We start from the raw sequence: 46,543 nt of genomic DNA, 5'->3' as shown, positions 1-46,543 counted from the left end.
CTATTGTAAAGAGTGGAACAGTTAGTCAAAAATCAGATAGATATTATGTATCTATATTGGTTGAAGAAGATATAAAACCGAATGATAAACCTTATTCTTGTGGAATAGGTATTGATTTAGGGATAAAAGATACTGCTATTTGCAGTAATGGAATAAAATTTAAAAATATAAATAAGACGAGTAAAGTTAAAAAAATAGAAAGAAAATTAAAAAGGGAACAAAGAAAACTTTCAAGGAAATATGAAAGTTTAAAAATAAGAAATAAAAATAATAAGGAGGGAGCTACTAGACAAAATATCCAAAAGCAAGTAGTTAAGGTACAGAAAATCCATCAAAGATTATATAATATTAGAAATGATTATAATAATAAAATAGTTTCAGAACTAGTGAAAATCAAGCCAGTTTTTATAACTATAGAAGATTTGGCCATTTCTAATATGATTAAGAATAAGCATTTATCTAAAGCTGTACAAAAGCAAAAATTGTATGACTTAAGAAATAAACTTATTTCAAAATCACATCAAAATAATATTGAAATAAGACAAGTGAGTAGATGGTATCCATCATCTAAACTTTGTAATAAATGTGGAAGCGTAAAAAAGGACTTAAAGCTTTCAGATAGAGTATATAATTGCAAGTGTGGTTATAGTTTTGATAGAGATGCAAATGCTTCATATAATCTTAGAGATGCAAAAGAATATAAGATTATCTAACGTTAAATAGATACTTATATATGTACCGTTGGCTAAATGGGAATTTAAGCCTGTGGAGTGCTATATAAACCAAAGTAGCTTCGGCAAAATGGAGTACATTGAAACAGGAAAAATCTCAATATGGGTATTTTTGTCCATATTTTGAGTAGCAGTGTTGAAAATGAAAAAAGTACTTACAATAGCAGGATCAGATAGTGGTGGAGGTGCAGGAATACAAGCGGACTTAAAGGCTTTTTCTGCTAACAGAACTTTTGGTATGAGTGTTATAACAGCAGTTACAGCCCAAAACACATTAGGAGTAAAAGCTATACATGATATACCAGCAGATATTGTAGAATCTCAGATTGAAGCTATATTTGATGATATAGAAGTATCTGCTACTAAGATAGGAATGGTTTCTAATGAAAAAATTATAAGAAAAATAGGAGAAAAGTTAAGATTTTATGATGCAAAAAATATAGTAGTTGATCCGGTTATGGTCTCTACAACTGGTTATGATCTTTTAAAAATGGAATCTAAAAGAGCACTTATAGAAGAACTTTTTCCAATTGCAAAAATAGTAACGCCTAATTTAAGAGAAGCAGAAGTTATATGCGATATGAAAATAGATAATTTAAATGAAATGGAAAAGGCTGCTTTAAAAATATTAGATATGGGACCAGAATACGTACTTGTAAAAGGTGGTCATCTAAAAGGAAAAGCTACTGATTTACTTATGAGTAAGGACTCTATAACAATTTTAGAAAAAGAGAGAATAGATAGTAAAAATACACATGGAACAGGATGTACTCTTTCTTCTGCAATAGCAAGTAATTTAGCTAATGGTTATGATGTTGAAGAGGCAGTAAAGTATGCAAAAGAGTACATAACAGAAGCGATAAAGAAAAGCTTTGATGTTGGACATGGAAGTGGTCCAGTAAATCATTTTTATAAATTTTATAAATAGAGGAGATATTATGAGTTCAATATATGACTATTTAGAAGCATTAAGAGAAAAAAATCCACTAGTGTATCATATAACCAATATGGTTACAATAAATGATTGTGCCAATATAACATTAGCAATAGGAGCATCACCACTTATGAGTTTTAACGAAGAGGAATTAGAGGATATTTTGAAGTTTTCCTCAGCATTAGTTTTGAATATAGGAACTATGGATAGTTCTATGATGAATATAGCTATTAAAGCTGGACAAATAGCAAATAAATTAAATGTACCAATAGTTTTAGATCCGGTAGGTGTAGGCGCTACGAAAGAAAGGGTAAAATTTGTTGAAAAGCTTGTAGAAATGGTTAAGTTTTCTGTTATAAAGGGAAATATGGGAGAAATTAAAACATTAATAGGTGATAGTGCAAAATTAAAAGGTGTAGATTCCAATGAAGATATGAAAGATGGAAAATATATTGGATGTAAACTTTCAAAAAAATTAGGATGTACAATTGTAATTACAGGAAAAGAAGATTTAGTTTGTTATAAAGATAATATATATACTATAAAAAATGGACATAAACTTATGAGCAAAGTAACAGGTACTGGATGTATGACGGCATCTTTAATTGGAGCCTACTTAGGGGTTACAAAAGATAGTTTTACTGCTGGATTCTTAGGAACATTATCTATGGGAATATGTGGTGAAAAAGCAGTAAAAAATTTAAGAAATGATGAAGGCACTGGTACTTTAAAAGTAAAAATTATAGATAATATATATTTATTAAATAAAAATGATTTAAAGTTAGGGGATGTTATTTTTGAATAAAAATATAGATTATAAATTATATTTAGTTACAGATAGAGAGGTTTTAAAAGGTAGGGATTTAAAACAAGCAGTTGAAGATGCTATTTTAGGTGGAGTGACTTTAGTTCAAATTAGAGAAAAAAATTGTAGTGGAAAAGATTTTTTAAAATATGCATCAGAGGTGAAATCTGTTACAGATAAATACTCAATACCACTTATAGTAAATGATAGAGTGGATATAGCTTTAGCAATAAATGCACAAGGTGTGCATATAGGACAAAATGATATGGATGCTAAGGCAGTAAGAAGGATAATAGGGGATGATATGATACTTGGAGTGTCTGCATCAAACAAGGAGGAAGCTATAAAGGCTGTTAAGGATGGTGCTGATTATTTAGGAATAGGTGCTATGTATACTACAAATGTAAAGAAAGATGCTATTAATGTAAATTTGAATAATTTAAAAGAAATAGTTGATAATGTATCAATTCCAATAGTAGCCATAGGGGGCATAAATTTCGAAAACTCTTCGGAAGTATTAAATGTAGGAATTGATGGGATAGCAGTTGTATCATCTATATTGGCCCATGAAGATGTTAAAAAAGCAGCTAATATTCTTTTAAATGAATGCAATAAATATTTAAAGTAAAAAATTAAAGGGAAAGGATTTAAAAACCCTTTCCCAATATACTTTCTATTAACACCAGTCGCAATCCCAACAGTTATTGCAACCACAACAATCATCATCAAAGTCCCCGCATAAAAGAAGTAGTATGATTATGCCACAAGGACCTATAATTGGCCAGAATAATAATAATAATACTAATAAACAAAGTTCATCCATTTTATAACCCCCGATTGTTAATTTGAAATAATTAACATATTTTTGCTGTTAATACTTAAGCTAAGATTTAAATTGTTAGCTATATTGTATATTATGAAAAAAATATATAAAGGGTTACTTTTCATAACAATAAAGAAAAAATATTCTAAAAGATAATTTAAATGTTATTAGTATATATTAAAAATTATATTTATTTTGAGCCAAGATCTTTAAGACAGTCTTCACATATATTTTTTCCTTTATAATTTGTAACGTCTCTAGCGTTTCCACAGAAAATACATGCTGGTTCATATTTCTTTAGAATAATTTGATCACCATCTACATAAATTTCTAATGCATCTTTAATCTCGATATCTAAAGTTCTTCTTAGTTCTATAGGTATTACTATTCTACCTAATTCATCTACTCTTCTAACTATACCTGTTGACTTCATTTTTATCCTCCTAATTGCTTTTATAAATTTATAAACACCTTATAAAAAATGTTTATAGTACATATTATCAAAACTAACATGATTAAGTGTTAGTATTTATATGAAAAATATAGAAAAATTTTATAACTTAAAACATATTATTAAATTATCCAATTAATCTAAAAATATACATAATGTATATTTAAATTAAAAAAATTTTCAAATTTATATAGTTATTTTAATAATCTCTTAGAATAATATTATATGTAAGAAATTATTAAATGGCACTCAACTTCTTACAAAAAATATATATAAACAAAGTTACAGTTTAATGACATTTTGTCAAAAAATAAAAAATAACATAAAATATTGATATGAAAATAGATAAAATCTTAATTTGTTTATAAGTTTTATAAGAGGTTTATCTAGATGTATTGTAAAATTTAAGTTGAATTTTAGCATATAATTAAATTTGAGCTTGTTTCCCTATAAATGTTCCCAATATGTAAGTAAAAGATAAGTTTTAAAATTTATATTAAAAAATAAAAAACTTAATTTTATGTAAAATTAAGTTTTTTAAAATATTATTATCTATAATTTGTAAATTGAAGGTCTATATCAAAATCTTTTGATTTTAATAGTTGTATAGTTTGTTGAAGATCATCTTTGTCTTTTCCAGTTACCCTTAATTGATTATCTAGTATTTGAGTTTGAACTTTGATTTTACTAGATTTAATTTCAGATACTAATTCTTTAGCTTTTTCTTTTGAAATTCCATTAATTATTTTAGCGTTAGCCTTAGCAGCACCTAAAGAACCATTTTCTATTTTACCAAGTTCTAAAGCCTTTGGTGAAACACCTCTTTTTATAAATTTGCCTTTTAAGATATCTATTACAGCATTTAACTTATATTCATCATCAGAAACTATTTTAATTTCATCTTTTCCAAGTTCTATAGCTGTTTTACTTCCTTTAAAATCATATCTTTGAGATATTTCTTTTAATGCTTGATTTATAGCATTATCTACCTCTTGCATATTAACTTCTGACACAACGTCAAATGAATAATTACTTGCCATTTTAAAAACCTCCTAAATTTAAAGTCTAAATTTAACACATTCTATATAATTATACACTAAGGGAAATATAAAACAATAATTTAGTAGCTTTTTAAATAATAGTAAATGAAATTATTTAAGAAATTTTATAAAAATTTTTAAGAAACAATAATTATTTTAAAGAAAAATTAAAAAAATATACACAATTTTGATTTTTAATACTTTAATATGATAAAATTAATGAAAAATATAACAATAAGGAGAAAAATAATGCATATTTTATTCAAATTTATGATGAAAAATATATTTGAAAAGAAATTAAGGTTTGTTTTAATTGTATTTTCTATTGCAGTGGCCACAGCTATGACTTTTGCATCTATGGGAGTATCTAATTCGTACAATGAAATGATACTTGAAAAAATGAAAGCAAAAGTTGGGGATGCAGATTTAATTATTTATAGCAATGATAAAAATAAAAGTACATTCTTAGATAGAACAGAAATTGAAAATGAAATAACAAATAATAAAGCAGCCTATATTTTTGATGGTGAAGGGATTTATAAAAGTGATAATAATATTTTGAAATTAAATATTAAAGGATGTGAAATTGAAGATTTAAATAAAATAAGTTCTATAAAATTGATTGGTAGTAGTGATGAAGGTTTAAGCTTAAAAGATAATGAGGTTATTATTTCTAATAATATTAGTAAAAAGTTAAATTTAAGTGTTGGAGATAATATAAATTTAAAGGTTGAAGGGAAAGACATAACTGCAAAGGTGAAAAACATTGCTATAAATAAAGGTCCTTTTTTAGAGAGTGCAGGTGAAATGAATGTAATTATAGATAATAAGGGACTTTCGAAGTTATTATCTAGAGAAAAATTAATAACATCTGTACTTGTTAATGTTGATAATAAGGAAAATATTGAAGAATATAAAAGTCAATATAAAAATAATTTACCTAATTATGATATTAAAGAAACAATTAATAAAGAAGATCTACAAAATCGTGTAAAGCAATTTACATTACCATTTTACCTTATGTTAATAATTGTATTAATAATGGCAGGATTTATAATATATTCTGCATATAAGGTGATAATAATTGAAAGAATGGCAGTGATAGGAACATTTAGAAGTATAGGAGCTACTAAATGTTCAACTAATATAATTTTAATAATTGAAAGTCTTATTTATGGCATATTAGGAGGCGGTATAGGTCTAATACTAGGAATACCAATTTTGAATTATTTATGTGATTCCACTAATGTTTTAAAAAGCTATGGGGTAGAAACTATAGTTAAAATAAATAATATAAATTATATATATAGTTTTTTATTAGCTATAAGTATTTCTTTTATAAGTTCAATTATACCTATAATGAATTCATCTAAAATATCAGTTAAAGAAATTATACTTGGTACTTTTAGTGAAAATAAAAGGTTAAAATTAGGAAACTTAGTACTGGCATTAATATTTTTAATTATACCTACAATATATTTATACAAATATAAATTTACAGGAGTATTTTTAGTATCGATTTCATGTCCATTTTTAATTTTTATAGGTGCGGCATTAATATGTCCATATTTTATAAAGATATTTTCTTATTTGTTTAAAGAATTATATAGAGTATTTTTAGGTAATTTAGGTGCTATAGCTTTAGACAATATATCAAGTTCTAAAGCGCTTATAAATAATGTTGTATTACTTATGAGTACGTTATCTGCTGTTATTGCAATATATGTTGCATCTAATAGCGTCAGTGGTTTAATTATAACTCAGTATGAAGATATGAATTATAATTTTAAGATACAGGGAAGTAAATTAAAATATGCAAAGGATGATATTTATAATTTAGATTATGTAAATAATTATATGGAAGAGATTATCTTAAATGGTGTAGAGGTTAAAGATAAAGATTTTGATATAAAAAGGCTAGAAGGGATTGAGGAAGATAAATTTTTGGATTTTTATTCTAATGTAGAGATTTATGATGATAAAGGTGGATTACAAGATGAAATTTTGAAAAATTTACAGTCAGGAAACAACATAATAATAAATAACATTCTAGCTAAGAAGAAAAATATAGAAATTGGAGATAAAATTCAATTAAAAATAGAGGATAAAGAAATAATTTATAATGTAATAGGTTTTGTAAAAGGAGATTATATAAATAATTTAGGAGTAGCTTTAGTTGATAAAGAATTATTAAAAGAATATATTAGCATAGGTTATGAAAATAATGTACTAATAAAAAATAATAATACTTATGATGTTACAAGTAATAAGTTGAAGGAAGATTTGGAAAGTTACAATTTAACTATAAGTAGTAAAGAAGAAGAACTAAAAGTGGATTTACAGGAAAATGAAGGGCTTATGAATTCATTAGAAAGTTTTTCACTTATGGCACTATTAATAGGCAGTCTTGGTATTATGAATAACCTTATGGTTAGTTTTATGTATAGGAAAAAAGAACTTGCTGTCTTATCATCAGTAGGTATGAGTAGAGTTCAACGAGGTTATCTTTTACTTATTGAAGGGGCAACCATTGGAATAATTGGTGGAACATTAGGAGCTTTGGAAGGAATTTTTATATCTAACTTTATAGAAGATATAACTTATTCACTTGATGCGTATTTAAAAGTAGAAATTTCTATTAAGCTAGTAGTTTTACTTGGAGCATTAGGTGCAATATTAATAATGGTGGCATCAATAGTGCCTATAATAAAATCATCCAAATTATCAATAGTTGAAGAAATAAAATATGAATAGAAGGTGTACATAAAATGGAAACAATAATAGAAATTAAGAATTTACATAAAAGTTTTAAAGTTGGTAGTGAGGATATAAAAATATTAGACAATATAAATTTGAAAGTTGCAAAAGGTGAATTTTTGTCTATTATGGGTCCATCAGGCTGTGGTAAAAGCACATTGTTATACTTGTTAGGAGGACTTGATGCTCCAACATCTGGTGAAATATACATAAATAATAGAGAAATTTCAAAACTTAAAGATAAGAGTATAAGTAAAATAAGAAGAAGAGAATTGGGATTTGTATTTCAATTTTATAATTTAGTTCAAAACTTATCAGTAGAAGATAACATATTACTTCCCATACTATTAGATGGTGGTAAGCCTAAAAAGTATGAAAAACAATTAAAAGACATATTAAATATAATAGAAATGCCAAGTAAAAGAAAAGCACTGCCAAGAGAACTTTCAGGTGGCCAACAGCAAAGGATAGCTATAGCAAGAGCTCTTATAAACAATCCTGAGTTAATACTTGCAGATGAACCAATAGGAAATTTGGACTCTAAAACTGGTAATGAAATTATGAAACTTTTTAAAAAAATAAATAAAGAGAAAAATGTAACAATTGTAAATGTAACACATTCTAGGGAATCAGCTAATTATGGTAATAATTTAGTTAATTTAAAGGATGGGAAAATATTAAGTTGTGAAAAGATATTTAATCTTTAGCTATACAGCTTTTAGGAATAAGTGGTAAAATTATATGGATACAAGCTCAAATTTAGAGTTATTTAATAACTTGAAAATATTTTTATAAAGTTAAACACTAAATTCATTTGTTTAGAAGCCTGTATCACTCTTTAGATTATCCAAATTTAAAAACGCAGGTAAGGTGAAACCTTATAATTAAAATTATTTTAAAAGAAGGGGATGGATTATATGGCATTTATTGATTTACATTGTGATACAGCAAGTAGAATGTTATATGAAGGTTTAGATTTAAGAGAAAGTGAATGTAAAGTAAGTATAGAAAAATTAATAAAAGGTGGCGGACTAGCCCAATTTTTTGCCTTTTTTGTAGAATTAAATAATAAAAAAGATCCATTTTTAGAATTCAAAAATCAGTATGATAATTTTATATATGAAGTAAGTAAAAATAAAGATAAAATTGAGATAGTTACTAATCTTAAGGAATTAGAAAATTGTAATTTAGAAAATAAGGTAGGGGCTTTCTTGACTATAGAAGAGGGTGAAGTTTTAAAAGGGAATATCGATATGGTAGAAGAGGTTTATAAGTTAGGAATAAGACTTATAACTCTTACATGGAATTATAAAAATTCCTTAGGATATCCTAATTTTGAATTTGTATATAAAGATAATGGATTAACAGATAAAGGAAAAGAAGTTGTTGAGGCCATGGAACACTTTGGTATTATACCAGATTGTTCTCATTTATCTGATAAAGGATTTTATGATTTGGTAGATATATGTAAAAAGCCATTTATAGCATCACATTCTAATGCAAGGTCTATTACTAATCATCCAAGAAATTTAACTGATGATATGATAAGAAAACTTGCTTTAAAAGGTGGAGTTATGGGAATAAATTTTTGCAGTGTTTTTTTAGGAGAAAGTGAAGAAGCTAAAATATCTCAAATGGTAAATCATATAAAACATATAGTAAATATAGGAGGAATAGGTATAGTAGCACTTGGTTCGGATTTTGATGGTATAGAAAATGAAGTTGAAATAAAAAATACAAGTGAAATGAATAATTTAGCATATGCTCTTAAAAAAGAAGGATTAAAAGAAAGTGATATTGAAAAAATATTTTTTGAAAATGTAAAAAATGTTTTAAAAGAAACTTTAAAATAATATTATAATTAACTGAATATAGCCCAAAATATATTTTCGGCTATATTCAGTTATTTTTTTATAATTTTTAAATAAATGAGCACATTAATAGATATATATATTTTTTATTAAAGGTGTGATATTAATTGAAAAAAAGAAATTTAATTTTATTAGGATTAGGTGTAGCATCAGTGTCAACAATAATAAGTCGAAATATAGTAAAACCTAAAAATTTAGGTGTAGTTAAGGGTAGATTACATGAGATACCTAATAGGCCAAGTGCAGTATCAACAGAAACGATTTACCATAATAAAAGGGTTGAAACTTTGCCCTTTAAAGGAGACTTAGAAGAGTCAAAAGAAAAAATAGTAAAGGTATTAAACTGTATAGGAGGGATATTGGTATTAAGGGTTGAATATGATTATATTTATGCAGTATCAACAACACCACTATTAAGATATCATGATGATATAGAGTTCTATTTTGATGAAAAATTACAATGTATTCATTATAGATCTTGTGCTAGAGTACCATATTATGATTTTGGAACAAATAAAAACAGATACTTAAAGATAAGGGATTATTATTTTCATTTAGTATAGTCCATAGAAAGTTATTTAAGAATAAAAGTAAATTTATTCTTAGGTAACTTTTTATATTATTAAGCATATATGAAAAGAATAAATTAATATAAATTAGGTAAACTAAAAAAGAATATTTAATATACAAAATAAAAATTGAAAAGAAGGGATTATATGAGAAGAAAAGATTATAATATTTTAATTATTGCTATAGCATTTTTAGTAACTTTATTTGGAATAATAAATTATAAAAATTTAGATGAAAAAAGGTTGAAAACCACTAAAGTTTTTAATAATGATTTATATAAATATAATAAAGAGATATGTAAACCTAAAAATAGCAAAGAAATTATACAAGCTATAAAAGCAAAGGATGAGGACAGAGCTGTTTCATATTATATGTGCAATGAAAAGGATGAAAAAATTGTATATCTAACTTTTGATGATGGTCCAAGTGATAATACATCTAAAATATTAGATATATTAGATAAATATGATGCTAAAGCTACATTTTTTGTTATTGGTCACGAGGATGAACCATCTATAAACACATATAATGATATAATAAAAAGAGGTCATACTATAGGTAATCATACTTATAGTCATAATTATAAATATATTTATAACTCTGTTGAAAATTTTTCTCAGGATTTCGATAAAATGCAATGTTTTATTAAAGATAAATGTGATTACGATATAGAAATAGCTAGGTTTCCAGGAGGAAGCAATAATACGGTTAGTAATAGATATCATAATGATATAATGATAGACCTTAGTAAATGTTTAATAGATAAAAATATAACATATTTTGATTGGAATGTTGATTCTGGTGATGCTAATGGAACTACAATGGATGTAGATTACATAATTAAAAGAACTTTAGAAGGAGCAAGAAAATTTGATTCTCCAATAATATTAATGCATGATGCACCTACGAAAAAAACAACAGTATATGCATTATCCTACATAATAGAAACCCTTAAAAATGAAGGGTATGAATTTAGGGCTTTAAATTGTGATGAATATGTAATACAATTTTTAAGAGCAAAATATTAGTAAATAATCAGTAATAAAATATATAGTTATTGATTAATAGGGGGGATTTTTTTGTTTTTACCTAAAGATGTAGAATTTATAATAGACACTTTATATAAAAAAGGATATGAGGCTTTTGTTGTAGGCGGTTGTGTTAGGGATGATATTTTAGGGAAAAAACCTAATGATTATGATATAACCACTAGTGCTAAACCTAATAAAGTGAAAGAAATTTTTCAGAGTTTAAAATTAAAAGTTATAGAAACTGGTATTCAGCATGGAACAATTACTTTAGTTTTAAATAATATTAATTATGAAATTACAACTTATAGAATTGAAGGGGATTATTTAGATAATAGAAGACCTAGTAAGGTATTCTTTACAGAAAATTTGAAAGAAGATTTAAAAAGAAGAGATTTCACGATAAATGCAATGGCTTATAATAATTATGTTGGATTAGTAGATTTTTTTCATGGTAGAGAAGATTTAAATAAAGGTATAATAAGATCTATTGGTAATGCAAATGATCGTTTTGATGAAGATGGGCTTAGAATGTTAAGGGCAATTAGATTTAGCACCCAGCTAAATTTTAAAATAGAAGAGAAAACTAAGGATGCTATATTGAGTAGAAGCTCATTAATAAAAAATATAAGTATAGAAAGAATTATAGAAGAATTAAAGAAAATTTTAATAAGTGCTATACCATCTAAAGGGATAAATGAATTAGTTAACTTAAAACTAATGGAATATATTATACCAGAGATAATAAATCTTGTAGGGTTTAATCAACAAAGCAAATATCATGATAAAGACATTTATTATCATACTATGGAAGTGTTAGATAATGTAGAAAATAATATTTCTTTGAGATTAGCAGCATTACTTCATGATATAGGTAAGCCTAATACATTTACTTTAGATGAAAAAGGTGGACATTTCTATTTTCATGAGGCTGAGGGAGCAAAGATTTGTAAAAGTATATTAGAAAGGTTAAAATTTGATAATAAAATTAAAGAAACAGTAGTAATTTTAGTGAAAAATCACATGAGAGTTATAAAAGGGAATAATAAATATAAGATTAAGAAATATATAAATGAAGTTGGACAAGAAAATCTAAATTTAATTTTTTCACTAATGATAGCAGATAGGTTAGCATCACATAAAGATTATAGAGGATATGATGACATCTTAAATATGAAAAGTATGTGTAATAAAATTATAACATCAAATGAACCGCTTAAAGTTAAGGATTTACAGATAACAGGAGACGATATTATACAATGTGGTATAAAGCCAGGAAAAGAAATAGGAAATATTTTAAATAATCTTTTAGAAAAGGTTTTAAAGGATCCTTCATTGAATGAAAAAAACATATTAATTAATGAAATATTGGTTTATACAAATAATAATAAGTAGATAGAGGATTTAACATAATTGTAATAAACTCGTTGTTAAATAAATACTAATAGTATATAATTGTTACTATGATTTAAAAAGAAAGTTAGGCATGAAAAAGTAATAGAAGGTTATAGAATCTATAAGTGATTTAATCTATTATTTCATTGAAATTGTCTTATATTCAAATTATATATACATAAAGGAGAAATAAAAATGGAATTAAAAAAGAAAATGAAATTCATAGACCCAGAGACAAAGGAAGTTGTGGAATTAGAAGAGGTAGATAGAATAGAATTAAATGGCAATACATATTTATTATTAGCGCCACTAGACAACTCAGATGACGCCTACATATATAAAATTGTAAATATGGAAGGTGAGAAATACGAGCTTACTGAAGTTGAAGATGAAAAAGAATTTGAAGCTGTAGTAGCTGAATATGATAGATTATTTGATGAAGAAATGAACGAATAATAAAAAAGATGCCTAGGAAAATGAATAAACATTTTTAGGCATCTTTTTTTTATTCTAAAAGTTCAAAAGTATAACCTTGTTGTTTTGCTTCTTTTATAACGTCTCCTAAAATTTCATTATTTGTTTTAGAGACAGCATGTATAAGCATTATAGAACCATTATGTAAACCATCTAAAATTTTTTTCTTTGCTTTTTCAGGTTCAGGTTGATTATTAATATCCCAATCATGATAAGCAAAACTCCAAAATACAGTTTTATAACCTAAATTTTTAGTCATAGCTAAACTACGTTGTGAATATTTGCCCATCGGTGGTCTGAAAAATTTAGGCATTTCAGTTCCTGTAATTTCAGTAAATAACTCTTCTACATCAGTAAACTCTTTATTGAATTTACTTTCATCAGTGGCTACTTCAGGCATAGAAGGGTGATGGTTAGAGTGGTTTCCAACAATATGACCTTCATCTACCATTCTTTTTATGATATCTTGATTATCTCTGATATAAGGTAAGGTAACAAAAAAGATTGCTTTTACATCATTTTCTTTTAAAGTATCAAGAATTTTATCAGTATAACCATTTTCATAACCTTCATCAAAGGTTAAATATAAAACTTTTTTAGAAGTATCTCCAAGGCAGTGTGCATCATAATCTTCGAATTTGAAAGATAATTTATCATTCAGACGTGGAGCTTCATGATTTCCATTGGGAACAAACCACCAGTCAATACAGGTGTTATCTACATTAGTATCCATATTTTCAGCTTTTTTTTCTTTTTTCTCAAGTGGTTTATTATTTTTATCCTTTTCTGCTTTTATGGTTTGCATTACCATTTCATATTTTTCATTATTCTCAGGTAAGTATTGTTTACAGTATGAAAAATATGAAAAAGCACAAGAACCAATAACTGCAACTGAAAGGGTAAGTGGCAGTAATTTACTTATTTTTTTCATTTAAGTACTCTCCTTTCTACACAATATAATATTAGTTTACACAGATTTAAAGAATTTTATTACAATGAGAAAATATTAAGCTTTTACAAGTAGAAAGTAGAGTATAGTTTATTTTTTATATAAAAAGGTACTTGAACTTCTAATTTCAAGTACCTTTTTAAAAATATTATATTAAAATTTTAATTTATTGAAATTGAATTATCATTATTCAATGATTTTTTTTTAAGTTTAACTTCAGGTTCACGTGGTAATTTAAATAATGGTATAAATCTATCAAGGCCAGTAAGAGTAAGTAAAAGTATAGAGAATACTGCAACAAAGGCCATAATATTATATTTTATAAAATCAGTTGCTGCAAATTGACGAAGAGGATATACAGCAGATGCTATGCCGGCATAAAAAGTTAAATATACATGCCATGGCAGTAGTTGAGATCCAAAAACTCCTAATGCATCAGAAAAAGTTGCATTTCTTAAACGAAGCTTGTACATAGCTTCATCATCACCTTCAACATTTTCTTCAACTAATTCTTTAATAATAGGTCCAATAGTAACTATTTGTGCCATTTCATCTGCAAGAAGTGCATTACCAGCTATAGAAAGCACACCATTCCAGAACATAAGTTGGCGTACGTTTCTTGAAAATAAAACTACAAGCCTTGATAAAGGTTCAAAGGCTTTCATTTTAGCCATTATACCACCGAAAGCACCAACCCACATCATCATTACAATAACCCAACTACCAGCTTCAGCAAATCCACCTTGAACTAAAGCTAAGAAGTCTGTTAAATTTGTAGTTCCAGCAAATGTTCCTAATATTAAAGAGGATATAATACCTATAGATAAACAAGCAAGTGTTGGAATACCTTTAACAGCTGCTGCTATAACAAGAATTAATGGTATTATCATATAATATGGAACTCCAGATTTAACTTGGTTTAGTAAATCTACAGCTTCTGGTTTTTGTGCTTCTAAAACACCCCAAACTTCCTTAGGAATTGCATCTATAGCAGCACTTCCTGAAGATACAGTTGTAGGTAATTTTAATGAAATTATATAAAATAAGATTGCTGTTACAACTAAACAGCTTAAAGACCAAACCCCTTGATGTTTAATTCTATCAATAACTTCAACATTTTGTATACCTGAACTAACAACAGTAGTATCAGATATAAGCCCAATATTATCACCAAAACAAGAACCACCGGCTATAGCTGCCACTGTTATAAGTATATTACCATCAACAATGTGAGAAAGCCATAAAAATATAGGAGCACAGGCTGCAAAAGTTCCCCAAGAAGTACCTGTAGCAATTGAAAGTATTGCAGTAACTAAAAATCCTGTAGCAGCAACAGTTCTAGCAGTAAGACCAAGTTCTAATGCTAAGTTAACTATTGATGCACCAACACCAGTAGACATAAATGCAGACGCCATAGCGTAGGCAAACATTAAAATAAAGAAAACAAGTTGCATTGATTTTACATTATCTACAGCACAATCAACAAGTTCATCAAATTTAACTTTTTCTGTTATTGTGGCAATTATAGCTGCATAAAGAGTTGAAAGCGGTGCTGCCATTAAGGCATCCATTTTCATCATCATTAAACCAGCTAAAAGAAATACTGGAGATAATTTTAAAAAACCAATTATAATTTTTTTAAAAGTCAATATAAACTCCCCCTTTTTATAACGTCAAAGTTTGGTTAAAGCGTATGTTTGTTTTAGAATTAAAAGCAGAGTTAAGATATTTCATATATTTTATGTTAAATATATATGAATATTTATAAACTATTAATTTAATGCTAAAACAAGGTTTGGTTATAAGTAGATTATAATGCCATACAAAAAATAATTCAATATCTTTAGAAAATTCTAACAATTTGTTAATAAAGTTATAAACCTATAATTAATAGGAGAGATTTATGTTGAAAGTGAATTTTTATATGTAATTTTATAATGAAATAAGAGAGAAAAGTTATATATTAAAATAATAAAAAAGCTAGCATTTATATAATGCTAGCTCTACATACATATATTATGAAGTTGCTTCTAACTCATTGTTATAATTGTCATCTGTAGAAGCAGATTTCTTTTTAAGTCTAACCTGTGGCTCTCTTGGTATACCGAAATAAGGTATAAATCTATCAAGGCCAGTAAGGGTAAGAAGTAATAATGAGAATACTGCAACAAATGCCATTACATTAAATTTTATAAAATCAACTGGTGTAAAAGTATATAATGGATATACGGCATTGGCAATTGCTACATAAAAGCCTAAATAAACATGCCATGGAATTAATTGAGAACCAAAAACTCCTAATGCACTTGAAAAACTAGCATTTCTTAAACGTAATTGATACATATCTTCTTCACTAGCTTCAACATTTTCATCAACTAATTCTTTAATAATAGGTCCAATAGTAACTATTTGTGCCATTTCATCTGCAAGTAATGCATTACCGGCTATAGAAAGTACACCATTCCAGAACATAAGCTGACGTACATTTTTTGAAATATAAACAACTAACTTAGAAATAGGTTCAAAGGCTCTCATTTTAGCCATTATACCACCAAAAGCACCAACCCACATCATCATTACAATTACAGTTTGTCCTGCCTCAGAGAATCCACCTTTTACTAACTCTAAAAATTCAGGTACAGAAGTAGTTCCTGCAAATAATCCTAAGATTAGTGAAGAAATAATTCCTAAGAATAAACAAGATAATGTAGATAAACCTTTTATAGCAGAACCTATAACAAGTATTAAAGGAATTACCATGTATATAGGAACACCTAATTTAACTTGGTTTAATAAGTCTACAGCAGCAGGTCGTTGTTCTTGTAATACACCCCATACTTCTTTAGGAATTGCATCTATAGCTGAAGCTGCATTGGTAGAAGCAACATTTGAAAGTCCAAAATATGCACTTAAGAAATAGAATATTATAGCAGTTATAACTAGACATATAATAGACCAAACACCTTGGTTTTTAAGCCTGTCTATAACTTCTACCTTTTGAATACCTGAACTAACAACGGTACAATCAGATATAAGTCCAATATTGTCACCAAAGCAAGAACCACCTGCAGTGGCAGCAACTGTTAATAAAACATCCCCACCAACTATATGAGAAAGCCATAAGAATATAGGTGCACAAGCGGCAAAAGTACCCCATGACGTTCCAGTAGCAACGGATAAAATACAAGTAACTAAAAAGCTTGTAACAGCAACTGTTCTAGCTGTTAATCCTAATTTTAATGCAACGTTAACTATAGCAGCACCTACGCCAGTAGCCATAAATGCAGCTGCCATAGCATAAGCAAACATAAGTATAAAGAAAACAAGTTGCATAGATTTTACATTTTCAACTGAGCAATCAATAAGTTCATTAAATTTAATTTTTTCTGTAAAGTATGCCATCAATGCTGCCCAGCAAGTTGCAAGTGGAGCAGCGATTAAAACATCCATTCCAGACATCATTAAACCTACAAGAACTCCAACCGGTGAAAGTTTTAAAAGTCCAATTAAAAAAGTCACTATAAATTCCCCCTCTACGTTAACCATTTTATAATGGTAACTAAAAAAATAAAATAATAAATAAAAATTAAAAAAAAGTAGATTTATAAGTTTTTTGAAATAATTTTGTATGTTTAAGTAAATTATAGAATGAAAAAATAAACAATTCAATGTTTTGAGAAAATTCTAATACTTTATTAATAATTTATATACATATATTAAAAAATCTACTTATATATTCAATGAAATTTTAATCGAAATTTAAATTTATTTAAATTTTAAACCTTTTAAATTTATTATATCATATTTTTTTATATATATTTAAAATAAAAAACAATAAAATATATACCAAATCTAATAATATAAGCCATTTGGTTTAAAATTGTCAAGGAAAAACTAGTTTAGTTAAATGAAAATGTAAAAAAATTAACAAAATTAAGATATAAAAAATATAAATTTAACACTTTATTAACGTAATGTTCATAAATAAAGCTTATTTGTTGAAATCTTTTTTTATTATAAATAATAAAGTCAAAATTAACAAGGCATTTTTACAAAAAAATTAAATTACTTTTAACAATGTGTAAAATAAATGAATAACATACAGTTATTTTAAATTGTTGTCAAAATAGATATAATTGCCTATATTTTATAGTAAATATAGGTATTAAAAAATAAAAATGGTGTGTTATTTTTTAATACTTAATAAAATAACACACCATTTAAGATACTAATAATCAGATTTTACAGATTTATCATCATTTACAATTGCAACAGAAGCACTAGCTCCAATTCTATTAGCACCAGCTTCGATAGCATTTAATACATCTTCTTTGGTTCTAACTCCGCCTGATGCTTTAACTCCAACATTTGGACCTACAACTTTTCTCATAAGCTTTAAATCCTCGACATTAGCACCACCAGTACTAAAACCAGTTGAAGTTTTAACAAAATCAGCACCAGCTTCTACAGAAAGCTCACAAGCTTTAATCTTTTCATCATCAGTTAAAAGGCAAGTTTCTATTATAACTTTAACAAGTGCTTTTCCTTTTGCAGTTTCAACAACTTCTTTAATATCATTTAGAACTAAATCATAATTTTTATCCTTTAAGGCTCCTACATTGATAACCATATCAATTTCATTAGCTCCAAGTTCTATAGATCTTGCAGTTTCAAAAGCTTTTGCTTTGGAATCCATAGCACCTAAAGGGAAACCAACAACAGTACAAACTAGAACTCCGGAATCTTTTAATTGTTCCGCAACAAATTTTGTGTAACAAGAGTTAACACATACAGATTTAAATTTATATTCTTTTGCTTCATCACATATTTTTTTTACTTGATCTAATGTAGTATCAGCTTTTAATATAGTGTGATCGATCATTGATGCAATATTCATATTAGTAACCTCCAAAAATTATATATTTAAATAATAATTAATATAACATATTAACTATATAAATATTTATATTATATTAAAAAACAAAAAATATACTTTATTTATACAGTATATTTAAAAATATATTATATACTGTAAAGAAAAATATGTCAATTAAGTATATCTCAAAAAGATATTAATTTTTTTTAATCATTTTAAAATCATAGCTTCCATCTTTAGATTTTTTATTTAATTTTGATGAAAGTAAAAATGAAACTACTAAAAATACTAATCCAATTATAGCGCCAAAAAGTTCATAGTTTGATATATTTAGTGCTTTGAAAGTAAAAACTCCTCCAAACAAACCGATAAGGGTCATTATTGTTGGAAATACATAAGCCCAAAAGGTCATACTAGAAAATGCTTTGTTGTTAACTGAAACAGTTATTGCATCTCCAACATTAGCGTCTAACGTGTTTTGTACAGGAATTATAATAGTATCAGAAGGGCAAGGTGATTTACAACTACCACAATTTCCTCCACATCCAGATTTCTTTATAAAAGCAATTTCAGCAATATCGCCATTGATTCTTTTTACAACACCGTTTTGTTCCATAACTTTCGCCTCCTTAATTTAATATTAAATTAAATATATGTAAAATACAAATACAATTAGTTATAGGGTTCCAAGTTAACTTCTAAAATTATTTATCCACAAAATTGGATACCCGAAATAGTGAGACATGCTCCGAATCACCTAAAATTCAACTTATACATCAAAAACTATCCAATTAGAGAGAGATATATATAAGTTGAATTTTATGTAAAATAAAAGATTTAAATTAAAACCATTAGAGAAGAATACATCTTCTCTAATGGTTTTATAAGTTTTATTATCTAAAATTTTAAGCTTTAATAGTTTCAGTTTATTTAGGTTCTACTTTGTTAGTGTTTGCAGGTTTACGTAAATTTTCAATGCAATGTTTTGGACATTTATTAGCGCATATTCCACAGTTAACACACTTAGAATAATCAATTACAGGTAAATTGTTTACCATAGTAATTGCTTCCTTAGGACAGTTTTTAGCACATAAGCCACAACTAATACATCCTACAGCACAAGCATCCATAACATCTTTTCCTTTATTATTAGAATTACATTGTATACGTACTTTAGATTCTTTAGGTACAAGAGCAATTACACCTTTAGGGCAAGCAGTAACACAAGCGCCACAAGCCACACAGTTTTCTTTGTTAACCTTAGCAATTCCATCTACTATTTCTAAAGCATCAAATTTACAAGCTTTAACACAACTTCCTAAGCCTAAACATCCAAAATCACAAGATTTATCACCTGTACCAGGAGTGTTCATAGCCATATTACAATCTTTTACACCATAGTAAATAGATTTTGTTTTAGCTTTATCACAAGTTCCGTTACATTTAACATAAGCAACTTTTGGATCAGAAGTTTCAACAGATACACCTAAAATCTCAGATATACCAGCAGAAGCTGTAGCACCGCCAGGATTACAAAGATTTGGTTTAACACCATCATTAACAACTGCTTCTGCATAGGCATCACAGCCAGCAAAACCACAAGCACCACAGTTAGCACCAGGTAGACAATTACGAACTTTAGGTATTCTATCATCTACCTCAACTTTAAATTTATCATTAGCATATCCAAGTAATAAACCAAATAAAAGACCGAGGCCTCCAAGGCTTAATACAGGAAATAATATTTCTTTAATTCCAATGTCCATTAAAATGCCTCCTTATATAAGACCACTGAATCCAAAGAATGCTATAGCCATAATTCCTGCTGTAATTAATGCAAGAGGCAATCCTTTGAACGCTTCTGGTATATCGGTATTTTCTTCCATTCTTTCTCTAAGACCTGCAAGTAAAACTATTGCAAGCATATAACCAAGTGCCGCACCGGCAGAATTAACGATAGATTCTATTAAGTTATAGTTATTATCCATGTTTAAAACAGCAATACCTAAAACAGCACAGTTAGTTGTTATAAGTGGTAAGAATATACCTAATGCTTTATAAAGACTAGGATTAGTTTTCTTTACAACTATTTCAACAAATTGAACTAATGCAGCTATAACTAATACGAATGCTAGTGTAGATAAATACCCAATATCAAGAGGTATTAATATACACTTATTAACTATATAAGTAATTGTTGAAGCAAGTATCATAACGAATACAACAGCAAGCCCCATACCTTTAGCAGTTTCAGTTTTTTTAGAAACTCCTAGGAAAGAACATATTCCTAAGAACTTTGATAAGATTACGTTATTAACAAGTAACGCACTTATAAATATTGCAAAAAGTCCCAAAATTATTCACCTCTTTATATTATTTTGAAAGTTTAGATTTTTTAGCACTAGAAATTTTGTATTGATTTAATATGGCTAGTAGTACTCCTAAAGTTATGAAAGCACCAGGTGCAAGAAGCATAATTCCTGCTGGCTCATAAGCTTTTGGTAGCACTTGTAATCCATAAAAAGTTCCAGCTCCTAATATTTCTCTTACAGAAGCTAATACAGTTAATGCTAAAGTAAATCCAAGACCCATACCAATAGCATCAAATATGGAATCAATAACTGTATTTTTGGAAGCATAAGCTTCAGCTCTTCCAAGAATTATACAGTTAACAACTATAAGCGGTATGAATAATCCTAATTCTTTATATAAATCAGGTAAATATCCTTGTACTAAAAATTGAATTAAAGTAACAAAGCTAGCAATAATAACTATAAATGCTGGTATTCTGATTTTATCAGGAATACATTTTCTAAGTAGTGCTATAACTGCATTTGATCCTATAAGAACTGCAGTTGCTGCAAGTCCCATACCAATGGCATTTTTTACGTTGCTTGTAGTAGCCAGGGTAGGACACATAGCTAAAACTTGTATAAAAACAGGGTTTTCAACAATTATACCCGCTTTTAATCTTTCTGTAAGTTTACTCATGATTACTGCGCTCCTTTCAGATTTTCATTAAATAGTTTAACAGCATTATTAACTCCAGCTGTAACAGCTTTAGATGTTATAGTAGCACCAGAGATTGCTAAAACTTTATCATCAGAACCACTTTCTTTATCTACAGATAGTTCAGTCGCTTCTTTATCTTTAAATTGATCTATAAACTCAGGTTCTTTAGCCTTACTACCAAGACCTGGAGTCTCGCTTAGTGATAAAATTTGTACACCTTCAATTTTACCATCTTCAGATATACCAATCATCATATTAATAGGTCCGCCATATCCTTTGCTAGATACATTTATACAGTAGCCAACGTTTTTACCATTTTTAGTTCCAGCTTCAACGCCAAGAATTTCTTCTGTTATTTCAACATCTTTTACAGTTGCAAAATCTTCAGCTTCAGGCAATATAACTTTCATAGCGGCAACTTTTTCTTCTTTTTCTTTAGCTAAAATAGGTCCCATAGTAACTGAATGGGCAACAGATAATATAAGTCCAGCGATTGCTGTAATTATAAGAAGTATTCCACCTAATTTAAAATTTTCTTTCACTTATTTTACCTCCCCAAAAGCACGCGGCTTAACATATTTATCGATTATAGGTACAAACAAGTTCATGATTAGTATTGAATAAGATACACCTTCAGCATATCCACCAAATATACGAATAACTGTAGTTAAAATACCACAACATACACCAAAGATTACTTGTCCTTTTTTAGTCATAGGAGATGTAGTGTAATCTGTAGCCATAAATATTGCACCAATCATTAATCCACCTGAGAACATTTCAATAATTGCTTGGTTAACAGTAAAACTATCTCTACCTATAAATCCTAATATTAATGTAAGAATTAATGTAGTTCCTATATAAGCTACAGGAATATGAAAAGTAATAACTTTTCTATATAATAAATAAGCAAAACCTATAAGTAGTGCTAATGCAGAAATTTCACCAACACAACCACCTACATTACCTAAAAATGCATCTGCAATTGAAGGCATTGAGCCGCCGCCATATTTAGCGATAGCAAGAGGTGTTGCTGTAGAAACTCCATTTAGCGTCCATTCTGTCATATGACCAGGATATGCAGATAATAAGAAAGCTCTACCTAATAGTGCAGGGTTTACTATATTTTGTCCAATTCCTCCAAAGAAGCATTTAACAACTATTATAGAAACAGCACTTCCTATAACACAAATCCAAATAGGAGCAGTTGGTGGAAGGTTATAAGCTAAAAGTATTCCGGTAACAACTGCACTTAAGTCTTTTATAGTAATAGGGCGTTTTGTTATTTTTTGAAATAGATATTCAAAAACTACGCAAGAAACTACACAAGCAATTGTAACTACAAGTGCTCCAATTCCTAAATATATAACTCCTGCAATTAGAGCAGGCATTAAAGCAATAACAACATCTCTCATTATAGTGTTTACAGAGTCCTTAGACTTTATATGAGGAGATGATGATACTGTAAATAACTTTTCAGACATATTTTTTCACCTCAATTATTTACTTTTCTTTCTATTGTTCATTATTACTCGTTTTCCTTCACGACAAGATTGAGTTAAGTGTCTTTTAGCAGGACAAATATAAGAACAAGCACCGCATTCTATACAAGATAGTCCACTATTTTTTTCAAACTCTTCAAACTCTCCTCTTAATACTAAACTATTTAATTTAGATGGTATAAGCCACATAGGACATGCTGTTACACATCTACCACATCTTATACAATTAGATTCTTCAGAAAGATCTGCTTGATCTTTTAAAAGTGCTAATACTCCAGATGTACCTTTAATTGAAGGGACTTCTAATGATATAAGTGACATTCCCATCATTGGTCCACCAGATAAAACCTTAACTGGATCTTCTTTGAATCCACCACAAGCATCTACAAGTTCAGTTAATGAAGTACCAAATTTAACTTGTAAGTTTTTAGGCTCTTTAACTGCCTCACCAGTGATAGTAACAATTCTATCTGTTAGAGGTCTTCCGTTTATAACAACATCACGTATAGCGTAAATTGTCGCTAAATTTTGAACTATACATCCTACATCAGCTGGAAGTTTTCCAGTTGGAACAGCTCTTTTAGTAAGGGCATATATAAGTTGTTTTTCAGCACCTTGTGGATATTTAGTTTTTAAACTTTTTACTTCAATACCTTTATATTCTTCAAGTGCAGATTGAAGAATTGATATTGCATCACTTTTGTTATCTTCTATACCAATATAAATATTAGCATTAGGGAACATATGTTTAATAATTTCTAAGCCTTCTATAATTTCTGCATGTTTTTCAAGCAGTAATCTATAGTCACAAGTTAAATAAGGTTCACATTCAGCACCGTTTATAATAATTGTGTCTATTTCTTGCTTTGGTGAAAGCTTTACATGAGTTGGGAAACATGCTCCTCCAAGTCCTACAATTCCACCTTCGTTTATAATTTTTAGCAGTTCATCTTTTGAAAGTGATTTATAGTCTGCATGAGGAGTGAATTCACATTCTTCATATAAACCATCATTTTCAATTACAATTGACATAATCTTTTTACCGCTAGTATGAAGCATTGGTACAACATTTTTAACTGTACCTGATACACTTGAATGAATTGGAGCGGATACAAAACCTGTAGCCTGTCCAATTTTTTGACCAACTAGAACCCTATCACCCTTTTGTACTATTGGCTCACAAGGTGCACCGATATGTTGGCTCATTGGAAATACTAAGTCTTTTTTAGGTAGTAAAGGTTCAATTGCTTTGTCTTTACTTAGAGTTTTTCCATGTGGTGGATGAATACCACCTTTGAAACTAAAAAGTCCCATAAATAATCCTCCTTTTTGTATTCTGAAAGTTAAAAAAATTAACATTTATAAATTAAATGTATGTATACAATTAAAATTATAAGACAAATTGTGCGATTTGTAAAATATTTAACCTAATATTAAAAATTTAACAAATTTATATAAATTATATAAATTAATGTTCAATATTTTAAAAGAAATATTAGTAATTTTTTTTTAGAAAGAATAGTAGAAAATTTAATATATTTAAAATAAATCTATTAAATTTAAAAGAAAAACACATGATAAATAAAAAAAGAAAAACATTAAAATTCTTACCAAGTCTTTAAAATTCAGTGTAAAGACTATGAAATATGTGGTAAAAATATGAATAATATAGAAAGTAGATGAAAAATGTCGAAAAATACGAAAAGTCTTTAATTTGAATTATAAGCATCATTTTTAATCATAATTTCAAAAAAATATTTTTAAGAAAAATTAAAAAAATATTTTTAAAATTAAAAAAATGTGTAGTAAAATTAACAATCATAGAGAAAAATATATATTATTTGGTAAAAAAGTAGGATGATTTCTAAAAAAATATACTTTAATTTTAAAAAAATATTAATAAAATTATATTAATTTTAAATAACATTAAATAATAAATCTAATTATTAAATAAAAATTTGTCAAAATAATTATTTTTTAATGTAAAAAAATAAATTTGTATGAATATTTATGTAGAATGAAAAGTAAAAATTCTAACATTATTATGTGAAGAAAGTTCAAATTCTATTTATCTATTAAGTTTAAAAAGTTTTTATTTGAATAATATTATAAAAATTAAGTATTTTTTAGGTATTATAAATTTAAAATGAATAATTTAAAGGGAAATTAAAGAATATGTTTTACATAAGATAAAAATTTATGTTTAAAACAATAATAAATTTAACATATAGGACTAATTAATAAAATAGAATATAAATATTTAAAAAAGCAAATTTTAAGTATATAAAGAAAATAAAAAATAGATATTTTTTAGTTGCATTTATAAAAAAAACGTGATATTATTTAAACAAGCTAAACAAATGCTTATAAAGTAAGCAGATATGTAGGTGAAAAGATGACAAAAAGAGAAGAAGAAATATTAAACTTAATAAAAAAGAATCCTTTGATATCTCAAAATCAGTTAAGTGATGTATTAGGAATAACAAGATCTTCCGTAGCTGTACATATAACTAATCTAATAAAGAAAGGTTATATAAAAGGTAAGGGTTACATTGTAAATGATGAAGATTTTGTTGTTGTGATAGGAGGAGCTAATGTAGATATTTTAGGAATAGCCAAGAAAAATTTAATATATAGGGATTCCAATATAGGAAAAATAAAAATGTCATTAGGTGGAGTTGGAAGAAACATTGCTGAAAATTTAGTAAGACTTGGAATTAATACAAAACTTATAACTACTATAGGTGATGATCTTTATGGGACAAAAATACTAAATGAATGTAGAGATTTAGGTATAGATTTAGAAAATAGTTTGATGCTTAAAGGATATAATTCATCTGTATATATGTCTATCTTAGATTCTAAAAATGATATGCATGTTGCTATATCTGAAATGGAGATATTAGATAATATGTCTATAGACTTTATTAAACAAAAGAAAAATATAATAGAGTCTTCTAAAGTAGCTATTATAGATACAAATATACCTAAAGAAGTTATAGAGTATATTGTAAATAATTTTAAAGATACTAAATTCTTTTTAGATACAGTATCTACAGAAAAAAGTAAAAAAGTTAAAGACATAATAGGAAAGTTTCATACAATAAAACCTAATAGGTATGAAGCTGAAATTTTGTCAGGAATAGAAATTAAAAATAAAGAAGACCTAACAAAAGTGAGTGAGTTTTTCTTAAATAAAGGTGTTGAAAGAGTTTTTATATCTTTAGGAGAAGAAGGAACTTACTATAATGACCAAGAGGGTAATGAAAAAATTATTAAACCAAATAAAGTTGAAGTTAAAAATGCTAATGGAGCAGGGGATGCTTTTGTATCTGGTTTAGTTTATTCATATCTTAGAGATTATTCAGTGGAAGATACTATAAATTTTTCAATGGCATGTTCTGCAATGGCGTTAAGTCATGAAAATACTATAAATCCAAATATAAATGCAGAGGATGTTAATTTATTAGTTGAACAAAATAAAAAAAGATAAAAATTATAATTAATTTATAAATGAAAAGGTTTATTTAAAAGGAGTGTAATTTTATGTTAGAAAAATATTTAGAAATAAATGAAGATGTTAAAAAAGCCCTAGAAGAAGGAAAGCCAGTAGTTGCACTAGAATCTACTATAATTTCTCATGGCATGCCGTATCCTAAAAATGTAGAGATGGCTTTAAAAGTAGAACAAATAATAAGAGAAAATGGAGCAGTTCCAGCAACTATAGCTATATTAGGTGGGAAATTAAAAGTTGGATTAACTAAAGATGAAGTTGAATATTTAGGAAAAGCACCTAATGTTATAAAAACAAGTAGAAGAGATATACCTTTTATAGTTGGTAAGAAGCTTGATGGGGCAACAACTGTTGCGTCTACTATGATAATAGCAAATCTTGCAGGTATAAAAGTATTTGCAACAGGTGGAATTGGAGGAGTTCATAGAGGAGCTCAAGAAACTTTTGATATATCAGCAGACCTTGAAGAATTAGGAAATACAAATGTTGCTGTAGTTTGTGCAGGCGCAAAATCTATACTAGATATAGGATTAACTTTAGAATACTTAGAAACTAAAGGAGTTCCAGTTATTGGGTATAAAACAGAGGAATTACCAGCGTTCTATACTGTGAAATCAGGATTTAAAGTAGATTATAAAGTTGAAGATGCGAAAGAATTAGCTGTTGCATTAAAAGCAAAATGGGATTTAAGTTTAAAAGGTGGAGTTGTTGTTGCAAATCCAATTCCAGAAGAATATGCAATGGATTATGACATGATAACGAATGCTATAAATAATGCAGTAAAAGAAGCAGAAGAAAAAGGTATAAAAGGCAAAGAATCAACACCTTTCTTACTTTCAAAAGTAAAAGAAATAACTAAAGGACAAAGTTTAGAAGCTAATATAGAACTTGTTTACAACAATGCTAAACTTGGTGCTGATTTAGCTGTAGAATTAAGTAAATTACAATAATATATAATTAAAATATATAACTAAAATTTATTTTAGTATTAGCTGCCTTTAAATAGAATTTATTTTCTATTTAGAGACAGCTTTTTTATGTGTATTTTGCTAAATAAATAATATTTTTTAAATATATAGTTGAAAATAAAAAAATATGATAATATTCATAATGTAGAAAAAATATAAAAAATAGGTTAAGGAGGAATATGGAAAAGGGAGTTTTACGTGATAAAAGATTTTATAAGAAAATGTTTGCAATAGCTATTCCAGTAATGATTCAAAATTTAATATCATCATCATTAAACATGGTAGATACTATAATGATAGGTAAATTGGGGGAAACACAAATTGCTGCAGTTGGTCTTGCAAATCAGTTCTATTTTTTATTCTCACTATTTATTTTTGGAGTTAATAGTGGATGTTCAATATTTACTGCTCAGTTTTGGGGGAAAAATGATAAAAGTAATATAAGAAAAATATTAGGGATTTGCTTAATTTTAGGATGTGCTGGAGGATTAGTATTTAATGTATTAGCTTTTTTTGCTCCAGAGTTTGTAATGCGATTTTTTACCAAAGATCCATTAGTAATAAAATTAGGTGCAGATTATTTGAAAATAGTAGGATGGAGTTATGTAATAACAGCTATAAGTTATGCTTTTGCTTTTTCTTGCAGAGGTATAGGACAGGCTAAATTACCTATGATAACAAGTGCTATTGCTCTTTTGTGTAATACAGTATTTAATTATATTCTTATATTTGGAGCATTAGGTTTTCCAACTTTGGGAGTTGAAGGGGCAGCTATTGCTACGCTTATTGCAAGAATAATAGAAATGGCACTTATAATAATTGTAATATATAAAAGAAAAGGTCCATTAGTTGGAAAAATAAAAGAATTCTTTGATTTTAATAAAAAATTCTTTTTTGGAGTTGTAAAAACAATGTACCCAGTTGTTATTAATGAACTTTGTTGGTCCTTAGGAATGACTATGTATTCAGTAATATATGCAAGGATAGGAACTGAGGCTGTTGCAACATATCAGATAGCAAGTACTATACAAAATATATTTATAGTAGCTGGGTTTGGACTAGCTAATGCATGCGCAGTTATGATAGGAAATGAAATTGGTGCTGGTAGGGAAGAAAATGCTCAAGTATATGGAAATCGGTTTGTAAAGATTACATTTGTTATTGGTTGTATAACTGGTACACTATTATTTTTAGCAACTACGCCAATAGTAGAGATGTATAATGTTTCACCACAAGTTTTACATGACACTAAAATTATATTACGTGTGTTTAGTTTTATAACACCGTTTAGAATGCTTACAAGCATATTCATAGTAGGAATCTTAAGAAGTGGAGGAGATGTAAAATATTCATTTATATTAGAGATGAGTGGAGTTTGGATAGTTGGAATACCTGTTGCTATAGTATGTGCGCATGTTTTAAAATTACCAATATATTTAGTTGTATCAGTAGTATATATACAGGAAATTTTAAAGGTAATGTTAGCGTTCCCAAGATTTAAATCTAAAAAGTGGATAAGAAATTTAGTAAGTAATATGTAGTAAAAATATTTTAAACCTATTGAATAAATTTAAATAGGAGATTGTTTACCTATATAGTTATATTTAAATAAATAAAAAATTATAATTTGCCTTTAAAAAAAATTGAAATTAGTATAAAATAATGAAGTCTAAACATAATATGTTTAGACTTCATTATTTGTTATGTTAATTTTTACCTTTAATGCATGTTATGGTTAATCTTATTAAATTAACGGCAGCTAGTCCAACTAAAATGTACACTAACCTAGATAAAACTATGCTTAAACTTTCAGGAAAAACTGAAAAAATTGTTGTAACAAGGTTGAAATTAAGTAAACCTATTAATCCCCAATTAAGTCCACCAATTATAAGTAAGATTAAAGAGATTTTGTCTAATAAATTAAAGTGATACATATTATTCCCCCCAATGATATATTATATATTTCTAATTAAATATATGAGTGCAAAGTTAATATTAGAACTTTAAAAAAACGAATAAATATATTACTTTTTGAAAAATAATATGCTATAATATGAAATATAATGTAAAAATTTTTTGAAATATACGGAGGAAGCTATGAGAAATTTATATAATTCACCATTTAATAAGAGATATTCTTCAAAGGAAATGTCTTTTATATTTTCAGATGAAATGAAATTTAAAACTTGGAGAAAGCTTTGGGTTGCTTTAGCTAAAGCTGAAAAAGAACTAGGCCTTAATATAACAGATGAGCAAATAAAAGAACTTGAAAGTAATATAGATAACATAGATTTTGATATTGCAGAAAAAAAAGAAAAAGAGATTAGACATGATGTAATGAGCCACGTTTATGCATATGGATTAGTGGCACCAAGTGCAAAAGGAATAATTCATTTAGGGGCTACTAGTTGTTATGTCGGAGATAATACAGACCTTATAGTTATGAGAGAGGCTTTAAATTTAGTAAAGAAAAAAGTTATAAATATAATAAATAATTTATCAAATTTTGCTATGAAACATAAAGATATTCCTACTCTTGGATTTACACATCTTCAACCTGCACAACTAACGACAGTAGGAAAAAGAGCTACACTATGGGCTAATGAGCTTGTTATGGATCTTGAAAATTTAGAATTTGTTATAGAAACAATGAAATTTAGGGGCGTGAAAGGAACAACTGGAACCCAAGCAAGCTTTATGGCATTATTTAATAATGATGAATCAAAAGTAAAAGAACTTGATAAAATGGTATGTGCAGATATGGGTTTTAAGAAATCTTATCCAGTAACAGGTCAAACATACTCAAGAAAACTTGATTCTATAATATTAAACACTTTATCTGAAATAGCACAAAGTGCTTATAAATTTAGTAATGATTTAAGAATACTTCAGAGCATGAAAGAAATGGAGGAGCCTTTTGAAAAAAATCAAATAGGTTCATCAGCTATGGCATATAAAAGAAATCCTATGAGAAGTGAAAGAATTGGAGCTCTTTCAAGATACATAATAGTAAATTCTTTAAATCCTGCTATAACAGCAGGAACTCAATGGTTTGAGAGAACTTTAGATGATTCAGCCAACAAAAGAATTGCCGTATCTGAAGCATTCTTAGCATTAGACGGTGTTTTAAACTTGTATTTAAATGTAACTGAGAATATGGTTGTTTATCCAAAAGTTATAGAAGCACATGTCAACAGTGAATTACCATTTATGGCTACAGAAAATATATTAATGGAAGCTGTAAAAAGAGGAAAGGATAGACAAGAGCTTCATGAAAGAATAAGAATTCACTCTATGGATGCAGCAAGAAGAGTAAAAGAAGATGGATTAAATAATGATTTAATTGAAAGAATAATAAATGATGATAATTTTGGATTAACAAAAAAAGAAATAGAAGCTATTATAAGTCCTAAAAACTTTGTTGGAAGAGCGCCAGGTCAGGTAATAGACTTTGTAGAGGAATATGTAAAACCAATATTAAAAGAAAATAAGGAACTTTTAGGAGAAAGTGCTCAAATAACTGTTTAATTATAAAAAAATAACCTTGGCTTAGCAAAATGTACCCTATAGAGTAGACAATATAAAAAAAGTCTACCTATTGGGTATTTTTGTTTATAATTATAAATATTTTTTTAATACATTAATTACTAGACTCTGCTCTTTTTTAGTCAAATTTTTACCTTTATTAGAATTAGATATATAGTTAAGCATGTCATAACCACCGCTTGTCTTATGTAAAAAGATTTTTAAAGGAGTACTCTTAAAAATTACGTTAGCATTTGGATTAGTAAAATAGATAATACCATCTACATTACAATCAACATTAAGATTTTTTAAGATTTTGTTTATCTTTTTTATATGAGTTTTAACTTGTCTGCACGGATTGTACATCTTAAAGTTAGTTTTTCCATTACTATAATATTTATTAGAAATGGAAATAGTTTTATCATTTCCATTTCCACAAATAAATCCAAAAATATTTTTAGTTTCTATTATAAAAACACCATTTTTACCAATGACTATAGTATCAATTTGCGCAGAATTATGGTCTGACTTTATTTTTAAATCTGATAAAACAGTATAACTGCTTTTAAGTTTTTTTAGTACTTGTAAAGTTGTATCTTCACCTTTAATACCAGAGTTTAATTTTTTTATTTTCTTATTTAAAATATAAATAAAAAATGTAGATGGAAAAATTAATAAATATAATAAAAAGTGTATATTAGTACCTAAATATAAAAACAGATATATAAAAATAATATTAAATATAATATTAAAATAATGTATAAGTCTATGCCTCTTTAATCGATTTTTCTTTTTTAGTATAGTAGCCAAAATTTTCTCCTTTGTAAATAAAAGATTTCTATAATAAATATATTTATTATATATTTATTATAGAAAAAATAAGATAAAATTACAATATTCGACATAAGAAAAAAGATACAAAATTAATATATAGTTAACAAATAGAGACAAAAAATATGTTGACTTTATTTATTAAATATAATAATCTAAATAGGCGTTTGTAAATTTATATAAAATTTTAATGGAATTATAATATAGCGCGAAATTATATTTAATATGGAGGGACTTATGAGTAATAATAAAGTACAAATCGTAACAGCAGATCCTTCAGCTTTAGGATTGTTTGGACTTGCTGTAATAACATTAGTAGCATCTTCACAAAAACTTGGGTTAACACAAGATGTATCTTTTGTTTTACCATGGGCAATATTTTTAGGTGCATCTGCTCAATTGGTTGCATCAATAAATGATTTTAAACATAATAATACTTTTGGAGCAACAGCTTTTGGAGCCTATGCATTCTTTTGGTATTCTATGGGGCTTACTTGGTTAATTCAAAATGGTGTGTTTGGAGAAGCTCTTGCATCAAAAGCAGATCCAAAACAATTAGGATTCGCTTTTTTAGCATATTTAATATTTACAATATATATGACAGTAGGAGCGATGGAAACACATAAAGTTTTGTTTACAATATTTTTCTTTATAGATTTCCTATTCCTAGGGTTAACTTTAAGTTCATTTGGAATTATAGCTGAACCTGCACATATGATGGCAGCATATGCAGAACTTGGAATAGCTATAGTATCATTTTATGGTAGTGCAGCAGCAGTATTAAACACTCACTTTGGAAAAATCGTATTACCAGTTGGAAAACCCTTTGGAATATTTAAATAGTTATTTTACATAATATTGATTTAGAATTACATAAGTTTTAACTAATAGAAAAGGCTAGTAAGTGATAAAATTAACTTACTAGCCTTTTGTTTATTATATATAATTTAAAAATTTAATTTATATATCTAATTTTTAATGGGTAACTTATTTGAAATTTTAATTATAATAAGATATAGTAATTCAAAAATGCAAAAAATAATTTTGTTTGGATAAATATTTTTAAAAGTCAACTTTGAACTTTATATAAAAGAAAGGAGAGAAAATGAAAAAAAATAAGTTTTTAATCTTAGTATATATTACAATATCTATGATGTTAGTTGGATGTGGCAAGATTAATTTAACAACTATAACAGAAATAAATAAAGACGGTAGTGGATATGTTATGGGAAAAATGAAATATGATAGCATTTCAGGAAAGGTCTTAAACCCAATATTAGAAAAGAATATAAGAGGAGAAGAAGAGGGGTTCAAAATTAAAAAATATGAAGAAGATAATATGGAAGTGATTGAATATAAATATAGTTTATATGACTTTAAAACAGTTAGTAAGGAAGATTTAACAAAATACATAAGCATTCACAAAAGTATAAAGCCAGGAATACTAAAAAACAGGGTGTATTTAGATATAAAAGTTAATAAAGACATTCTAAAGGAAATAATATCTCATGCTACGGATAAACAATATAAAGTTATAACACCATCACTGATTAACTTTATTAAAGATATTAATTATGAGAATCAGATGAAGGTTCCTGGAAAAATAGTAGAGTCCAATGCAATGACTATAGACAATGATGTAGCAAAATGGAACTATAAACTTAATGAGATAAAAAGTGGAACTACTATGTCTATTGTTTATGTTCAAAATCAATTTTTATATGTAATTTTATTATATGTATTTGTATTAGGAGTTTTAATGGCTTTAGTATGTTATAAGTTCATAAGAAAACATAATAAACAAAGAATATATTAAGTATTCAAGTTTTAGATAAATTTAAACGATAATTATAATGCAATAAGTTGAAATTTTACTAGAAAGTAGGGGAATGGATGAAACGTGTATCCATTATAGTAGGGTCTATTATATTATTTATAATTATGGTTTTAGTTTTTGAAACATCTTATAGATTTGGAATAAAAAAAAGTATTAAAATAGATGGGTTAGATACTTTAAGATACATAGAAATAACAAAGGAAGTATGTGACAATAAATTTAACTTAAATTGGAAAGAAATAGCCGCTATAGCTGTTGTTGAAAATAATAATTCATTTTTAAATATAAAAAATGAAGATATAGAACATATAGCAAAAACATTTATAAAAACATCAACTAACGAGATTTTTTCATTAGAAGAAGTATTAAAAAAGTTAAACTTCACAGCTAAAGAAAAAAGAAGAGTTTATAAATACATAGAAGATATTAAGAATTGTAAAATCAATCTACCTAAAGATATAAAGGGAGAGGCTTATCAGATAAGCTTTATAGATGAAATTTTGGAAGGTGCAATATCTAATTACGAAAAATATAACATAATGCCATCAGTAACAATAGCACAAGCAATAATAGAGTCTGATTGGGGAAAATCAGAACTTGCTATTGCTGGAAATAACTTATTTGGAATAAAAGCAGACGGTAAGTATAAAGGTGAAACTGTTACCTTTAAGACTAAAGAATTTTACAATATGGTAATAGATGGGGCCTTTAGAAAATATAAAAATAAAAATCAATCTATTGAAGATCATGGTACATTTTTAAATGAAAATGAAAGATATAAAGACCATGGATTTTTTAAAGAAAAAAATTATAGAAATCAATGTTTATCATTAGAAAATGCCGGCTACAGTACTGTAGAAAATTATAATGGTGAAAAAATTTATGCTGATGTTTTAATAGAACTAATAGAGAATTATAAATTATACCTTATAGATATTCAAGTTGAAAATAAATAATTAACATAAAAAATCAATTTTTTATTTAATGAAAAGTTAGGCACTTTTCTGTTACAATAAAACTATTAAAAAATTTAATTAGGGAGTATTTTATGAGTGAAAATAAATTTAATGAAAAACAAAAATTAGTTATTGAAACATTAGATAAAAATATATTACTTTTAGCTGGTGCAGGTACAGGGAAAACTAATACATTATCATATAGAATTTCAAATATAATAAAAAAGGAAAAAGCTACAGCAAAAGAAATTTTATGCATTACCTTTACAAATAAAGCGTGTAAAGAGATGAAGGATAGAATACTTGAAAATATGGGGAGTTGTGGAGAGAATATTACTGTAAGAACTTTTCATAGCTTTTGCTTTGATATTGTAAAGAGTGAAGCTAAAAAAAGAACTGATATATTTACGGATTTTACAATATATGATGAAAATGACTGTGAAGAAATTATAAAGAAAGTAAATTACTTCAATCATCCAATACAATCCCTTCAAAACTTTATAAATTTAGTAAAGGAGCATAGGGCAGTATATAACATTTATAGTGAAAACTCTATAGAGGATTATAAAAATGTTATATCCATATTAAAAACTGAAGAGCCTTATAAATTAAAAAGAGTTTCGGTGGAAAAATATAAATTTTCTCAAAGCATATATGATAAGCTCTTAGAGCATGGACAAGATATGGTAGAAGCATATAATAGGATTTTATATGGTAATCATGGATTGGATTTTACAGACCTTATAGTTAAGGCAAAGGAATTATTTAATCAGCCTAAAGTAGTTGAAAGGTTATGTGAAAAGTTTAAATATATAAACATAGATGAAATTCAAGATACAAGTGTTTTAGAATATAGCATCATAGAGAAGATATTTAATAAAAATAATATATTGCTTTGTGGAGATAGTTTTCAAACAATTTATGAGTGGAGAGGATCTACGCCAGAAAATATATTTGAAAGATATTTAAGAAAGTATAATCCTTTAAAAATTAATTTTGATAAGAATTATAGATCAACAAAAGTATTAACTAATGCATCTTGTAATTATTTAAAAAATGCATTTAAGGATAAAACTGATAATTTTAATATTGGTGATGTTAAGGCTTATTCGAAGGATCTTGGAGAAAAAATAAAATATTTAAAAACTGAAAATATAAAAGAAGAAGCAATATGGATATTTAATGAAATAAAAAAAATAAATAAAGAGTGTCCTTCTAAAATTTGTGTTTTAACAAGAAGTAATAAATACAATATAGAGTTAAGTCAAGAATTAGCCATGGCTTCATTGAAAGAGAAAAATGAAGTGAAATTTATACTTATAGATCAATTCAAATTTTTTAGAAGACAGGAAATAAAAGATATATTAGCATTTATGAAATTGATAGTTAATAAAAATGATAGTAATAGCTTATCAAGAATATTAAGAAGGCTAAAAACAGGTGTAGGTGAGAGAACTTTAAATGAAATACAATCTAAAGAATATAAAGAAGTAGGAATAAGTTTATCGGATTTTATAGATTTAAATACCTTCAAATATGGTGATAAGTTTGGTTTTTTACATAGTGAACTAGAAAAAAATAATGTAATAGTGTTTGATGTAGAAAGTACTGGTGTGGATACAACAGAAGATGAAATAATACAAATAGCTGCAATAAGAATAAATAATAAAGGGGAAGCTATAGAAGTATTTGAAAGGTTTTTAAAAAATAATAAATCTGTGAAAGATTCAGAGTATATTCATGGATTTAGTGATGAATATTTAGAAAACCATGGGAATGATAAAATAGAAGTATTAAAAGAGTTTTTAGAGTTTTCTAGAGGAGCTGTAATAGTTGGACATAATGTTCAATTTGATATAAGCATATTAGCTAGTGAACTTTCAAGAAATAAATTAGATGAGGCAGAGTTTATAGGCGTTTATGATACGTTAGACATATATAGAAGGTTTTATCCTAATATGTGTAATCATAAGCTGGAAACATTAAGTAAAGCATTTAATACTAACCACAAACCAAGTCATAATGCTATGGATGATATATTAGCAACTGGGGAACTTTTAGTAAAGGGAATTTATGATAAGATTCTTCCTACAACTTTAAAAAGACAATCTTTAATACTAAAGCATTTAAAAAGTTTTGAAAAAATAAGTATAAAGTTAATTGATTTTATAAAAAAATCAGAAGGTTTAAGACCGCAAGATATTGTAGCACTTGTGGTAAATGATTTTAGAATAAAAGAAATATATATAAATGAACCTAATAGAATAAATAACTTAAGAGAATTTTATTTAATAGCAAAAGAACTAGATAACAAGGAAAAAAACCATAGGGATTCATTAATGGACTTTCTTCAAATCACATCATTATCAAATGGAGAAATGGAAAGACTTATGACAAAGGGGAAAAGAATACCTATAATAACAGTTCATCAAGCAAAGGGTTTAGAATTTGAATATGTGTTTTTAAGTGGGTTATATGAGCCAAATTTTCCATCATATCAATCAATAAAAGAAAAATATTTTGAAGAGGAAAAAAGAATATTTTATGTAGCAATGACAAGAGCTAAAAAAATGTTGTATTTAACAAGCCCTTCAAGTAATATATCTATTCCAAGTAGATTTATAAAATATATAGATAAAGAGTTTATAGAAGAAATTTAAATATAGTTTGTTAAAAATGATAAAAACAGTATTAATACTGTTTTTATCATTTTATAATGTGTGCTATAGGGAAACAAGCTCCAACTTAAATTTATTCAATAACCTTAAAATATTTTCATACAAGATGCAGTGTTAAATTCTAAGTGATTCTGAGCATGTCTCACTATTTTAGGTATCCAAGTTTTGGAATGGATAATTTTAAAAGTCAACTTGGAACCTTATATAGGGAAACAAGCTCAAATTTAAATTTATTCAATAACTTTAAAATATTTTTGTGCAAAATGTAGTGTTGAATTCTAAATGATTCGGAGCATGTCTATCTATTTGGGGTATCAAAGTTTTTAAATGAATAAACTTTAGAGTCAACTTAAAATCCTATAGTAAGTACACCAATTTAGTTTACATAATTAAAATTAAGTATTTAAAAGAAAAAGTAAACTATGTGAATATAAATTAAAGATTAGCTTGTATATTAATTTTAAATATTAATTAAAGAATTTATAAGATTCCTATCTTGTCACTATGTAAGATTATAAAATTTATTATGAAATAAAAATAATCCGTATAAAATACGGATTATTTTTATTTATGCTAACTGAGCTATGTTATATTTAAAATTAAGAAATTTGCGTATAGCTTGATACAAGGGGGTAATTTATAGTTTTTTAGTTTATATGATCACTTTGAAAACCCTGTCTTTTAATAGAATGTTTTTTTGCTGTTCTATTATTATTTTTACCTTCTTCGCTAGTTATAGGTGTTTGATAATTACATTTTCTCATTCTAGCTTCTTTATTGTCTGGTTGACTATCTTTTGGCATAAAAACACCTCCTTTTGCAATATACTTAAATTGATTATTATAGATTTTATAGTTATGATAATATCTTGTGTTATATTTATAAATTTATTAACTTAATTTAATGGTTAAAATGGATAATTTTGATTAAGGAAGCTATATATTATATAATTTGATTATGTATAGAAGGGATGGTGCCGCTTAATTATGTGCCTTTACAATAGAGCAAAGGATTTAAACTTATTTTATAAAGAACTATGGTGGAAAAGTAATTGCAATTTATGTTTAGATATAGATTATGTTGATTATTTTGATAAAAAGCGAAATGAAAAAGAATTCAATCTATTTTTAGATGCTTTTTTAAATAATATAATGGAACATCCAAAAGATGATGAGGAAAAGTTTAATTTGAAAAATAGATGTACGAAGAATATAAAGGATTTTTTAAGTAAAGTAGATTTTTATAATGCTAAATATATTGAAAATCATATTGATGAAAAGTTTTTTGAAAGTACAAAATTTTTTATCGAAAATTGTAAAAGTTTTGATGATAAATTAACTTTTGAAGATATAGGGCAAGCTATGCGCAATTTATGGATAGTAAATATACTTCAAAAGGCCTTTGGGTATAACGTTCAGTTTACAAAAGCTATATTTGGTTATAGTATGTTATACCCTTATACTGATAATTATTTGGATAACCCTTCAATTTCAATTGAGGAAAAATCTGATTTTAATAAAAGATTTTTAAAAAGATTGGAAGGGGAAAAACTTAATGGAAATTGTGATCATGAAAATAAAGTTTATAAATTGATAGAAGAAATTGAAAAGGTATTTAAAAGAGAAGATAATGAAAAAGTTTATGAATCTCTTGTTATAATTCTTAATGCACAACAACATGGATTGATAAATCAAAGTGAAAAAAGTATACCTTATGAAAATGATATTCTAGGAATATCTATAGAAAAAGGAGGGGCTTCTGTACTTGCAGATGGATATCTTATAAATGGAGCTTTAAATGAATCACAAGAAGAGTTTGTATATGGTTACGGATTTTTGCTTCAGCTTTGCGATGATATTCAAGATATAGAAGAAGACTTAAAAAATAATCATATGACAATAATAAGCCAAATAGCTGGGAAATATCCATTAGATTTGATAGTAAATAAGCTGATAAACTTTACATGTGAGTTTTTAGATGCAAGTGAGTGCTTTAACTGTGAAAAGGAAGATGAATTAAAATACATCATAAAGACTAATTGCTTAATGATGATATTTTTTGCTATAGTTAAAAATAGAAAGTATTTTTCAAAAGAGTATGTAAAGGAAATAAAAAAATATGTGCCATTTACTAACAGATTTATAGATAAGTTAGAGATAAATACAAAGAAAAAGGTGAAAAAATTAAAAGAAGATTTAAATGTAGATAAATATTAATTTTTATATATTATTTTTGTATTGGAGGATTTTATTTATGAAAATTGGAGCATTTATGGGAAGTCCACATAAAAGTGGAAACACAGCTATATTGTTAAATAAATTTTTGAAAGGAGTTAGTGATAACCATAAGGTAACTATAGAAAATATATTCTTGCAGGAATATAAAATATCACCTTGTATGGCGTGCAACTATTGTAAAAGAGAAGGTGAATGTATTCAAAAGGATGATATGGTGAAATTATATGATGTTTTTAAACAATCAGATATTTTAGTTTTTGCAACCCCTATTTATTGGTGGAGTATGTCTGCACAGTTAAAGACTTTTATAGATAGAACATATGCATTGGAGGAAAAAGATAGGAAAGGAAAAAAGGCATATCTTCTTATGACATATGGAGGGGCAATGCCAAACTCTGGACCAGAGCTTACAGAAAAAATGTTTAAAGATATATTTGATTATGTAGGAATAGAGCTTTTAGGAGTTTATGGTGTATGCACTGATGAGAATGTACCAGTGAAAGATAACACTTTAGCACTAGAAGAAATATATAAGATAGGAAAAGAGTTAATATAAAAAAGTAAAGTGCCTTAAAAAGTTTTAAGGCACTTTACTTTTTAAAAATAAATATATTTTTTATATTTACAATAATACATTAAAATAAAATTTATTCCATATATTATTAAAGGACATAACAGTATAGAATACCAAGGTAGAAATTTTTTAATTAGTGTTACACCTAGAATGATATTTAGAATAAAAATTGTTATAGATCCATAAAATTGTATTTTGAAAAAGGATACTTCATTGTTGAAAGAAAGATTAGTATACCTGTTGTGAATTAAAACCATATTTTGGCCAAGATAACCATAAATAATATATATAAATGCAATTATTATAAGTAATATACCTAAAAATTTCATAAAAGACCTCCATAAATATGTTTTAAAAGATAATGTAATTTTTTATCCTTAATATATTTTATAATTTACAAGATATAAAGTTACAAATATTTATAAAGTGATGTTATGAAAATAAAAAAAAGACTATCACTTATGATGATAAATAAAATATCACTATAAGTAATAGCCTTTAATATTTAAATTAGGTTAGTTTACTTATCTAAAAGCTATTCATCTATAGAAGACGGTTTGAAATTTTTTCTTTCAGCTATCCCTGTGAGCATTAAAGCTATAGCGCCGTCTCCAACTATGTTACAGGCAGTACCAAAACTATCTTGTAATGCAAATATTGTAAGTATTAATGCAGTACCTACTTCATTAAAACCTAGTACACTAGTTATAAGTCCTAAAGATGCCATTACTGTTCCACCAGGAACCCCAGGTGCACCTATTGCAAATACTCCAAGTAGTATTATAAATAATGATATACTACCTAAAGATGGAAGGTCTCCATAAAGAATTTTTGAAACTGTCAATACAAAAAATACTTCCGTTAAAACAGATCCACATAAATGAATGTTAGCACATAGTGGGATAGCAAAATCAGTTATATCCTCTCTTAATGTTTCTGTAGACTTAGCACATTTAAGAGCTACTGGTAATGTTGCAGCAGATGACATAGTACCTACAGCAGTTAAATATGCTGGGCCATATTTTTTTACAACTTTAAGAGGGTTAGTTTTAGAAATAGCACCAGCTATAAGATAAAGAAATGTAAGCCAAATAAAGTGTCCAATTAATACAATGATTATGACTTTAATAAAAACTGGTAAGTGATTTGTAATACTACCTTCATATGCAAGCTGTGCAAAAGTAGTTGCTATAAAAACAGGTATTATAGGTATAACAACTTTTGTAGCTATACTAAGAACTATATTTTGAAATTCTTCTAAAAGTTTTTCTACTGTTTCAGACTTTGTCCATGCTGTTGCAAGTCCAACTAGAATTGATAATGCTAGTGCACTCATAACACTCATAATTGGAGGTATATCTAAATTAAATATCACCTCAGGAATTTTTTGTAATCCATCTGTAGTAGAAATAATATTGAGATGTGGAATTATTGTGTATCCTGCAATAGCAGAAAATGCAGCTGCTCCAACTGAGGATAGATAGGCTATTAAAACAGCATATCCTAAAAGTTTTGTAGCATTAGATTTTAATCTTGCTATAGAAGGGGCAATAAAACCAATTATAATTAATGGGATTGTAAATAGAATAATTTGAGATAATATTTTTTTTATAGTTACTATTATTGCGATTGTAGGTGAAGAACACATAAAGCCTAATAAAAGACCTATGGCTACAGCTACTATTAGCTTAAAAATTAAGCTGTTAAAAAATTTTTTCATTGCAAATAAACCTCCATTGTATAAAATTTTTGTCTACCCATATTTATAATTAGACAAAGAAAACCAAAATACCTTTTAATTTGCAAAATATTTTTAAATTAAATATATAAATAAAATCTATTATAAAAACAAATACAAGATGAAAATAATGGTTGCTTTTATAATAGATTTTATTTATTAACTGTAATTATTGATAAGTTTAAAGAGCTTTTTAAATTTAGTTATATTAATTTATAAAAATTTAAGGAGAGAAAGTTAATTAAGCTTTATGTAAAAAATATATAATTTGAAAAAATGAATATTTATATGTGAAGTTAAATATATAAATACCATAGATGTATTACATAATATAGTTACTATATTTAAATATCTATAAATATAAATTAAATGGGGGTAAAAAATGAAATCTATTTTAAAAGTAAAAGGTAAAAAAGACTGTTTTCTTTTAATAATAAGTCTGATTTTTACTTTAGGACTTCCTGCAATTATAAGTATTGTTACAAGAAATGCACCGGCAATTTATAAAGTATTGGTAAAACCAAGTTTTTCTCCACCGCCAACAGTTTTTGCTATTGTTTGGCCTATATTATATTTTATGATGGGACTAGCTTTTTATAGAATATTAATGCTAGGTAAATTGGGTTATGATGTAAATAAGGAAATAATATTGTTTGTAATTCAATTTGTATTAAATCTTTTATGGTCAATTATTTTTTTCTATTTTAATTTAAGATTTTTAGCTTTTATAGAATTGTTTATATTGATTATATTTATTATTTTTACAACTATAGCATTTTATAAAAAAGACAAAATTGCTGGTTTTTTGCTTTTGCCATATCTTATTTGGAGTAGTTTTGCGTTAATTTTAAATTATCAAATATATAAGTTAAATAAATAGAATTTAAAAGATTAGTTTTTGCTTAGAGTTGAATTATATAAAAAAGTTTGATAAAATATAGTGCTAGTTAATTAAAATGCTAAATGGAAAAATAAGAATAGTAAAGAAGGTTGTAAGTATGAGCAAAAACTGTATCTTTAATGAAAATAAATTGTGCAATGATTGTAAAGAATGTGAGTTATGTGAATTAGATAGAAAAAAAATTTGCAATAACTGTGGAAAATGCTTAGAATTAGAAGGTTATGATATTAGAGCTATAAAGATAGATGAAGTCTTTGAAAATAAAGAAGATGAAAAAGAAAAAATCAACATAGATATTGAAGAGTTTAGTGATTTTGATTTGGAAGATGATAATTTAGAAAATGATTCATATGACTTAAAAGAAGAATCTACTGAGTATGTAGACGTATTTGATAATGAAGAAAACTTAAGCTATATAGATGATGTTGAAGAGTTAAAAGAATTATTAGATGAAGGTAAAGAACTTGGTGATGAGGTATGCCCTGGATTAATTACTTACAAAAGAAATAAATAAAATATAAATAAAGAACCCAGATTGTATTAATTTATAGTATCTAGGTTCTTTTTATACTAAAAATGTAGAATTATCCATCCATTTCCAATTAGGTTTCAAAGTTTTTATATCTTTTGTTAATTTAAATAGTGCTAAATCTTTATTTTTTGCTTCGAGCATAACATCCAAGCTATCATATCCTAAGTAACTACATAGTTTTATAAAATTCACAAATTCTATTGGATTTATATAATCTGCATGTTTTCTATCCAATTTATGATTACGTGGACTAGAATAATGGACTTTTGCAGGAAAAGGCTGATTTTCCCATGTTTTAAAAAAGTCATTTAAAATTTCAATTAAAGATTCCTTATTATTATTACATTTAAAGTGATGTATGTCTAATACCATAGGTATACTTAAACTATTACAAATTTTAAGTGTATCTGTTGCAGTAAAGCTTTTATCATCATTTTCAAGTATTACTTTTGATTTAATTGATTCAGGCATAGTGTTATAATTTTCAATAAAACGTATGCTGGCTTTTTCTATACCATCTTGTTTTCCACCAACATGTAATATCATTTTACCATTTTCATATTGTAAATCTTCAAATAAATTCACATGAAACATAAGATTTCTTATGGTGTTTTTTACTGTAGTCTCATTAACACTGTTAATAACATTAAATTCATTGGGATGAGTATCCACACGAAAATTATTTGATTTAATATATTCTCCAATCAAATTGAAATAATCATAAAATAATTCTCTAAAATTCCAATTCAAAACTTCAGGATGAGTTGCAAGTGGAACTAAAGAGGAGGTGATTCTATAAAAAGAAATTTGTTTTTTTTTATTATATTTTAATATAGTATATAAGTCATCTAAATTGGATCTAGTGACGGTTATAAGCTTTTGTAGTCTTTCTGATTCAGTAGTAAGTTTATTATAATAACTATAAGTTACATTACTAGAACTAGATATTTTAGGTAGATTAAGTGATATTGAAACATATCCTAAACGAACTTTCATAATAAGACATCCTTTTCTATATATTTAATCATTATATATTATTAAATATAATTAATAGATTTATGCACAAAAACAATATTATAAAAATTAAGGCTACTTATTTACTATGATGCATAGAATAATATTAATAGCTATGTATTTTGGAGGAATTATGACAAGACCTTTTAATAATCCAATTTATTTGAGTAGAAGAATAGAAGAAATGATAAAAGCCTCAGAGTATTTAGGAAAGGGTAATAATGGTGTTGTTTATTTATTACCAGATAATAAAATAATAAAAATATTTAATTGCACAAAGGTTTGCAAAATGGAATATGAAACTTTAGTAAAGTCACGAAAAAGTAAATACTTTCCTAAAGCATATGAACATGGTAGTCACTACATAATAAGAGATTATGTAGGTGGGGTAAGATTAGATAAGTATTTAAGAAAAAACCCTATAAATAGAGAAATTGCAGAACATATAGTAAATCTTTATAAAGATTTTAAAAAATTAGGCTACAAAAGATTAGATATAAGGTGTAAGGATTTATATGTACAAGAAGATTTTTCATTAAAAGTAATAGATCCTAAGAATCAATATAAGAAACGAGTAAGTTATCCAAGACATTTAATGAAAGGAATGCATAGTAGAAATAGATTGGGAGAATTCTTATCTTTTTTAAAGGATATAGACAAAAAACTTTATGATGATTGGAGTTCAAAGATATATATTTATCTTGAACAAAAGGAAAAAGAACATCAAGATAGATTAATAAGAAAAGCTATGAGAGAATTAAATAATAAGAATAAATAATAAGAAGATAGTAAAAAATAACTATAATCTAAATGTAGATTATAGTTATTTTTATTGAGGAGGGATTTTTTTGAGTAAAATTTTCGTAATTTTAATTGCTTTTTCAATGCTTTTTTCTTTAGTAGGATGTACTAATAAAAATGAAAAAGTTGTTAAAAGTGAATTAAATCAAGAGATTGAGGAAAAAGTTAAAGATGAAATAGTTACTTACCCTAAAGATTTTAAAGAAGAGTTGGGAGAAGGAACTATTATAGTATCAACACCAGATGGAAATGGTGAAACAGGATTAATACCTATAGTACATACGCAAGCAGATGTTAAAATAATGCAAATAGATTTAACAACTTCTAATTTTGATGAGAAAAAAACAAGCTATATATTTATAGATGAAAAGTTAGTTGAAAAAGGAAATTTCGGAGAAAGTAAAGTTTCTTTAAATCTTACTGATGAGAATCTAGTTAAAGGAACTCATAAAATAGAGGTTATTCAATTTGAAGATAATGATGCTAGTAAAAAACCTATAGTTTATAAAAGTGCAAAATATGAGGTAAAAGAAGCTTAAATAATTAGAAAATGGTAAATTAAAATTAGTTTAGTAGTGTAGTATTTCAAGCATGGACGTAAAGTTAAGCCTAAAAAATTATAGCGCTAAAAAAGTAATAATGAAAAGATATATGAGAGTGTCTAAATGAATTTTCAATGGATAGCTTATTTAAATTCTTTATTATGAAATGTATAGGGAAACAAGCTCGAATTTAAATTTATTCAATAACTTTAAAATATTTTCATACAAAATGTAGTGTTGAATTCTAAGTGATTCGGAGCATGTCTCACTATTTGGGGTATCCAAGTTTTGGAATGGATAATTTTAAAAGTCAACTTGGAACCCTGTATAGGGAAACAAGCTCCAATTTAAATTTATTCAATAACCTTAAAATATTTTCATGCAAAATGTAGTGTTGAATTCTAAGCGATTCAGAGCATGTCTCACTATTTGGGATATCCAAGTTTTGGAATGGGTAATTTTAAAAGTCAACTTGGAACCCTATAGCAATAAATTTAAAAAAAATTAGTGGAATAACGGTCATAGCTTTGCGTACATGTTTGTATACCTATAGACTTGAGGACATATTATTAATTAATTAAAAGTCAACTTGGAACCCTATATAGGGTTCCAAGTTGATAGCTAAAATTATACTGAATAATAAAAATCTTTCTACAAATACTTAATATACGTAAATT

At 26.5% G+C, this 46,543-nt stretch carries 44 protein-coding genes; 25 read left to right on the top strand and 19 right to left on the bottom strand.

Going from position 1 to position 46,543, the window contains the following annotated elements; translation table 11 throughout:
* The 4 genes from AZI32_RS11865 to thiE form a co-directional block, all read left to right on the top strand.
* Positions 1 to 713 (top strand): RNA-guided endonuclease TnpB family protein (locus AZI32_RS11865; protein WP_157450900.1); only part of this gene is annotated, 713 nt, incomplete at its 5' end.
* A gap of 160 nt (positions 714 to 873) precedes the next feature.
* Positions 874 to 1,659, top strand: a complete 786-nt coding sequence (gene thiD / locus AZI32_RS11860) for a bifunctional hydroxymethylpyrimidine kinase/phosphomethylpyrimidine kinase (RefSeq protein ID WP_061996044.1) — start codon at positions 874 to 876, stop codon at positions 1,657 to 1,659.
* 10 nt (positions 1,660 to 1,669) lie between these two features.
* Positions 1,670 to 2,470, top strand: a complete 801-nt coding sequence (gene thiM / locus AZI32_RS11855; protein WP_061996043.1) for a hydroxyethylthiazole kinase — start codon at positions 1,670 to 1,672, stop codon at positions 2,468 to 2,470.
* On the top strand, positions 2,463 to 3,098 hold the full coding sequence (gene thiE / locus AZI32_RS11850) for a thiamine phosphate synthase (protein WP_157450899.1): 636 nt from the start codon (positions 2,463 to 2,465) through the stop codon (positions 3,096 to 3,098). Before thiM ends, thiE begins: the two co-directional genes overlap by 8 nt.
* A gap of 48 nt (positions 3,099 to 3,146) precedes the next feature.
* On the opposite strand, the gene AZI32_RS18435 is transcribed toward thiE, so the two are convergent.
* The 3 genes from AZI32_RS18435 to AZI32_RS11840 all read right to left on the bottom strand — a co-directional run bounded on the left by AZI32_RS18435 (position 3,147) and on the right by AZI32_RS11840 (position 4,784).
* Entirely contained in the window at positions 3,147 to 3,293 is a 147-nt protein-coding gene (locus AZI32_RS18435) for a hypothetical protein (protein WP_155844767.1), read from the bottom strand.
* A 190-nt stretch (positions 3,294 to 3,483) separates the two neighbouring features.
* Positions 3,484 to 3,726, bottom strand: a complete 243-nt coding sequence (locus AZI32_RS11845; RefSeq protein WP_010296157.1) for an AbrB/MazE/SpoVT family DNA-binding domain-containing protein — start codon at positions 3,724 to 3,726, stop codon at positions 3,484 to 3,486.
* A 566-nt stretch (positions 3,727 to 4,292) separates the two neighbouring features.
* Positions 4,293 to 4,784: a YajQ family cyclic di-GMP-binding protein gene (locus AZI32_RS11840; protein ID WP_061996041.1), complete on the bottom strand. Its 492-nt coding sequence runs from the start codon at positions 4,782 to 4,784 to the stop codon at positions 4,293 to 4,295.
* A 249-nt stretch (positions 4,785 to 5,033) separates the two neighbouring features.
* Here AZI32_RS11840 and AZI32_RS11835 point away from each other — a divergent pair, with 249 nt between their 5' ends.
* The 7 genes from AZI32_RS11835 to AZI32_RS11805 all read left to right on the top strand — a co-directional run bounded on the left by AZI32_RS11835 (position 5,034) and on the right by AZI32_RS11805 (position 12,861).
* Complete coding sequence (locus AZI32_RS11835; protein ID WP_061996040.1) at positions 5,034 to 7,538, top strand: FtsX-like permease family protein; 2,505 nt, start codon at positions 5,034 to 5,036, stop codon at positions 7,536 to 7,538.
* A gap of 14 nt (positions 7,539 to 7,552) precedes the next feature.
* Complete coding sequence (locus AZI32_RS11830) at positions 7,553 to 8,248, top strand: ABC transporter ATP-binding protein (protein ID WP_061996039.1); 696 nt, start codon at positions 7,553 to 7,555, stop codon at positions 8,246 to 8,248.
* A 210-nt stretch (positions 8,249 to 8,458) separates the two neighbouring features.
* Positions 8,459 to 9,394: a dipeptidase gene (locus AZI32_RS11825; protein WP_061996038.1), complete on the top strand. Its 936-nt coding sequence runs from the start codon at positions 8,459 to 8,461 to the stop codon at positions 9,392 to 9,394.
* Positions 9,395 to 9,519: 125 nt separating this feature from the next.
* Positions 9,520 to 9,975: a DUF1499 domain-containing protein gene (locus AZI32_RS11820; protein ID WP_061996037.1), complete on the top strand. Its 456-nt coding sequence runs from the start codon at positions 9,520 to 9,522 to the stop codon at positions 9,973 to 9,975.
* 153 nt (positions 9,976 to 10,128) lie between these two features.
* Positions 10,129 to 11,010, top strand: a complete 882-nt coding sequence (locus AZI32_RS11815; RefSeq protein WP_061996036.1) for a polysaccharide deacetylase family protein — start codon at positions 10,129 to 10,131, stop codon at positions 11,008 to 11,010.
* 45 nt (positions 11,011 to 11,055) lie between these two features.
* The gene (locus tag AZI32_RS11810) at positions 11,056 to 12,405 is read left to right on the top strand and encodes a CCA tRNA nucleotidyltransferase (RefSeq protein WP_061996035.1); all 1,350 of its coding nucleotides are present in this window, start codon (positions 11,056 to 11,058) and stop codon (positions 12,403 to 12,405) included.
* A 195-nt stretch (positions 12,406 to 12,600) separates the two neighbouring features.
* Positions 12,601 to 12,861: a DUF1292 domain-containing protein gene (locus AZI32_RS11805; RefSeq protein ID WP_061996034.1), complete on the top strand. Its 261-nt coding sequence runs from the start codon at positions 12,601 to 12,603 to the stop codon at positions 12,859 to 12,861.
* A 49-nt stretch (positions 12,862 to 12,910) separates the two neighbouring features.
* Here the strand turns inward: AZI32_RS11805 and pdaA are convergent, their stop codons facing one another.
* The 11 genes from pdaA to rsxC all read right to left on the bottom strand — a co-directional run bounded on the left by pdaA (position 12,911) and on the right by rsxC (position 24,532).
* Positions 12,911 to 13,810, bottom strand: a complete 900-nt coding sequence (gene pdaA, locus AZI32_RS11800) for a delta-lactam-biosynthetic de-N-acetylase (RefSeq protein WP_061996033.1) — start codon at positions 13,808 to 13,810, stop codon at positions 12,911 to 12,913.
* Between the two features lie 179 nt (positions 13,811 to 13,989).
* A complete protein-coding gene (locus AZI32_RS11795; RefSeq protein ID WP_082761231.1) occupies positions 13,990 to 15,477 on the bottom strand; it encodes a Na+/H+ antiporter NhaC family protein in 1,488 nt (495 codons plus the stop codon).
* A gap of 367 nt (positions 15,478 to 15,844) precedes the next feature.
* Positions 15,845 to 17,347 carry a Na+/H+ antiporter NhaC family protein gene (locus AZI32_RS11790; protein WP_157450898.1) on the bottom strand — a complete coding sequence of 501 codons (1,503 nt, stop codon included), beginning with the start codon at positions 17,345 to 17,347 and terminating at the stop codon, positions 15,845 to 15,847.
* Between the two features lie 709 nt (positions 17,348 to 18,056).
* On the bottom strand, positions 18,057 to 18,725 hold the full coding sequence (deoC, locus tag AZI32_RS11785; RefSeq protein WP_061996031.1) for a deoxyribose-phosphate aldolase: 669 nt from the start codon (positions 18,723 to 18,725) through the stop codon (positions 18,057 to 18,059).
* A gap of 175 nt (positions 18,726 to 18,900) precedes the next feature.
* Positions 18,901 to 19,320, bottom strand: a complete 420-nt coding sequence (locus tag AZI32_RS11780) for a SoxR reducing system RseC family protein (protein WP_061996030.1) — start codon at positions 19,318 to 19,320, stop codon at positions 18,901 to 18,903.
* 310 nt (positions 19,321 to 19,630) lie between these two features.
* Positions 19,631 to 20,470 (bottom strand): RnfABCDGE type electron transport complex subunit B, encoded by an 840-nt coding sequence (locus AZI32_RS11775; protein ID WP_061996029.1) that lies wholly within the window; start codon positions 20,468 to 20,470, stop codon positions 19,631 to 19,633.
* A gap of 12 nt (positions 20,471 to 20,482) precedes the next feature.
* Entirely contained in the window at positions 20,483 to 21,058 is a 576-nt protein-coding gene (rsxA, locus tag AZI32_RS11770; protein WP_061996028.1) for an electron transport complex subunit RsxA, read from the bottom strand.
* A 19-nt stretch (positions 21,059 to 21,077) separates the two neighbouring features.
* Positions 21,078 to 21,695, bottom strand: a complete 618-nt coding sequence (locus AZI32_RS11765; protein ID WP_010296115.1) for an electron transport complex subunit E — start codon at positions 21,693 to 21,695, stop codon at positions 21,078 to 21,080.
* Between the two features lie 2 nt (positions 21,696 to 21,697).
* Positions 21,698 to 22,258, bottom strand: coding sequence for an RnfABCDGE type electron transport complex subunit G (locus AZI32_RS11760; RefSeq protein WP_061996027.1), 561 nt, complete (start codon positions 22,256 to 22,258; stop codon positions 21,698 to 21,700).
* Positions 22,259 to 23,200: an RnfABCDGE type electron transport complex subunit D gene (locus AZI32_RS11755; protein WP_061996026.1), complete on the bottom strand. Its 942-nt coding sequence runs from the start codon at positions 23,198 to 23,200 to the stop codon at positions 22,259 to 22,261.
* Positions 23,201 to 23,215: 15 nt separating this feature from the next.
* A complete protein-coding gene (rsxC, locus tag AZI32_RS11750; RefSeq protein ID WP_061996025.1) occupies positions 23,216 to 24,532 on the bottom strand; it encodes an electron transport complex subunit RsxC in 1,317 nt (438 codons plus the stop codon).
* A gap of 1,081 nt (positions 24,533 to 25,613) precedes the next feature.
* Here rsxC and AZI32_RS11745 point away from each other — a divergent pair.
* The 3 genes from AZI32_RS11745 to AZI32_RS11735 all read left to right on the top strand — a co-directional run bounded on the left by AZI32_RS11745 (position 25,614) and on the right by AZI32_RS11735 (position 29,241).
* Positions 25,614 to 26,711, top strand: a complete 1,098-nt coding sequence (locus AZI32_RS11745) for a PfkB family carbohydrate kinase (RefSeq protein WP_061996024.1) — start codon at positions 25,614 to 25,616, stop codon at positions 26,709 to 26,711.
* A gap of 53 nt (positions 26,712 to 26,764) precedes the next feature.
* On the top strand, positions 26,765 to 27,682 hold the full coding sequence (locus AZI32_RS11740) for a pseudouridine-5'-phosphate glycosidase (protein ID WP_061996023.1): 918 nt from the start codon (positions 26,765 to 26,767) through the stop codon (positions 27,680 to 27,682).
* A 197-nt stretch (positions 27,683 to 27,879) separates the two neighbouring features.
* Entirely contained in the window at positions 27,880 to 29,241 is a 1,362-nt protein-coding gene (locus tag AZI32_RS11735) for an MATE family efflux transporter (protein WP_061996022.1), read from the top strand.
* Positions 29,242 to 29,406: 165 nt separating this feature from the next.
* Here the strand turns inward: AZI32_RS11735 and AZI32_RS11730 are convergent, their stop codons facing one another.
* Positions 29,407 to 29,634, bottom strand: coding sequence for a DUF378 domain-containing protein (locus AZI32_RS11730; RefSeq protein ID WP_061996021.1), 228 nt, complete (start codon positions 29,632 to 29,634; stop codon positions 29,407 to 29,409).
* Between the two features lie 163 nt (positions 29,635 to 29,797).
* On the opposite strand from AZI32_RS11730, the gene purB reads away from it, so the two are divergent.
* Positions 29,798 to 31,228 carry an adenylosuccinate lyase gene (gene purB, locus AZI32_RS11725; RefSeq protein WP_061996020.1) on the top strand — a complete coding sequence of 477 codons (1,431 nt, stop codon included), beginning with the start codon at positions 29,798 to 29,800 and terminating at the stop codon, positions 31,226 to 31,228.
* Positions 31,229 to 31,318: 90 nt separating this feature from the next.
* On the opposite strand, the gene AZI32_RS11720 is transcribed toward purB, so the two are convergent.
* Positions 31,319 to 32,035 (bottom strand): nuclease-related domain-containing protein, encoded by a 717-nt coding sequence (locus tag AZI32_RS11720; protein WP_061996019.1) that lies wholly within the window; start codon positions 32,033 to 32,035, stop codon positions 31,319 to 31,321.
* Between the two features lie 258 nt (positions 32,036 to 32,293).
* On the opposite strand from AZI32_RS11720, the gene AZI32_RS11715 reads away from it, so the two are divergent.
* The 4 genes from AZI32_RS11715 to AZI32_RS11700 all read left to right on the top strand — a co-directional run bounded on the left by AZI32_RS11715 (position 32,294) and on the right by AZI32_RS11700 (position 37,509).
* Positions 32,294 to 32,899, top strand: a complete 606-nt coding sequence (locus AZI32_RS11715; RefSeq protein ID WP_061996018.1) for a GPR1/FUN34/YaaH family transporter — start codon at positions 32,294 to 32,296, stop codon at positions 32,897 to 32,899.
* A 262-nt stretch (positions 32,900 to 33,161) separates the two neighbouring features.
* Positions 33,162 to 33,872: a hypothetical protein gene (locus AZI32_RS11710; RefSeq protein ID WP_061996017.1), complete on the top strand. Its 711-nt coding sequence runs from the start codon at positions 33,162 to 33,164 to the stop codon at positions 33,870 to 33,872.
* A 77-nt stretch (positions 33,873 to 33,949) separates the two neighbouring features.
* Positions 33,950 to 34,849, top strand: coding sequence for a glucosaminidase domain-containing protein (locus tag AZI32_RS11705; protein WP_061996016.1), 900 nt, complete (start codon positions 33,950 to 33,952; stop codon positions 34,847 to 34,849).
* A 92-nt stretch (positions 34,850 to 34,941) separates the two neighbouring features.
* The gene (locus tag AZI32_RS11700) at positions 34,942 to 37,509 is read left to right on the top strand and encodes a 3'-5' exonuclease (protein WP_061996015.1); all 2,568 of its coding nucleotides are present in this window, start codon (positions 34,942 to 34,944) and stop codon (positions 37,507 to 37,509) included.
* A 665-nt stretch (positions 37,510 to 38,174) separates the two neighbouring features.
* Here AZI32_RS11700 and AZI32_RS18750 read toward each other — a convergent pair.
* Positions 38,175 to 38,330 carry a hypothetical protein gene (locus AZI32_RS18750; protein WP_010296079.1) on the bottom strand — a complete coding sequence of 52 codons (156 nt, stop codon included), beginning with the start codon at positions 38,328 to 38,330 and terminating at the stop codon, positions 38,175 to 38,177.
* Positions 38,331 to 38,513: 183 nt separating this feature from the next.
* Between AZI32_RS18750 and AZI32_RS11695 the strand changes: the two genes are divergently transcribed.
* Both AZI32_RS11695 and AZI32_RS11690 read left to right on the top strand, forming a co-directional pair.
* Positions 38,514 to 39,743: a hypothetical protein gene (locus tag AZI32_RS11695; protein ID WP_061996014.1), complete on the top strand. Its 1,230-nt coding sequence runs from the start codon at positions 38,514 to 38,516 to the stop codon at positions 39,741 to 39,743.
* Positions 39,744 to 39,780: 37 nt separating this feature from the next.
* Entirely contained in the window at positions 39,781 to 40,320 is a 540-nt protein-coding gene (locus AZI32_RS11690) for a flavodoxin family protein (protein WP_061996013.1), read from the top strand.
* A gap of 553 nt (positions 40,321 to 40,873) precedes the next feature.
* Here the strand turns inward: AZI32_RS11690 and AZI32_RS11680 are convergent.
* Positions 40,874 to 42,058, bottom strand: coding sequence for a dicarboxylate/amino acid:cation symporter (locus tag AZI32_RS11680; RefSeq protein WP_061996011.1), 1,185 nt, complete (start codon positions 42,056 to 42,058; stop codon positions 40,874 to 40,876).
* A 400-nt stretch (positions 42,059 to 42,458) separates the two neighbouring features.
* On the opposite strand from AZI32_RS11680, the gene AZI32_RS11675 reads away from it, so the two are divergent.
* Positions 42,459 to 42,956 (top strand): TspO/MBR family protein, encoded by a 498-nt coding sequence (locus AZI32_RS11675; RefSeq protein ID WP_061996010.1) that lies wholly within the window; start codon positions 42,459 to 42,461, stop codon positions 42,954 to 42,956.
* Between the two features lie 118 nt (positions 42,957 to 43,074).
* Entirely contained in the window at positions 43,075 to 43,491 is a 417-nt protein-coding gene (locus tag AZI32_RS11670) for a hypothetical protein (protein WP_061996009.1), read from the top strand.
* Between the two features lie 51 nt (positions 43,492 to 43,542).
* Here AZI32_RS11670 and uvsE read toward each other — a convergent pair whose 3' ends face one another.
* Positions 43,543 to 44,505, bottom strand: coding sequence for a UV DNA damage repair endonuclease UvsE (uvsE, locus tag AZI32_RS11665; protein WP_061996008.1), 963 nt, complete (start codon positions 44,503 to 44,505; stop codon positions 43,543 to 43,545).
* A gap of 151 nt (positions 44,506 to 44,656) precedes the next feature.
* Here uvsE and AZI32_RS11660 point away from each other — a divergent pair, with 151 nt between their 5' ends.
* Both AZI32_RS11660 and AZI32_RS11655 read left to right on the top strand, forming a co-directional pair.
* Positions 44,657 to 45,301 (top strand): hypothetical protein, encoded by a 645-nt coding sequence (locus AZI32_RS11660; protein ID WP_061996007.1) that lies wholly within the window; start codon positions 44,657 to 44,659, stop codon positions 45,299 to 45,301.
* Between the two features lie 70 nt (positions 45,302 to 45,371).
* Positions 45,372 to 45,863 (top strand): hypothetical protein, encoded by a 492-nt coding sequence (locus tag AZI32_RS11655; protein WP_061996006.1) that lies wholly within the window; start codon positions 45,372 to 45,374, stop codon positions 45,861 to 45,863.
* Positions 45,864 to 46,543 lie beyond the last annotated feature (680 nt).

The sequence above is a fragment of the Clostridium sp. ATCC 25772 genome (assembly GCF_001573875.1).
Lineage (GTDB): Bacteria > Bacillota > Clostridia > Clostridiales > Clostridiaceae > Clostridium_J > Clostridium_J senegalense.
The sequence above is the reverse complement of the archived record's forward strand: the minus strand, read 5'-3'. Positions and strand labels throughout refer to the sequence as shown.

What these genes read in the sequence shown, in the direction of transcription:
- thiD (WP_061996044.1), top strand. Translation starts at nt 874, where the DNA reads ATGAAAAAAGTACTTACAATAGCAGGATCAGATAGTGGTGGAGGTGCA.
- thiM (WP_061996043.1), top strand. Translation starts at nt 1,670, where the DNA reads ATGAGTTCAATATATGACTATTTAGAAGCATTAAGAGAAAAAAATCCA.
- AZI32_RS18435 (WP_155844767.1), bottom strand. Translation starts at nt 3,293, where the DNA reads ATGGATGAACTTTGTTTATTAGTATTATTATTATTATTCTGGCCAATT.
- AZI32_RS11845 (WP_010296157.1), bottom strand. Translation starts at nt 3,726, where the DNA reads ATGAAGTCAACAGGTATAGTTAGAAGAGTAGATGAATTAGGTAGAATA.
- AZI32_RS11840 (WP_061996041.1), bottom strand. Translation starts at nt 4,784, where the DNA reads ATGGCAAGTAATTATTCATTTGACGTTGTGTCAGAAGTTAATATGCAA.
- AZI32_RS11835 (WP_061996040.1), top strand. Translation starts at nt 5,034, where the DNA reads ATGCATATTTTATTCAAATTTATGATGAAAAATATATTTGAAAAGAAA.
- AZI32_RS11830 (WP_061996039.1), top strand. Translation starts at nt 7,553, where the DNA reads ATGGAAACAATAATAGAAATTAAGAATTTACATAAAAGTTTTAAAGTT.
- AZI32_RS11825 (WP_061996038.1), top strand. Translation starts at nt 8,459, where the DNA reads ATGGCATTTATTGATTTACATTGTGATACAGCAAGTAGAATGTTATAT.
- AZI32_RS11815 (WP_061996036.1), top strand. Translation starts at nt 10,129, where the DNA reads ATGAGAAGAAAAGATTATAATATTTTAATTATTGCTATAGCATTTTTA.
- AZI32_RS11805 (WP_061996034.1), top strand. Translation starts at nt 12,601, where the DNA reads ATGGAATTAAAAAAGAAAATGAAATTCATAGACCCAGAGACAAAGGAA.
- pdaA (WP_061996033.1), bottom strand. Translation starts at nt 13,810, where the DNA reads ATGAAAAAAATAAGTAAATTACTGCCACTTACCCTTTCAGTTGCAGTT.
- deoC (WP_061996031.1), bottom strand. Translation starts at nt 18,725, where the DNA reads ATGAATATTGCATCAATGATCGATCACACTATATTAAAAGCTGATACT.
- AZI32_RS11780 (WP_061996030.1), bottom strand. Translation starts at nt 19,320, where the DNA reads ATGGAACAAAACGGTGTTGTAAAAAGAATCAATGGCGATATTGCTGAA.
- AZI32_RS11775 (WP_061996029.1), bottom strand. Translation starts at nt 20,470, where the DNA reads ATGGACATTGGAATTAAAGAAATATTATTTCCTGTATTAAGCCTTGGA.
- AZI32_RS11765 (WP_010296115.1), bottom strand. Translation starts at nt 21,695, where the DNA reads ATGAGTAAACTTACAGAAAGATTAAAAGCGGGTATAATTGTTGAAAAC.
- AZI32_RS11755 (WP_061996026.1), bottom strand. Translation starts at nt 23,200, where the DNA reads ATGTCTGAAAAGTTATTTACAGTATCATCATCTCCTCATATAAAGTCT.
- rsxC (WP_061996025.1), bottom strand. Translation starts at nt 24,532, where the DNA reads ATGGGACTTTTTAGTTTCAAAGGTGGTATTCATCCACCACATGGAAAA.
- AZI32_RS11745 (WP_061996024.1), top strand. Translation starts at nt 25,614, where the DNA reads ATGACAAAAAGAGAAGAAGAAATATTAAACTTAATAAAAAAGAATCCT.
- AZI32_RS11740 (WP_061996023.1), top strand. Translation starts at nt 26,765, where the DNA reads ATGTTAGAAAAATATTTAGAAATAAATGAAGATGTTAAAAAAGCCCTA.
- AZI32_RS11735 (WP_061996022.1), top strand. Translation starts at nt 27,880, where the DNA reads ATGGAAAAGGGAGTTTTACGTGATAAAAGATTTTATAAGAAAATGTTT.
- AZI32_RS11730 (WP_061996021.1), bottom strand. Translation starts at nt 29,634, where the DNA reads ATGTATCACTTTAATTTATTAGACAAAATCTCTTTAATCTTACTTATA.
- purB (WP_061996020.1), top strand. Translation starts at nt 29,798, where the DNA reads ATGAGAAATTTATATAATTCACCATTTAATAAGAGATATTCTTCAAAG.
- AZI32_RS11715 (WP_061996018.1), top strand. Translation starts at nt 32,294, where the DNA reads ATGAGTAATAATAAAGTACAAATCGTAACAGCAGATCCTTCAGCTTTA.
- AZI32_RS11710 (WP_061996017.1), top strand. Translation starts at nt 33,162, where the DNA reads ATGAAAAAAAATAAGTTTTTAATCTTAGTATATATTACAATATCTATG.
- AZI32_RS11705 (WP_061996016.1), top strand. Translation starts at nt 33,950, where the DNA reads ATGAAACGTGTATCCATTATAGTAGGGTCTATTATATTATTTATAATT.
- AZI32_RS11700 (WP_061996015.1), top strand. Translation starts at nt 34,942, where the DNA reads ATGAGTGAAAATAAATTTAATGAAAAACAAAAATTAGTTATTGAAACA.
- AZI32_RS18750 (WP_010296079.1), bottom strand. Translation starts at nt 38,330, where the DNA reads ATGCCAAAAGATAGTCAACCAGACAATAAAGAAGCTAGAATGAGAAAA.
- AZI32_RS11695 (WP_061996014.1), top strand. Translation starts at nt 38,514, where the DNA reads ATGTGCCTTTACAATAGAGCAAAGGATTTAAACTTATTTTATAAAGAA.
- AZI32_RS11690 (WP_061996013.1), top strand. Translation starts at nt 39,781, where the DNA reads ATGAAAATTGGAGCATTTATGGGAAGTCCACATAAAAGTGGAAACACA.
- AZI32_RS11680 (WP_061996011.1), bottom strand. Translation starts at nt 42,058, where the DNA reads ATGAAAAAATTTTTTAACAGCTTAATTTTTAAGCTAATAGTAGCTGTA.
- AZI32_RS11675 (WP_061996010.1), top strand. Translation starts at nt 42,459, where the DNA reads ATGAAATCTATTTTAAAAGTAAAAGGTAAAAAAGACTGTTTTCTTTTA.
- AZI32_RS11670 (WP_061996009.1), top strand. Translation starts at nt 43,075, where the DNA reads ATGAGCAAAAACTGTATCTTTAATGAAAATAAATTGTGCAATGATTGT.
- uvsE (WP_061996008.1), bottom strand. Translation starts at nt 44,505, where the DNA reads ATGAAAGTTCGTTTAGGATATGTTTCAATATCACTTAATCTACCTAAA.
- AZI32_RS11660 (WP_061996007.1), top strand. Translation starts at nt 44,657, where the DNA reads ATGACAAGACCTTTTAATAATCCAATTTATTTGAGTAGAAGAATAGAA.